The sequence below is a fragment of the Achromobacter sp. ACRQX genome (assembly GCF_022346505.1).
Taxonomy (GTDB): domain Bacteria; phylum Pseudomonadota; class Gammaproteobacteria; order Burkholderiales; family Burkholderiaceae_B; genus Achromobacter; species Achromobacter animicus.
The window spans coordinates 57672-113201 of record NZ_JAKRML010000003.1; the positions used below are offsets into that span (position 1 = coordinate 57672).

The 55530-nt window shown below is 62.6% G+C and carries 56 protein-coding genes and 1 pseudogene (2 of these 57 running past the window's edge); 24 read left to right on the top strand and 33 right to left on the bottom strand.

The window, feature by feature from the left end; genetic code table 11:
* Both MHZ91_RS03875 and MHZ91_RS03880 read left to right on the top strand, forming a co-directional pair.
* Positions 1 to 141 carry the end of an SDR family NAD(P)-dependent oxidoreductase gene (locus tag MHZ91_RS03875; protein WP_239212543.1) on the top strand. Its footprint begins 624 nt before the window's first position, so 141 of the gene's 765 nt are visible here — the last part of the coding sequence; its start codon lies beyond the left edge, outside the window; it ends in the stop codon at positions 139 to 141.
* A 69-nt stretch (positions 142 to 210) separates the two neighbouring features.
* Positions 211 to 1056 (top strand): enoyl-CoA hydratase/isomerase family protein, encoded by an 846-nt coding sequence (locus MHZ91_RS03880; RefSeq protein WP_239212544.1) that lies wholly within the window; start codon positions 211 to 213, stop codon positions 1054 to 1056.
* On the opposite strand, the gene MHZ91_RS03885 is transcribed toward MHZ91_RS03880, so the two are convergent.
* From MHZ91_RS03885 to MHZ91_RS03910, 6 genes are all read right to left on the bottom strand, one after another.
* Complete coding sequence (locus tag MHZ91_RS03885; RefSeq protein WP_175183757.1) at positions 1000 to 1833, bottom strand: TetR/AcrR family transcriptional regulator; 834 nt, start codon at positions 1831 to 1833, stop codon at positions 1000 to 1002. The two genes, MHZ91_RS03880 and MHZ91_RS03885, sit on opposite strands and share 57 nt — an antisense overlap.
* 325 nt (positions 1834 to 2158) lie before the next feature.
* Positions 2159 to 2641: a hypothetical protein gene (locus MHZ91_RS03890; RefSeq protein ID WP_175136193.1), complete on the bottom strand. Its 483-nt coding sequence runs from the start codon at positions 2639 to 2641 to the stop codon at positions 2159 to 2161.
* A gap of 23 nt (positions 2642 to 2664) precedes the next feature.
* On the bottom strand, positions 2665 to 3312 hold the full coding sequence (locus MHZ91_RS03895) for a hypothetical protein (protein ID WP_175121157.1): 648 nt from the start codon (positions 3310 to 3312) through the stop codon (positions 2665 to 2667).
* A gap of 195 nt (positions 3313 to 3507) precedes the next feature.
* Positions 3508 to 3990, bottom strand: a complete 483-nt coding sequence (locus MHZ91_RS03900) for a nucleoside deaminase (RefSeq protein ID WP_239212545.1) — start codon at positions 3988 to 3990, stop codon at positions 3508 to 3510.
* Between the two features lie 57 nt (positions 3991 to 4047).
* The gene (locus MHZ91_RS03905; protein WP_218344209.1) at positions 4048 to 4641 is read right to left on the bottom strand and encodes a YSC84-related protein; all 594 of its coding nucleotides are present in this window, start codon (positions 4639 to 4641) and stop codon (positions 4048 to 4050) included.
* Between the two features lie 141 nt (positions 4642 to 4782).
* A complete protein-coding gene (locus MHZ91_RS03910; RefSeq protein ID WP_239212546.1) occupies positions 4783 to 5703 on the bottom strand; it encodes a CAAX protease in 921 nt (306 codons plus the stop codon).
* A gap of 237 nt (positions 5704 to 5940) precedes the next feature.
* Between MHZ91_RS03910 and MHZ91_RS03915 the strand changes: the two genes are divergently transcribed.
* Positions 5941 to 6987 (top strand): hypothetical protein, encoded by a 1047-nt coding sequence (locus tag MHZ91_RS03915; RefSeq protein WP_239212547.1) that lies wholly within the window; start codon positions 5941 to 5943, stop codon positions 6985 to 6987.
* 3 nt (positions 6988 to 6990) lie between these two features.
* On the opposite strand, the gene MHZ91_RS03920 is transcribed toward MHZ91_RS03915, so the two are convergent.
* The 3 genes from MHZ91_RS03920 to MHZ91_RS03930 all read right to left on the bottom strand — a co-directional run bounded on the left by MHZ91_RS03920 (position 6991) and on the right by MHZ91_RS03930 (position 9557).
* Positions 6991 to 7569 carry a hypothetical protein gene (locus MHZ91_RS03920; protein ID WP_175136196.1) on the bottom strand — a complete coding sequence of 193 codons (579 nt, stop codon included), beginning with the start codon at positions 7567 to 7569 and terminating at the stop codon, positions 6991 to 6993.
* 140 nt (positions 7570 to 7709) lie between these two features.
* The gene (locus MHZ91_RS03925; RefSeq protein ID WP_239212806.1) at positions 7710 to 8453 is read right to left on the bottom strand and encodes a DUF899 domain-containing protein; all 744 of its coding nucleotides are present in this window, start codon (positions 8451 to 8453) and stop codon (positions 7710 to 7712) included.
* A gap of 204 nt (positions 8454 to 8657) precedes the next feature.
* Positions 8658 to 9557, bottom strand: a complete 900-nt coding sequence (locus tag MHZ91_RS03930; protein WP_218344207.1) for a LysR family transcriptional regulator — start codon at positions 9555 to 9557, stop codon at positions 8658 to 8660.
* A gap of 112 nt (positions 9558 to 9669) precedes the next feature.
* On the opposite strand from MHZ91_RS03930, the gene MHZ91_RS03935 reads away from it, so the two are divergent.
* Complete coding sequence (locus MHZ91_RS03935) at positions 9670 to 10698, top strand: NADP-dependent oxidoreductase (protein WP_239212548.1); 1029 nt, start codon at positions 9670 to 9672, stop codon at positions 10696 to 10698.
* 28 nt (positions 10699 to 10726) lie between these two features.
* Here MHZ91_RS03935 and MHZ91_RS03940 read toward each other — a convergent pair whose 3' ends face one another.
* Both MHZ91_RS03940 and MHZ91_RS03945 read right to left on the bottom strand, forming a co-directional pair.
* On the bottom strand, positions 10727 to 11149 hold the full coding sequence (locus tag MHZ91_RS03940; RefSeq protein WP_239212549.1) for a hypothetical protein: 423 nt from the start codon (positions 11147 to 11149) through the stop codon (positions 10727 to 10729).
* A gap of 45 nt (positions 11150 to 11194) precedes the next feature.
* Positions 11195 to 13087: a DUF4157 domain-containing protein gene (locus tag MHZ91_RS03945; protein WP_239212550.1), complete on the bottom strand. Its 1893-nt coding sequence runs from the start codon at positions 13085 to 13087 to the stop codon at positions 11195 to 11197.
* Positions 13088 to 13254: 167 nt separating this feature from the next.
* On the opposite strand from MHZ91_RS03945, the gene MHZ91_RS03950 reads away from it, so the two are divergent.
* From MHZ91_RS03950 to MHZ91_RS03965, 4 genes are all read left to right on the top strand, one after another.
* Positions 13255 to 13863, top strand: coding sequence for a hypothetical protein (locus MHZ91_RS03950; protein WP_239212552.1), 609 nt, complete (start codon positions 13255 to 13257; stop codon positions 13861 to 13863).
* Positions 13864 to 14002: 139 nt separating this feature from the next.
* Positions 14003 to 14215 (top strand): hypothetical protein, encoded by a 213-nt coding sequence (locus MHZ91_RS03955; protein WP_175121166.1) that lies wholly within the window; start codon positions 14003 to 14005, stop codon positions 14213 to 14215.
* A 625-nt stretch (positions 14216 to 14840) separates the two neighbouring features.
* Entirely contained in the window at positions 14841 to 15998 is a 1158-nt protein-coding gene (locus MHZ91_RS03960; protein ID WP_239212554.1) for a hypothetical protein, read from the top strand.
* Between the two features lie 319 nt (positions 15999 to 16317).
* Positions 16318 to 17538: a hypothetical protein gene (locus tag MHZ91_RS03965; protein WP_239212555.1), complete on the top strand. Its 1221-nt coding sequence runs from the start codon at positions 16318 to 16320 to the stop codon at positions 17536 to 17538.
* Positions 17539 to 17596: 58 nt separating this feature from the next.
* Here the strand turns inward: MHZ91_RS03965 and MHZ91_RS03970 are convergent, their stop codons facing one another.
* The 3 genes from MHZ91_RS03970 to MHZ91_RS03980 are packed head-to-tail and all read right to left on the bottom strand — an operon-like array spanning position 17597 to position 19400.
* Complete coding sequence (locus tag MHZ91_RS03970) at positions 17597 to 17923, bottom strand: hypothetical protein (RefSeq protein ID WP_239212556.1); 327 nt, start codon at positions 17921 to 17923, stop codon at positions 17597 to 17599.
* A 49-nt stretch (positions 17924 to 17972) separates the two neighbouring features.
* The gene (locus MHZ91_RS03975; protein WP_239212557.1) at positions 17973 to 18527 is read right to left on the bottom strand and encodes an SMI1/KNR4 family protein; all 555 of its coding nucleotides are present in this window, start codon (positions 18525 to 18527) and stop codon (positions 17973 to 17975) included.
* Positions 18528 to 18551: 24 nt separating this feature from the next.
* Positions 18552 to 19400, bottom strand: a complete 849-nt coding sequence (locus MHZ91_RS03980; RefSeq protein WP_239212558.1) for an SAM-dependent methyltransferase — start codon at positions 19398 to 19400, stop codon at positions 18552 to 18554.
* A 581-nt stretch (positions 19401 to 19981) separates the two neighbouring features.
* Here MHZ91_RS03980 and MHZ91_RS03985 point away from each other — a divergent pair.
* Together MHZ91_RS03985 and MHZ91_RS03990 are read left to right on the top strand one after the other, a co-directional pair.
* Positions 19982 to 20845, top strand: coding sequence for a hypothetical protein (locus MHZ91_RS03985; protein ID WP_239212559.1), 864 nt, complete (start codon positions 19982 to 19984; stop codon positions 20843 to 20845).
* A gap of 38 nt (positions 20846 to 20883) precedes the next feature.
* Positions 20884 to 22020: a hypothetical protein gene (locus MHZ91_RS03990; RefSeq protein WP_239212560.1), complete on the top strand. Its 1137-nt coding sequence runs from the start codon at positions 20884 to 20886 to the stop codon at positions 22018 to 22020.
* A gap of 65 nt (positions 22021 to 22085) precedes the next feature.
* Here the strand turns inward: MHZ91_RS03990 and MHZ91_RS03995 are convergent, their stop codons facing one another.
* The 11 genes from MHZ91_RS03995 to MHZ91_RS04045 form a co-directional block, all read right to left on the bottom strand.
* Positions 22086 to 23255, bottom strand: a complete 1170-nt coding sequence (locus MHZ91_RS03995; RefSeq protein WP_239212561.1) for a peroxidase-related enzyme — start codon at positions 23253 to 23255, stop codon at positions 22086 to 22088.
* Between the two features lie 24 nt (positions 23256 to 23279).
* A complete protein-coding gene (locus MHZ91_RS04000) occupies positions 23280 to 24614 on the bottom strand; it encodes an acyl-CoA thioester hydrolase/BAAT C-terminal domain-containing protein (protein WP_239212562.1) in 1335 nt (444 codons plus the stop codon).
* A gap of 4 nt (positions 24615 to 24618) precedes the next feature.
* On the bottom strand, positions 24619 to 26190 hold the full coding sequence (locus MHZ91_RS04005; RefSeq protein ID WP_175136203.1) for an ABC transporter substrate-binding protein: 1572 nt from the start codon (positions 26188 to 26190) through the stop codon (positions 24619 to 24621).
* Positions 26191 to 26264: 74 nt separating this feature from the next.
* Positions 26265 to 27284 carry an ABC transporter ATP-binding protein gene (locus MHZ91_RS04010; RefSeq protein ID WP_175136204.1) on the bottom strand — a complete coding sequence of 340 codons (1020 nt, stop codon included), beginning with the start codon at positions 27282 to 27284 and terminating at the stop codon, positions 26265 to 26267.
* On the bottom strand, positions 27281 to 28294 hold the full coding sequence (locus tag MHZ91_RS04015; RefSeq protein ID WP_175121173.1) for an ABC transporter ATP-binding protein: 1014 nt from the start codon (positions 28292 to 28294) through the stop codon (positions 27281 to 27283). Before MHZ91_RS04015 ends, MHZ91_RS04010 begins: the two co-directional genes overlap by 4 nt.
* Positions 28291 to 29208: an ABC transporter permease gene (locus tag MHZ91_RS04020; protein WP_175136206.1), complete on the bottom strand. Its 918-nt coding sequence runs from the start codon at positions 29206 to 29208 to the stop codon at positions 28291 to 28293. Before MHZ91_RS04020 ends, MHZ91_RS04015 begins: the two co-directional genes overlap by 4 nt.
* Positions 29205 to 30179 (bottom strand): ABC transporter permease, encoded by a 975-nt coding sequence (locus MHZ91_RS04025; RefSeq protein ID WP_239212564.1) that lies wholly within the window; start codon positions 30177 to 30179, stop codon positions 29205 to 29207. Before MHZ91_RS04025 ends, MHZ91_RS04020 begins: the two co-directional genes overlap by 4 nt.
* Positions 30176 to 31651 carry an NAD(P)/FAD-dependent oxidoreductase gene (locus MHZ91_RS04030; protein ID WP_239212566.1) on the bottom strand — a complete coding sequence of 492 codons (1476 nt, stop codon included), beginning with the start codon at positions 31649 to 31651 and terminating at the stop codon, positions 30176 to 30178. Before MHZ91_RS04030 ends, MHZ91_RS04025 begins: the two co-directional genes overlap by 4 nt.
* Entirely contained in the window at positions 31648 to 32625 is a 978-nt protein-coding gene (locus MHZ91_RS04035; RefSeq protein WP_239212567.1) for a LysR family transcriptional regulator, read from the bottom strand. Before MHZ91_RS04035 ends, MHZ91_RS04030 begins: the two co-directional genes overlap by 4 nt.
* A gap of 256 nt (positions 32626 to 32881) precedes the next feature.
* A complete protein-coding gene (locus MHZ91_RS04040; protein WP_239212568.1) occupies positions 32882 to 33184 on the bottom strand; it encodes a hypothetical protein in 303 nt (100 codons plus the stop codon).
* A gap of 67 nt (positions 33185 to 33251) precedes the next feature.
* A complete protein-coding gene (locus tag MHZ91_RS04045) occupies positions 33252 to 33545 on the bottom strand; it encodes a hypothetical protein (RefSeq protein WP_175136209.1) in 294 nt (97 codons plus the stop codon).
* 170 nt (positions 33546 to 33715) lie between these two features.
* Here MHZ91_RS04045 and MHZ91_RS04050 point away from each other — a divergent pair, with 170 nt between their 5' ends.
* Positions 33716 to 33997 (top strand): hypothetical protein, encoded by a 282-nt coding sequence (locus MHZ91_RS04050; protein ID WP_239212569.1) that lies wholly within the window; start codon positions 33716 to 33718, stop codon positions 33995 to 33997.
* A gap of 60 nt (positions 33998 to 34057) precedes the next feature.
* Here MHZ91_RS04050 and MHZ91_RS04055 read toward each other — a convergent pair whose 3' ends face one another.
* Together MHZ91_RS04055 and MHZ91_RS04060 are read right to left on the bottom strand one after the other, a co-directional pair.
* A complete protein-coding gene (locus MHZ91_RS04055; RefSeq protein ID WP_239212570.1) occupies positions 34058 to 35023 on the bottom strand; it encodes a 2-hydroxyacid dehydrogenase in 966 nt (321 codons plus the stop codon).
* A gap of 57 nt (positions 35024 to 35080) precedes the next feature.
* Positions 35081 to 36076 (bottom strand): tripartite tricarboxylate transporter substrate binding protein, encoded by a 996-nt coding sequence (locus MHZ91_RS04060; protein ID WP_175183743.1) that lies wholly within the window; start codon positions 36074 to 36076, stop codon positions 35081 to 35083.
* Between the two features lie 173 nt (positions 36077 to 36249).
* Between MHZ91_RS04060 and MHZ91_RS04065 the strand changes: the two genes are divergently transcribed.
* Complete coding sequence (locus tag MHZ91_RS04065) at positions 36250 to 37161, top strand: LysR family transcriptional regulator (RefSeq protein WP_175121181.1); 912 nt, start codon at positions 36250 to 36252, stop codon at positions 37159 to 37161.
* Positions 37162 to 37174: 13 nt separating this feature from the next.
* On the opposite strand, the gene MHZ91_RS04070 is transcribed toward MHZ91_RS04065, so the two are convergent.
* The gene (locus tag MHZ91_RS04070) at positions 37175 to 37345 is read right to left on the bottom strand and encodes a hypothetical protein (RefSeq protein ID WP_218344323.1); all 171 of its coding nucleotides are present in this window, start codon (positions 37343 to 37345) and stop codon (positions 37175 to 37177) included.
* 63 nt (positions 37346 to 37408) lie between these two features.
* Here MHZ91_RS04070 and MHZ91_RS04075 point away from each other — a divergent pair, with 63 nt between their 5' ends.
* The 3 genes from MHZ91_RS04075 to MHZ91_RS04085 all read left to right on the top strand — a co-directional run bounded on the left by MHZ91_RS04075 (position 37409) and on the right by MHZ91_RS04085 (position 39492).
* On the top strand, positions 37409 to 37831 hold the full coding sequence (locus MHZ91_RS04075; protein WP_175121184.1) for a CopG family transcriptional regulator: 423 nt from the start codon (positions 37409 to 37411) through the stop codon (positions 37829 to 37831).
* Positions 37832 to 37859: 28 nt separating this feature from the next.
* The gene (locus tag MHZ91_RS04080) at positions 37860 to 38957 is read left to right on the top strand and encodes a PHB depolymerase family esterase (RefSeq protein WP_239212571.1); all 1098 of its coding nucleotides are present in this window, start codon (positions 37860 to 37862) and stop codon (positions 38955 to 38957) included.
* Between the two features lie 133 nt (positions 38958 to 39090).
* On the top strand, positions 39091 to 39492 hold the full coding sequence (locus MHZ91_RS04085; RefSeq protein ID WP_175136215.1) for an Imm1 family immunity protein: 402 nt from the start codon (positions 39091 to 39093) through the stop codon (positions 39490 to 39492).
* On the opposite strand, the gene MHZ91_RS04090 is transcribed toward MHZ91_RS04085, so the two are convergent.
* The 4 genes from MHZ91_RS04090 to MHZ91_RS04105 all read right to left on the bottom strand — a co-directional run bounded on the left by MHZ91_RS04090 (position 39482) and on the right by MHZ91_RS04105 (position 41570).
* Entirely contained in the window at positions 39482 to 39982 is a 501-nt protein-coding gene (locus MHZ91_RS04090) for a hypothetical protein (protein ID WP_239212572.1), read from the bottom strand. The genes MHZ91_RS04085 and MHZ91_RS04090 overlap by 11 nt on opposite strands.
* Before the next feature lie 123 nt (positions 39983 to 40105).
* Positions 40106 to 40483 (bottom strand): DCC1-like thiol-disulfide oxidoreductase family protein, encoded by a 378-nt coding sequence (locus tag MHZ91_RS04095; protein ID WP_239212573.1) that lies wholly within the window; start codon positions 40481 to 40483, stop codon positions 40106 to 40108.
* 125 nt (positions 40484 to 40608) lie between these two features.
* On the bottom strand, positions 40609 to 40818 hold the full coding sequence (locus MHZ91_RS04100; protein WP_239212574.1) for a hypothetical protein: 210 nt from the start codon (positions 40816 to 40818) through the stop codon (positions 40609 to 40611).
* A 131-nt stretch (positions 40819 to 40949) separates the two neighbouring features.
* Entirely contained in the window at positions 40950 to 41570 is a 621-nt protein-coding gene (locus MHZ91_RS04105) for a DUF2239 family protein (protein ID WP_239212576.1), read from the bottom strand.
* Between the two features lie 193 nt (positions 41571 to 41763).
* Here MHZ91_RS04105 and guaB point away from each other — a divergent pair, with 193 nt between their 5' ends.
* The 8 genes and pseudogenes from guaB (at position 41764) to MHZ91_RS04145 (ending at position 53992) form a co-directional block, all read left to right on the top strand.
* Positions 41764 to 43224: an IMP dehydrogenase gene (guaB, locus tag MHZ91_RS04110; RefSeq protein ID WP_175121189.1), complete on the top strand. Its 1461-nt coding sequence runs from the start codon at positions 41764 to 41766 to the stop codon at positions 43222 to 43224.
* A 100-nt stretch (positions 43225 to 43324) separates the two neighbouring features.
* Positions 43325 to 44917, top strand: coding sequence for a glutamine-hydrolyzing GMP synthase (gene guaA, locus MHZ91_RS04115; protein WP_175121190.1), 1593 nt, complete (start codon positions 43325 to 43327; stop codon positions 44915 to 44917).
* A 324-nt stretch (positions 44918 to 45241) separates the two neighbouring features.
* Positions 45242 to 46506: pseudogene (locus MHZ91_RS04120) on the top strand (tyrosine-type recombinase/integrase).
* A gap of 749 nt (positions 46507 to 47255) precedes the next feature.
* Positions 47256 to 48599 (top strand): GTPase-associated system all-helical protein GASH, encoded by a 1344-nt coding sequence (locus tag MHZ91_RS04125; protein WP_239212577.1) that lies wholly within the window; start codon positions 47256 to 47258, stop codon positions 48597 to 48599.
* Between the two features lie 102 nt (positions 48600 to 48701).
* Positions 48702 to 49571: a hypothetical protein gene (locus tag MHZ91_RS04130; protein ID WP_239212578.1), complete on the top strand. Its 870-nt coding sequence runs from the start codon at positions 48702 to 48704 to the stop codon at positions 49569 to 49571.
* Positions 49568 to 50398 carry a hypothetical protein gene (locus MHZ91_RS04135; RefSeq protein WP_239212579.1) on the top strand — a complete coding sequence of 277 codons (831 nt, stop codon included), beginning with the start codon at positions 49568 to 49570 and terminating at the stop codon, positions 50396 to 50398. Before MHZ91_RS04130 ends, MHZ91_RS04135 begins: the two co-directional genes overlap by 4 nt.
* Positions 50399 to 50415: 17 nt before the next feature.
* A complete protein-coding gene (locus MHZ91_RS04140) occupies positions 50416 to 52893 on the top strand; it encodes an effector-associated domain EAD1-containing protein (RefSeq protein WP_239212580.1) in 2478 nt (825 codons plus the stop codon).
* A gap of 34 nt (positions 52894 to 52927) precedes the next feature.
* A complete protein-coding gene (locus MHZ91_RS04145) occupies positions 52928 to 53992 on the top strand; it encodes a caspase family protein (protein WP_239212581.1) in 1065 nt (354 codons plus the stop codon).
* 529 nt (positions 53993 to 54521) lie between these two features.
* Here MHZ91_RS04145 and MHZ91_RS04150 read toward each other — a convergent pair.
* Positions 54522 to 54911 (bottom strand): hypothetical protein, encoded by a 390-nt coding sequence (locus MHZ91_RS04150; protein ID WP_239212582.1) that lies wholly within the window; start codon positions 54909 to 54911, stop codon positions 54522 to 54524.
* A 77-nt stretch (positions 54912 to 54988) separates the two neighbouring features.
* Between MHZ91_RS04150 and MHZ91_RS04155 the strand changes: the two genes are divergently transcribed.
* Positions 54989 to 55530, top strand: the 5' end (the start) of a protein-coding gene (locus tag MHZ91_RS04155; RefSeq protein ID WP_239212583.1) for a hypothetical protein. Its footprint extends 598 nt past the window's final position; only the first 542 of its 1140 coding nucleotides appear in the window; it begins with the start codon at positions 54989 to 54991; its stop codon lies off the right edge, out of view.

Here is a 55530-nt window from a genome sequence, read left to right on the forward strand (position 1 = left end):
GCCATGGAGAAAGGCTTTCTCTTTCCGAAGCGCTGCGGCCTGCCGGCGGAGTTTGCTGCCATGGTGCAGTCCATTCTCGTCAATCCGTACGTCAATGGAACGTGCTATCGGCTTGACGGCGGAACCCGGTTTGCACCATGACGAGCCGACGCGAGCGCGGGGCGCAGAGCCGCCGCAATGTGAATGCCGATGAGACACCAAGGTGATGTGATGAGCGACGCAGGATTGAATGGCACGGGGCAGCGGCTGACGCCCATTTGCATCGTGCAGGCTGGCATGGCGTGGATCACGCTGAACCGGCCCGAAAAGGCAAATGCTGTCAGTTCCGGTCTGCTGGATGAGGTGCTGGCGGCAATCGATGCGGCAGAGTCGGCGCCGGACGTAAAGGCGATCATATTCTCCGGAGCCGGTCGCAATTTCTGCGCGGGCGCCGATCTCGGTGAGCTGCTGGAAGGCGGACGCACGGCTGTCCGTACCCTGCTGGACCGGTTCCGCGAGGTATGCCGGCGATTCGAGACCTCCCGGCTGCCTGTCGTGGGCATGGCTCACGGCGCCGTGCGGGCGGGGGGACTGGAGTTGTTGCTGTGCTGCGACGCAGTGATCGCGTCGCAAGACGCCACCATTGGCGATGCGCACGCCTTGCGCGAGTTGCTGCCAGGCGGGGGAAGCAGCGTCCGTCTGCCGAGGACCATCGGTGTGCAAAGAGCCAAGTGGATGATCCTGTCGGGCCAATCCATCACGGCAACGCAGGCGGTGGACTGGGGCATTCTGCATTCCGTCGTACCCGCAGAGGATTTGACGCATTCCGCCCTCGCGCTTGCGCAAGAGATGTCCGTCGCGCATAGGGACACCCTTGCGAGGGCCAAGTCGTTGCTCGTCGCGTCTTACACGCTTGGCAAGGCGGACGCGTTGGAAAACGAAATAAGGACACTTGAGCTGCACGCCGGTACGCCGGTCATGCAGACGGGACTGGCGCAGTTCGTCGGCCGCACGCACTCGTCATCGCCGCGAAACGCCCCGCACGCAAAAATCCGCAATGTCCCTGACGCGATCTAGGCGCAGCCGGTCATGAACGTCGTTGTTACGCGCAAGCGGACCCACCAGCGCTTCAAACAGCGATCCGACAATGCACGCCGACGAGACTTCCGGGTTCTGGTCGGCAAACTCCCCGCCACGGATGCCGCGCTCGATGATCGTTTCGAACACGCGCATCAGTTTGCTGCGGTACTTGAGCCGCTCGATCTCGATGGCCGAATCGACAGGCTCCGCGACCAAGGCATAGCCGAGCTGCTTGGCGCGGATGGCGCGGCTGCCGAAGGTGTACGCGCACTCCTTCAACAGATTTGCCGGGGTGTCGTCGCCCATCGCAACGCCGGCCACGACATTGACCTCGTGCTGCGAAACGTGCGCGACGACCTCGACCAGCAGGCTTTCGCGCGACTTGAAGTATCGGTATAGCGTCGCCGGCGACATACCCGCGCGCTCGGCGATGGCGTTGACCTGTGTTTCGCGAAACCCCACGCTTGCGACCAGATCAATGGCGGCCGCCAGAAATCGCGCACGCTTGTCGTGCTGTGGCAAGTTGTAGGTCGGCCGGTCGGCGCGGGGATTCGTGCGCGAGGCCGTGGTTTGTCCCACCGCAATGGATGCGTCGTCTGTCTTGGCCAGATACCAGTTCTCCGCAAAATGCCGGGCCTGGGTTAGATCGTCAGTCTTGGTGCTGACGCGCTGGCTCTTGCCGTCAAACGTGCCTTGGCATTGCCAGAATCTGCTGTTCGGCCGGCGATAGATACTGATCCGACCTCCAACAGCGGAATGCCGCTCATCAGCCATTGGTTACGCGCTCCCTGTGTAAATCACAAAAAAAGGATTCCAATTCTTGCACAATTTACGCGCCGATAGGGAGTCCAGAGGGCGCGTTGTAGCGCTGTTCCGAGCGTCGCGTGGCGATCCACTCATGGATCACGCCGACCAGTTGGACGTCATCGTGGCCGAGGACGCTGCGCGACCCGGGATCTGGAACGGACCGACGGGACGTGGTCGACCAAAACAGCCTGGATCGGGCTGCACTGGCAAGCATGGACGAAACGTTCGTGGATGAGTTAACGCAGGCGCAGGTGGTTGAAGCTGCCGGTGCTTTAAGCGGTGTCGGGCGCGTTCAGGCGGCCGGCTTGTCCCGATTCTTGCGAATCAGCACCGCGCCGCCGATCGTCAGCACCAGACCGCCGCCGATGTACGGCAGGCCAAAGATCAACAGGGTGAAGAACAGCGCCGTATTGGCATCCCGCGCGCCGGGGCCGCCGCCGGTGTGCATCGCGGGATCGATCTGCAGCATGGCAATCGCGGCGGTCAGCAGCAACATCACGCCCAGCGTCGCGCATCCCCAGCCGAACAGACGGCGCAGGTTGGCAATGCGCGCCAACGCCACGGCCGACACGACGGCGACCAGGACATAAAGAACCACGCTGGCCATTGCGACTCGATCCAGCAAAGCCGAATCCAGTGGGTCAGCGCCTGCCCCCGCGCTCGGATACACGCCGAACACCGCCAACAACAGCGGATTGGTGATGCCAAAGCTGGCGCTACCGATCAACAATCCGAAGACGATACTGACAAGCCATTTGATCGCGGTAGGAGGCATGGGAGCAGGTCGCTTCTGAAAGGTCAGTAGTAGATGTCGACGTAATCGGTCAGGCCGCCGCACGCTTCCATCTGCTGCAGGCGCCAGTACTTGCGCTTTCCGGTCGCCTTGAACTCGTAGTCGCCCGTGCGTTCGCAGCGGCGGCCCTTGTCCGGCGCGTCCAGGATCAGGATCGTGCCGCGCAGCACGAAGCTGTCGCGGCCAATGGAGACGACCTCGCCTTTGACCTTCAAGGTGCCTTCATGGTTGGCCTGCGTGCCTTCCAGGCGCACCACGTCGTTGTCGTCGATCGCGTTCATCTTGCCGCGCTTGGCGGACCACAGCCATTGCAGCGTGACGCCGCTGTTGTTCAGGAGCCGTTCGTAGGCGGCCTGGTCGTTGATCTGGGTTTTTTGCACGGGCGCCAGGGCGCCGCCGGCCGGCGCCTGCTGTGCGGGTGCTTGTTGAGCGGGCGCGCGTTGCGCGGGCGCCTGCTGCATCGGGGCCTGTTGAGCCGGAGCCTGCTGCGGGGCCGGCGCCTGGTTGCCCGAATTGGCGCGCGGGGGGAGGATGGCTGCGCCAGGATCCTTCTGCGCGAAGGCGGCGGCAGAGACGAAGGCCAGGCCCAGCGCGAGAAGCAGCGTTCCGGACTTGCGTTTGATTCCCGAGGCGCGGGCAACGTGAGTTTGCATGGTCTGTATCAAGAGAGGAGAGGGGTGCGCCGTCTTTCGTCTTGATGGGGCCCAGTCATCGACCCTGACCCCGATTACGGCACGGGCGCCAACTTATCACGCCCGTGCGCGCAAATAATTGCGGGGTTTACCGTAGCTGTATCCATTCGTTAGGCGGAAAACAGAATGCTTCACCCTGCCGTGATCTGAAGGTATTCACGCCCTGCGCCGCACATTCTCTTCATGCAGTGCGCGGACCTGTTCGACGAACTCCGGCACGGGCCCTTCAGCCTGGATGCCGTCGACGACTTCGGAGATAGGCAGTGGCCGCACGGCCGAAGGTGGCACGCCCCAACCGCGCATCCATTCGGCGTACTGGGCCGACGACACGGCGTAGACGATCCGGCCAAGTCCCACCCAGCCGTGCGCCGCGGAACACATCGAACAGTGCTCGCCGGACGTGTACACCGTGCAGGCCGCACGCTCGGCTTGCGGCACATTGTTGGCGGCCCAGCGGGCAATCTCGAATTCCGGATGCCGCGTACGGTCGCCGCTGGAGATGTGGTTGTGGTCTTCAAACAGCACCCGCCCGTCGCCCGACACCAGCACCGATCCAAACGGCTGGTCGCCCGCATCGAGCGCCTGTCGGGCCAGCTCGACGCAGCGTGCCAGGTGCTTCTTGTCCTCTTCGGTAATCACGCGTGATCTCCTTGTCAAAATCGAGGCCGGCGCGGACCTCCCGCGCCGGCGCAGTCGCTACAGCAGCAGCGGCGAAATCTTGCTGCCATCCACCGACACGCCCGCCATCAGGCCGCCGTTGTTCATCACGAAGCCGACGATGGGTTGCTGCGCGGTGTTGGAATCGATGCTGCCGTTGACGCCGACGTTGGCCACGGCGACGGTGGCGTCCGCGCCGATGGTCCAGCCGCTGCTGGCCCGGAACTTGGCCAGCGCGTCGTCCGTCATGAAAAGCAGCACCATCGCTTTGGACTGCGCGCCCGCCTGAAAGCCGATGGATCCGCCCGTAATGCTGTAGTAGCCCTTGTCCTGACCGCTGACCTGCAGCACGCCTGTCCCATGCTGGGCGCCCACGATGAAGCTGGCGCTCAGCACCGCCGGAAACACCAGGACGCCCCGGGCGCGTTCCACCAGTTGCCGTGATTGCGGCGAGGATTCATACAGCTTGGACAGCGTGGCCGCCGTGGCGGCATCCAGTTCCTGACGCTTTTCGGCGGCGGTGGCCGTAGCGCGCGAATCCGTCGTGGTGCAGCCCGCAAAAAGAAAACCTGCCATGCCCAACGTGACGGCGGCGACAGCAGTCCTGCGGAATTTCGAAGTGATATCAAGCATTTGCGCTTCCTTTTTGTGGGTGACCAACGAGGTACATCAAATCATCTCCTGGCTGGAGATTACCCCGGCTCGCGCGAGGAGGCGACGGATGTAGGTCGTTCGGGGTGAAAAAGTGTTTGCTTCCGGGGCGGTCGCGCGCGCTTACGGTGCCCGGATCAAGAAGCGTTGCTGCGTGTGCAGAGGGGTCTGTGCCGTCACGATTTCGTTGTCCCGCGCGCAACGGGTCGCGAGCTCAGCCAATACGTCCAGCGAGGTGACCTGATGGGCGTGCGCCAGATGCTGAAATCGCCGAATCTCGGCTGACGAGCAGGCTCGGTGCGCGTCGCGCAGCAAGCCATTGGCTTGCAACAGCCTCAGATTCTCCGGATGTATCAACGCAAGCAGGCTTTCCACCTTGCCGATCTTTTCGCGCAAGACCTGCATGGCGTCCGCTTCACTCGACACGCCGTACCGCTTCCATGCCGGTTCATGGTGAAACAGGCGATTTCGAAAGTCGCGCAGCGTAGCCACCAAATCATGCACATGTGCCAGCATTGCTCCGGCGCGGTGCACCGGCCATGGGCCACGGAACACCGCGGACAGATGCTTGGGCCAGATGAGCCCACGGCCCATGAACTCCGCATCCAGGAGGAACTCCCAGGTTGAGAAATCCGTTTTTGCGATGATGCTGTGATGTTGCGGCCTTACTGTGCCTCGCACGGCATGCCGGCGGCGCAGGTCGGACGCATGGCTGCGAGTCGCTTTCGCGAAGTTCTCGCGCACAGCCAGCACGGCATGCGGCGCATCTGCGTCGGGCGCAAATGAGCGATATCGCAGCTTACCGCCCGCCCACCAGAACCGCCCAAGTTCGGCGACAAGCGCCTGGTCGATCGCATTGCGCAAGGAAATTTCGACGGCGCTCATCAGCGGATATAGCGCACCGCAAACAGACATGTTCCATAGGTATACGCCCATTAGCTCCACATCGTTGTTGGGAAGGAACACGCTTTGATAGCTGCTGATTCGCTCGTTGCTGATGAGCGCTTCGATCAGTAATGGACGGTATTGAAGGGTGTGGGGCATGTCGACGCACCTTGAATGGAAGAACTGCCGCCGTGGTTTGACCGTGCCCGGCGGGAAAGCATAAAATCCGCTCAAGGTTGGTGATGGCTTCCAATGGGCGCAAGCCTAAGACCCATCATGTAAGACCTAATCCCACCCCGGCCTCGAGCCGGGGCATTCATTTTTGGACTCCCGGTTCTGCCGGCCCGTCGAATCCACTCAGCGCAAGACCGAATCCCCTCGGTTTAACATCGCGCCATGCTTCTCATCATCTTTCTCTGGATCGCACTCGCGATCGTGGTCGGCTTCATGGCCAAGCGTCGCGGGCGCAATGGCATTGGGTGGGCCTTGCTTGCCGGCCTGATCAGTGCGCCGGTCGCGGGCATTTTCCTCAAGCGCATTCCCAATCGGTCGCCGCTCGCCAGCCAGCCGCTTCTTTCCACGCATATCGAATGCCTGCATTGCGGCGAGCGCATTCTGCGTGAGGCGCGCGTGTGCCGGCATTGCGGCGGCGACGTGACCGACGCGGGTCTGACGGCCGTACGGCAAGCGATGCCTGTCGGGTACTGGTTCGACCTGCCCGACCCCGCATTCAAGCTGATGCGGACTGCGGACCGCGTGGCGTTGATAAAGCCTGTTCCGCCGTGGATCGTGGTGGACCAGTCGCTTGACTCCATCGTCATTGGCAGCCGCTGGCCCGGAAAGCTCTGGCGCGTGCGCGTCGAAAAGCAGGGCGATATGTCCGATCTGGTTGCGCAGCCGGGCTACTGGCGCGCCAGTGCCATCGAACTGCTGGAAACGTTGCCGTTGTCGGTGCTGTTCGGCCCGAAGGGCGAGGCGGTGCTGGAGATCATCGCGCAGATCAATACGCTGTCGCGCAGCGAGGCGCAGGCGCTGGCCGACAACCTGCCGGAGAACGCCTGGATGGCGTACAGCCGCGCGTGGATGCGCTGGTCGCAAGAGGACGGCGAGCCGGCTGCGGATGAAGAAAGCAATTGGCTCGGCGCGTTGGCCGCCACGCGCCGGGGCGACAAGGCCCGGTCGCCGGTTCACTCCGGCTTTCTGTTGATTCACAGCCAACTGCGGCAGCGCGCCGAGCAACTGGACGGCGGCAACGCGTTTACCTTGATCGAGGAAGACGGCGAGACCGAACAGGTGTTGAACCCGATGTGGCAAGCGGCTTGTGATGCGCTGCTGTTTGCCGCGATGGCGCGCGCCGCGCCGCAGTATGTGTCCGACGAGGACGCGGTCATGTTGCTGCAGGCCTGGACCCGCGTGCTCAGTCGTGAAAGCGAGCGCGCTTGAGATTCACCACATCGACTCGTTCAGGATCTTCCGGGCACGCTTGAACGTGATGACCGCTGCGCCGGCCGCTAGAATCAGCGCGATCCACCCGTTCATGTTGAACTTCATCTTGCGCGCGTAGTTCGCGTCGTGCACCAGCTTTGCATCGACCAGCGTTTCGCCGTTCTTGCGCACGCCATAAACCCGGACGGGAATGGCCATGTTGTACTGAAGCGCAATCGTGCTGTCGGCAAGCTGCGCATCGTTTTCCTGCACCGCAAACTCTACGTGCTCACCCTCGGTATACGGAACTCTGTAGGTCGCTTCATAGAACTTGAACACCATGTAGGGGTAGTTGCCTGAATACACGCAGAGCGCACCATAGTGCTCCCACCGCCCGCGAATCTTCGCCCTGGTGTCGCAGCTTGCCACCTTGTCCACCCGCAGGCTGATCGTGTTCAGCTTCGCGGGGTCATAGGGCAGACGGACGTCTTTTGCCGCGTTGAAGCAGTAGATGGCGACGCCGGCAAGCACCAGCGCGGCAATTGCGGGAAGTCGGCAAGGCAGGAGGGCGCGTTTCCAGTCAGCCAGCTCACTGCTCATGCTGGCTGACTCGGGAACGCGGACGGCGGTTGTTGGGGCCTTGGTCGATTTTCATGACGCGCGCTGCAGAATTTGCGAGCGCTGATTTTAAACAGGCGCTGAAGCAAGCGTTAAATCACGCGCGCTGCTGCGACGCCTTCCTACTGCGGATCGCAGTGATTCCGGAACGCCTTTTCGCCCGCGTCGGACACCTCGACCCACTTCTGATCCGGCGGCGCATCCTGCACATAGCTGTCGTGCCAGTTCCACCACTTGTACGGCGGCGTCTGCGGATAGCCCGCGGGGGAATCTTCCCAGGTCTCCTGCCGTCCCAGCGGCGTGATGTCCAAGTAGTTCCACGTGCCGCCCATCTGCTCGTCGCCACGGTTGTTCAGGAAGTAAGTGCGATAAATGCGGTCGCCGTCGCGAAAGAACACGTTGGTGCCGTGCCATTCGTCCACGCCGAAGTCCGCATCGAAGCTGTCGGTCAGCGTGAACCACGGCATCGTCCAGCCCATGCGCGCCTTCAGCCGTTCAATGTCCGCCTGCGGCGCGCGGGACACGAAGACCAGCGTCGTGTCGCGGGCGTTCAGGTGTGCCAGATGCGCAACCTGGTCCGCGACCATCGAACAGCCTCGGCACGCGTGGTCCGGCCAGCCGAATACGCCCGGCTCGTGAAACGCGCGGTAGACGATGAGTTGCCGGCGGCCGTCGAACAGGTCGCGCAGCGTGACCTTGCCGGACGGGCCATCAAAGACGTATTCCTTGTCCACCGCCGTCCAGGGCATGCGGCGGCGCTCGGCAGCCAGCGCGTCGCGGGCGCGGGTGTGGGCCTTTTCCTTGATGAGCAGTTGTTGGCGGGCGGCTTCCCAGTCTTCAGCGGATACGACCGGGGGCGTCTGCATGGCGGCGTGGGCGCCGTTGCCTGCGGATGCTGGGGGTGTGGTCATGGGGTGATCCTCCTGGTGTCTTTAGTTCCCGTGCGCCCTGTTCGGGCGGGGGGAATGGGAACAGTGTGGCACCGGGAAGGGCGGGATAGGAGTAACAAATCTGGCGCGAAACTGCGCCAGACGCGTGCTGCACGATCTGCGCGATCCTTCCGTTCTGCGTCAGGCGGTGATGAGCGCCGCCTCCCGCGGCATGGCCTGTGCGGTCCACCCCCGCAGGCTTTCGCGCAACAGCGACACGGCGGCCTGGCCGCTTTCGTTCAGACGATGCGCCGCGTACAGGCCAAATTGCGCGCTCAGCGGCAACGCGCCTTCGTCCCCAATGGAAATCACGCGCATGGTGTCGGGCCGCAGGCACTCGGTCGTCAGCAAGGCCACGCCCAGGCCGTTCTCGACAGCCGCGATCGTGGCGCCCACGTTGTGACTGGTCAGCGACACCCGAAAATCCCGCCCCGACGCCGTCAGCGCATCAAACGCCAGCCGGCGCCAGGAGCACGGTTCGGCATAGACGATCACGTCCAGCGGCTGGTCCGGGTCCAGGGTTTCGTCGATGCCGCAAACCCAGTGCAGATCCACGGTCCAGGACTCGATGGGTTCATCGACAAAGCCGACGCAGGCGCCCACCGCCACGTCCAGCGTGCCGTCCTGCCAACGCGCGGCAAGCCGCTCGCCGTCGTCGATGACAACGTCCAGATGCAGATTGGGACACGCGCGCCGCAGGCGGCCCAGCGCCGCCGGCAAGGCGGCCACCGCCACGTCCTCGGACAGCCCGATGCGAACGCTGCCGGCGACCGCGCGCTCGCGCAGCCGCGCTGCGGCCGCCTCGCCCAGCGCGAGGATGCGGTTGGCGTAACTGAGCAGCACCTCGCCCTCGGTGGTGGGCGCCATGCCGCGGCCGGTGCGATGCAGCAGCCGCTTGCCCACCATTTCCTCCAGACGGCGGATCTGCGTACTGAGCGCCGATTGCGCGCGGCCGGATTGGTCCGCTGCGCGGCTCAGGCTGCCGTATCGGCAGACGGCGACAAAGGTGCGGAGCAGGGCGGGGTCGAAATCGGCTGACATTATCAATACCTGAAATCTGGTTTGCGAGATATCAGTCTAGCTGTAACCCTGCCGCGTGCCTAGGATGACCCTTGTCGCGAAATGTCCGACTCAACTCAAGGAACCATCCACCATGACACACCCCCAAAACCTGCGCGTCGTCCTCGCCTCCCGGCCCGTCGGCCGCCCCAAAGCCACCGATTTCCGCGTCGAACGTGTGCCTGTTCCCGAACCGGCCGACGGCCAGGTGCTGCTGGAAGTCCAGACCCTGTCGCTCGATCCCTACATGCGCTGGCGCGTTAGCGACGAAAAATCCTACGCCACGCCCATGGAAATCGGCGATGTGATGGTCGGCGGCACGATTGCCCGTGTTCATACGTCGCGCCATCCCGACTGGCGCGAAGGCGACATCGTCCTGTCGTCTGCCGGTTGGCAACGCTACGCGCTGTCCGACGGTACCGGTCTGCGCCGGCTCGACCCGGCCAACGCGCCGCCCTCGACCGCGCTGGGCGTGCTTGGCATGCCCGGGCTGACGGCCTATGTCGGGCTGCTGAACATCGGCCAGCCCAAGCCAGGTGAAACCGTCGTCGTCGCAGCCGCGAGCGGCGCGGTGGGTTCCGTCGTCGGCCAGATTGCACGCATCAAGGGCGCGCGCGTCGTGGGCATCGCGGGCGGGCCGGAGAAGTGCGCCTTTGTGAAGGAAGAGCTGGGCTTTGACGTGGTCGTGGACCACCATGCGCCGGACTTTGCGCAGAAGCTGGCCGAAGCCTGCCCCGACGGCATCGACGTGTATTTTGAGAACGTCAGCGGCCATGTGTGGGACGCCGTGCTGCCGCTGCTGAACGACTTCGCCCGCGTGCCGGTGTGCGGCCTGATCGCCAACTACAACGACGGCCCCGCCGACCGGAGCGGTCCCGACCGCCTTCCCGCCACCATGCGCGAGATCCTTTCGCGGCGTATCACCATGAAGGGGTTCATCGTGTTCGATTTCCCGAAGGAACAGGAAGACGAGTTCCTGAACGTGGCCGGGCAGTGGATCCGCGAGGGCAAGCTGCGGTGGCGCGAGGATGTGGTCGAGGGCCTTGAGAATGCGCCCGAAGCGCTGATCGGTCTGCTCGAAGGCAAGAACTTCGGGAAGCTGGTGGTGCGGGTGGGGGACTGACGTACCGGCGGTCTGGCGTTCAGGCGGCCTATTGGCCGATCGTGCGCGCCTTGCTGCGCCGCGCCTTCGGCTTGGGCGCCACCCCCAGGCGCGGATCGCGCGCCACGGCCAGTGCCGCCAGCGTTGCCGCACTCGATTCGAAGGACTCGCTCGACTGCGGCAAGTACAGCCACTTTCCCAGCACCGGATGCGGCAAGAGGTCGGGAATGTCCGCCAGCAACGCCGCATGACGTTCCTGCGACGTGCAGACCATGACCCCGTTCCATGGGTCGTCCCGATCGGCCACGATCAGATACAGCAAGCCGTCCAGATACGCGGCGTCGGCGCCGAACATCTTGCGATGCGTGTAGCTTGCGTCGCGTTCCAGCGGCTCAAGTATCCACAGCAGCGAATTGGATTTTGCAGCACGCTGTTTGCGAGGTGGGGCGAAGGGATCGGGCGAGTTGCGCATGGATAAGAAGCGGTCGGGCAGGGCACAGCGACTATGCCACAGCGGCTACTGCTCGAACAACGGCGCCAGTGGCAAAAGCGGCCCATACTTCTTCAGCTTTTCCCACTCCTCGGCCGCCTGGCGCAGTTCCTCGTTCTTGCGCGCCTCCTCCAGGATTTCGTCGATTCGCGGCGCCAGTGCAACGGACAGGTCGATGATGTCGTTGGCGGTGTAACCACGCTCCCAGCGTGCGCGTAACGTCACGTCATCACCCTTGGCCCGCATGGCACGCGTGGCTTCTTTCAGCAGGGCCTTGCGCTGATCCGCATTGAGCCGCTCGGCAAACGAGATGCCCGCCACGAGGCCCTGGACCACGCCTTTTTCCCGATACCCGGTGGTAGCCGCCACCTCGCTCGCGACGCTGCGGCTGATGACCTTGGGCGCCAGGTTGTCGCGGATCCAGCTTCGGCTTAACCGCAGCAATCCAGCGCTAAGACCGTGGCCGAAGCCCGTGCGCATCCCTTCCGCGCGCGCCGCTTCCTGCGCCTCGGCGTAGGTCATCGCAAATTGCACCATCAGCATGATCGCGTCCTGCGGGCCGGGCATCAGGAAGTCCGCCACCCAGCCGGCGGCGCTGCCGATCTTGCTCAACGCCGAGGCCGCGCGGCCTTGGACTTTCAGGACCGATCCGGCTTCTTCGGCCAGGGCGGCGGTGGTGGCGGCGGGCGCGGACGCAGCTTTCTTGCCGAAGCGTTGTTCAAATTCCTCCATCCGAGGCGGGCCGGCGGGGACCTTGGGCTGTTCGCCGGGCACCCGAGGTTTGGTGGCGGGTTGTTCGACGGGGAGTTGGGGCAGGGATCCTCTTGGCCGGGGGCGTCCCACGTTATCCGGGTGCTGAACGAACTTTTCGTCGGGTAGCCCGGCTCGCACGGCGGGGTCGCGCATGGTCGATAAGGATCGATAGTGACCCGTACCATCGTTCCAGGTTTTGACCTTGCCGCTCTCGAAATCCACTTGGCCCGCCCAGTTGACGCGTTCGCCGCGCGCCGCTTCGGTGTGACCATATCCGCCGCCGACCGTCCTCTTCGACTTGACGGCGAAGATCTCGCCGTCTTTCACTACAAAGTCATAGTTGCCGCGCGCCGTGCGGACGTACTTTGGGCCGACCTCCTTCCACGTGCCGTTGACGTTCCTGAGCCGGACGACTTCGCCCGACGATCCCGGCGCCGGCAGATCCCTGGGCAGATTGCCATAGGTCGGACCGCTTGCGTCGCGCTGAAGAAGACGGGCGCCGTGCGTGCTCATCGACGATTGCTGGACCACGTGCGCCAGTTCATGCGCCAGCAGCGCGCGGCCTGCGGTCGTGCCCGGCGCGTACTGACCCGCGTTCAAAACGATGTGATGGCCGACGGTAAAGGCGCGGGCTTCAACGGCCCTTGCAGAACCAGTCGCCAACGCATCGGAATGCAGCTGGACGTGGCTGAAATCGCGCTGGAAACGAAACTCCATGAAGGCGCGGGTATGGGCGTCGAGGGGATGGCCTTGCATGGATAGCACGTCGCGCAGGCCAGGAACGTCATCGAGCGATGCGGCGTTGTGCGGGTCAGCCGGCCGCAAAAGCGGAGGCGGCGGAACCGGTGTGGGTTGCAAGGTGGACGGCACGGCGTCGTGCGCCTGATCGTCTTGAGACTGCGGCATGCGCATCACGTGTTCGGACATGCGATGCGCTTCCTGCTCTGACGCGTCGCCGGGATGGCTGATCGCAATGTGCGTGCCGGGGGGATGTACGGATATCGCGGAGACCGCATGAACCGGACGCCACCGCTGAAGTTTCGTATCGCGCGCAGCCTCATCTGGCGGCGTGCGCGACGCTGCACGCTTATCCGCCGCGTCTCGTTTGCGGCTTGCGGCCGGCCCTTTGTGAACCGCCGCCTTGGGCTTTTGCACGAAAGCGCGCATGGATTCGCTCCGTTCGTTCCGGCGATTATTGTCCTCCTTTGCGGGGTGGCTGAATACGGGCGGGTTTGGTCCGACACCTATTTCTGTAATACTCCGGCATCACCGTTTCAGTACGCGCTCGTCATTAACTGACATCGCCAAACCCTCACGGCTTTCGGATTCCGCCCATGTCTGAACACCATCAATTCATCTTCCCCCGCGACTTCCATCTGCCGCCGCCCAATTGGCCCGCGTTGGAAGCGCGGCTGCTGGAAGGGGGTTATGTCCTGCCGGCGCATGGCGACACCATTCCCTACCGCGCCAACAACGACGACGGTTTCGACGGAGATGACGCGTCATGGCGCAGCGTCCAATACTGCCTCGGCCCGGCGGCCAGACCCTACCTGAGCGATGCTGTCAGAGAGGATTACGACGCCGATCCTAGACACTTTCCGCTCATGTTGCTGGCCTTCGAGGGGCCGAATCCCCGCGTCATGGTCGGCGAGAATCTTTTCGCGCCGAGCGTGCCGGGATCGAACGAACCCGCCATGCCGATGCCAGCCGAGTCGCACATCGACTTCATCGGCGAAGCCTACGAGAACCCGGCCGTCCAATGGCAATGCGAGGAAAGCGGACGCAGTTATCGCATCCTTGAACTCGATTGGCATTACAGCCTGGCGATGGGATTCCGGATGGTGCAATGCGAAGGACTGGATCGTGAGAGTGCGGAAGGATTGGCGGGCTTGATCGGCGAACTGACGGGTCAGGTCATGGGCTGCAGCCATCGGCATCTATGACTGCGCGGGGGCGTGGACAATCGTCAGCCTACAGCCAGAGACAATTCGAAACGCCGCAGCGCGCCTGCCGACACATCTTCGCCCCTGCACAATGGCATCCTCTGTGTGACGAATGCCAGACCCATTCCCAAGGAGCGATATGTCGATTCAAACGTTAAGCCGCTACGGTGTTGTGTTGTTTCTTGCCGCCATGAGTTCGGGCTGCTCGGTCGTGGGCGAGTGCGGATTGCTTCGCAGCAGCTGCGGCTATGAAGGCCAGTACGAGTCGGGCGAGGAAGATTACGCGGAAGACGAAGCCAAACGGTTGAATAAACAGTCTTCCGATCGGTTGCGTCGAAGCTCCGGAGACTGATGCGGCCCGCGGCTTGTCTGAATTGGTGAAGGCGTCCTGATCCCGCCGCGGTGCAGCTGCGCGGGTACTTGAACGCGACGCGGCCGGGATCGTCGAATACCTGACGCCTCGCCCCGATAGAATGCCCAGCGCCCGGTCAGCGTGGTGCTGGGCAGAATTTCAAAATGCTCTCATTCTGAAAACGCGCTCGGCGTTTTATCTACCGAAGCCGATCATTCATCACGGCCAGTCAGCCAAGTTTCCCAAAAGATTCGAAGTAGTCTTATTTCCGTAATGATTGCCGCGGTGGTTTCATACGCCTGCAGCATGCGATGAGCTGCAGGTGGAACCGCTGATAAATCCATATTCCGTTCCCAGCGAGCGCTCGCTGTAGACCGGCAGCTTCAGATTTCACGATGGTCTGCGGCGAGTAATCTGGATAAAGCAGCGGCGGCTAAATCGCGTTAAAAGTTGGGGCATAGGTAGGGTGACGCAGTTAGCCGATGCCTGGGGCCGTGGCGCAAGTCACGGCCATTTTTTTGCCTGCAAAGAGAAGCGCCCGCAGCAGGACGGCCCGGTTTCTCCCAAGGCCGGGCTCGATGCGCCGCCAACCACCTGAGAACTTACGAAAACGCGGTGCCGGTGCATGTACGGCATCTTCTCAATCTCAACTTTGGTGGTACCTATGCAAACAGAACCGGTTTCCGTGCGCTGGACGCTCGCGGACCTAGCCAGTACGTGGCGATTTTGGTCGCTGATCGGCGTGTTGATTGCAGCAGCGTATGGGGTGATGGTATTCAGATCAGCATGGCCTTCACTGACCTATGGCAATGAGAAGTACCTTGTTCGGGAACTGATCCCATACTTTTGGTATGGCGGAAATTGCTTCGGTATTTTGCTTGGCATCGTTCTGGCACAGGCGAGGTCAACTAAAGGCCTGGCAGCAATGGCTGCCGTATGCATGAGCAACTATGTCATCGCGTGGTTGGTCCTGCCCGAAATGAGCGTTGGGTTCGCTTTGTATCTGGCATTTTTGGGGCAACTCGTTCGATGGGCTCTCGCTTTTGCCATCACCGTCAATCTGGCAGCTGCCATGTCAGACCGATTCGCGTTTGCTGGCGCTTTCGCCGTGTTGACGGCGTTCCAGGTGATGAACGATTGGGGTACTTCCGTGGCGGCGTCGTACACTTTTCATACGCAGGTCGATCATGACCTTTGGGCACTCTACGGTGCAGGTGGGATGGCGACCGTTTTGATGCTGCTGGCGTCGACTCGTGGCCGCTTGTTCGATGAAGCGCCGGCCCCGCGGCACCGCCCGCTCAATCCGACGTTCAGAGAGGGTGTAACGGTATTGATAATCTCTGCCTTACCGTGGGCAGCTTTTGGCGGCGTGACTTGGTTGACCGCGCTGGTCACAATGAGCGGGGAGGCAATCATGTACTGGACGACAGCGGTGTCTGTCGCATTTGTAGTCAGCCTGGCCGCCACCGCATATTGGGTCTACCGAATCCATGGCGAGGTGGCGTATATCCACCAGTCTTCGAAATTGTTCACGCCCAGAGCGGCGCTGCTGTTTTTCCTGTTGGTTCCCCTCGCAACCCCCATTCTCATGTTTACGCTGGGCGTCGTTCTTCGTGAGGCCAGAGCGCTGCGACCTTCTTCAAGTCCCCGCTCTATGGGATGGTTCAATGCGTGGTGCGTCGTGTTTCCGCCAGTTGCCATGGGCATGGTGCAGGATCAGATGAATGAATTGGCGGGAGTCCATGCGGATTCTGATTCCGCATCTTCACCACAGGCCACATAGCAACATGGTAGTTCTGCGCTGACATCGCCGGTGACAAAGGAAACCGGCGCACGCACGCGTGCCCCAGCCAAGGCCCGCCCATAGAGAGGTGTGCGTCAGCCTACGGACATAGAAGCGCCGCTATTGCAGCGGCTGTCCGCCCTTTGTCATTCCGGCTGTCAAACCGGACTATCGTTGTCGCGATCGCAGGGCGAGTATAGGCAGGACGCATGCTGGCAGGAACGCCAAGGGTGGCATTTTCGTCCCTTTTCGATACGAGGGGCAAACAGCACGCGTTGCCGACAAACCAACCTGGAAGGCAGCTCCAGCATTTTCGAAGGTGCCTTACTTCCGCAACGCCTGGCGCAGTGGTTTTATTCGGGCATCTTCTTACGACAACACTGTGCTACTCATGCAGCCAAAATCTGTTTCCGTTCGCTGGACGCTCGCGGACCTCGCCAGTTCCTATCGCTTTTGGGCACTAATCGGCGTTTGGATGCTTACGGCATTTGCATTCGAAGTATTCCTAGAATCCGTACCTTGGTTCCGTGCTTTTCCTCACGCAATGCTTTTCTCGTCCGACACAGCGGAACAGATTGCACAAGCCGGTTCCATTTCCGGCTTGCTGCTCGGTATGCTGATCGCGAGCACCAGGACGATACCGCGCATGATCATGCTGTCCGCGATATGCGTGGCCGGCTATCTGGCTGTGTGGCTGAGCCTGGATGCGCCGGTTGACAACCTTCTCGAAGCGCTGATTCTCTCTTTTTCGAAGTTTATTGGGAGCATGATCAGATCGGCTTTCCTATTGGCTTTGACGCTCATGGTTGCCAGTGTGGTGGTCGATCGCTACGCATTTGGAGGCGCCTTTGTCTTGATATCGGTTTGTGAAATGATTCACTACCATGCAGGCCTCAGCCAAGCCGAATTCGTCTACAGATCAACTACTGCCGGCTATGGGGTACTGGTTAGCGTAAGCGCAATGGGGATTGCACTGATACTGCTGATAACAGTTCGGGCTGGATTTGACGCCCCGCCGGAAGCGCGGCATTGTCCGCTCAAGCCAGTACATCGTCGCGGTAAAAGCGTAAGATGGGTCGCCGCGTTGTTTTGGTCGGTCTTTGGGGCCGGGATCGCGCTAGGAAGTATTTGGCCGCTACAAATTTTTCACATCGCACTCGGCGTTCCGATTCTCTTCTTAGTCCTAGTCGGAATGACCGTCGCATTCGTTGCGGGCTTGATAGCTACCACCCATTGGTTCTATCGGATTTTTGGCGAGATGGCTTTCGTCCATCGGTCGTCGAAACTATTCACCCCGCGTGCCGCCGCACTGTTTTTTCTGCTGGCGCCGCTGTCTACATCTCTCCTCCTGTGGTCGCTGGGCGGTGCTTTGAAAGATGCCTGGTCTCAGCGCGGTTCCTCCAGCCGTCGATCCACGAAACGGTTCAACATGTGGTGTGTCGTGTTTCCGCCCATTGCCATTGGTATGGTTCAAGATCAATTGAACGATTTGGCGGAGAGCTGCACTCGATCCGACGGCGTGCAGCCCCGAACAACCTGACAGGAAAGAACGATCCGTCTTGCGCTGAGATATCGCGGAGAGGTCTGCTGCACGCTGCTTACCGGGGGCTTTCCTGACGCCGAGCGCGCGAAACGAAGGCTGCCCGAAGTCCGAGACCCGCAGGCAGGATAACAATTGCGAGCCAGCCCGCGTACTCTGCCGCCCATGCCCAACGATATTTCCAGGAGATGAATTCTGGCACGCCGTTGTCGTCAAACCATGGGTCAATCGATATCACTAGCAGCCCCATGGCGTAGCAAATCACCAATGCGATGAGGGTGGTGGTAAGCGCAGGCGGCGCATTTTTTAGTGAGCGTCCCTTCGCAACACATGCTAGCCAGATCGCCAGGGTGCCGACAAATACAAGGGGGAAGATAAAGATCATTAACATTTCGCGCACGCCGCCTTGTCCGGGACTTGATTGACTCCCGGTTTCAATACTCCCCCAGAAACTCGTCCGGGTCGGCCTCGATCTCTGTGATCGATCCCGCTAGCAGTGCCGCGAAGCTCGGTGCCACCCACGTAATCTGATCCGGGTCGTGCGTGAAAGCGATGATCTGCCCCGGCGTGCCGGTTTCGCTCGGCGAGTGGTCGACCATCAACAGCAGTGTCGCGCCGCCGAAGCTGGCGAAGGGTAGCCATCCAGGGTGAAACCAGCCGTCTCTGATGCGCGCATCGCGCGGCTCTGGTTCTTCGTATCCGACATATCGCGATGCTCGATCCGCCATACGCGCTCGTCCCGCAATCGCCTTTTGCAGCGGCAGAAAATCATAGGCCGTCAGATAGCCCGGCCGCATGAATACCGGCGCGTCGCGCTCGGCCCCATTGGCCAGAAGCCAAGCCTGCCTGAGGTCCGCAGCGATGGGGAAGCCAAGTTCCGCCTCCACCGCTTCCAGCTGCGATTCCGCTGCACGCGGTTTGAGGTTTAGCGTATGCCCGTGTGCGTCGCAAACTGCGCGGAGCCGATCAAGGTAGTGGGGAAAATTCATCGCCCTGTGCGATCCTCTTGCCGGTTATACCGCTTGCGGCAAGAAAAACCGATCCTTCAGTTCCTGCAACCCAATCCGCTCCAACATCTCGGTCAACCGCTCAGCAGGCTTGCGAGTCGGCAGATTTTTGTACTGCGCAATGATCAGCTCATTTTTCATCGAATGCTCCCAGCCGACCAGCTCTGTCACGCTGACCTGATACCCATGCGCCTCCAGCTGCAGGCACCGCAGCACATTCGTAATCTGGCTACCAAACTCCCGCGTATGTAGCGGATGCCGCCAGATCTCCGCCAACGGATCGGCCAATGCCTTTGCCTTGTTCTTGCGCAGCACCGAAGCCACTTCCGCCTGGCAGCAGGGCACGACCACGATGTATTTGGCCTTCTTCTCCAACGCAAAATGAATCGCGTCGTCGGTGGCGGTGTTGCAGGCGTGCAGGGCGGTGACGACGTCGATCGACGCAGGAAGCTTGTTCGAGGTAATCGACTCCGCCACCGACAGGTTCAGGAACGACATGCCGCCAAAACCCAGCCGCTTGGCCAGTTCCTCTGACGACTTCACGAGTTCTTCGCGGGTTTCGATGCCGTAGATGTGCGAGCGGTTCTTCAGCGCCTCGGGTTGCTCCTTGAAGAACAGGTCGTACAGGATGAATCCCAGATACGACTTGCCCGCGCCGTGGTCGGCGAGGGTGACGGCGCCGCGTTGCGCTTGGACGTCCTTGAGCAGCGGCTCGATGAACTGGAACAGGTGGTAGACCTGCTTGAGCTTGCGGCGGCTGTCCTGGTTCATCTTGCCGTCTCGGGTCAGGATGTGCAGGGCCTTGAGCAGTTCGATCGACTGGCCGGGGCGGATGTCGTGGGTTTTTTCTGACATTTGGAACGGCAAGGCGCCCGGCTAGTGCTGGACGCGTGGATGTGCGGGAACGAAATTCTAACCTTCCGTGGAATCGGAAACACTTCGTGGACGCGCGGAAGTTCAAACGCGGCTAGGGCGCTGTGTCGGATTCAGGCCGTATGCGGGGTCGATGGCTGACGCCCACGGGGGCATTCGCTGTCTGATATCGGAGTTGGACGGTACCCGGATCCGCGGGTCGAGATGAATGGACGAAAACTGGGACGGTCTAGTGCCGGAGCGGATCGTCAAGCAAACCATGTCAAGTTGCAAAAATAATTTTCTAAATGCAATATGACGGCTGCGGCCTCGCCGGGGGGAACGCTAGCCGATCGTAAGGGGGGACCACGGACCAAAATCACATCGGGCGTTGTCGGCATAGGTGCCAGCGGCTATTTCGGTAAACACGCGATGGATTCGGGGCCGAGAACACCGGGCATCGAAAGCGTGAACAAGGAGGCATGACTGAGATCCTTGCCGATTGAAACATAGCAGGTATGGTTAGAACCAATATTGAATATTCTGCATTCGATTTTTGAGGGCTGGAAGTGTCGGCTAAAGCTATGCGTTTAATTGTTGTCGCTGTTCCCGTGCTGGCAGTGGTGGGTGCGGCGACGCTATCACTACTCGGGTATGGTGTCGCCACTGCAATAGAAACAACGTTTGGAATTCCCAGAGAGCTTACCTATAACTCGCCGCTGGGTCTTCTTCATTTGTCGAGTCACGCGATTGCTGGGTGGGTGGAATATTTGGACTTACTGTTTGAGTCCAAAGAATTTAAACGCATCGTCTGGACTTCAACTGTCGTTGGAACGTTCGTCACGGCAATCTTTTTGTTTTGGAGATTTTTCTCGACGCGCAAGAGGCCAGTATCTGGGAATCGACGGGTGCCGCGCCGAATTGCATTCCACCGGTTCGTCCGGATTCCTGTTACTTTCGGTCGGTGGCTTGTTAAAGAAAAGCTCTTCTTATTGCCATTCTTGGCGTGCGCTGTCGCTCCATGGTTGGTCATAGCTATCTTGACTGCCGCATCCCTCTCCTTTGCTCTCCTTCCGTTGCTGGGGCACGGATTAGCGGCGCGCTCTTTCCACTCCTGGGTCGTTTCTGCAGACTATTGTGCTCCCCTGAGTAATCGTGAGGAACGTTTGCGGCAACGACATGGAGATGTTGAGACGAGACCTTCAGCCGAGATCAAAGTTACGACGTGCTTATCTCTGTGGAAAGACGGCGAATTTGTGACGCAGGGTCGCCATATTGCGTCGACAGATAAAAATATCATCTTGTTTGATCCCGCGTCCGGTGACGTGAGGTTTGAACCCATGGAGGGAATCTCGGTTCGGATAAGCGGTATGTCTGCTGCGGAGATGAGAATATTAATTGAAAATAGAAAATCTCATGGTGGTGGTATTGACGGAAGCGTCGACTAAAGTTATGGCTTGGTGATATTCAATTAAGGGGGGGTGGTATGTCGGAAGGTTTTCAAATGGTACCGCGAAGCGGCGATGAATTGACGGTGCGAGCGGCTGAGTTGATCGCAAGGTTCGAAGCGAAGTTTGATGACGTTGAATCTTCGTACGTTCGATACCGGGAAATTATAAGCACAATTGAGACGAAACTTAATGATGTATTAGGGATCGCTAGCGCTGCTCTGGCAGCGAAAACTCAGATAGCCGACGAACAGGCTGTAATAGCCGTCAAGTCCGCTCACATTCAGAGTGCCCAGGAACACGCTGACTCAGTTCGTGCTGAGCTAGACCGGATTCATACGTCTGCTAAGCAGCAGGCGACGGAAATCGAAGGTCAACAGCAGCGCGTGGAGAGTGCCGCTACTAGTGTGGGGGAGGTCTTCACGGATATTCAACAACGGGCACTGGAAATAAATATCGCTTGCGAGGGGGTCTTGGCTTCGCAAGAGAAAGCGGTGGCGGCGTCGATGAAAAGCAAAACACTTGCTGATAAGGCAGAGAATACCGAGGAAATAATAGAGGCCTACGAAAAAAGACTGTCGGAGCTCGAGGCTCAATCTAAAGCACAATTGGAGACTATAACCAGCCTGCTGCCCGGTGCCACTGCGGCGGGACTGGCTCATGCTTTTGATGATCGTCGTAAAACATTTTTGAAGCCGGGCCAGCGTTGGCAAGAATTGTTCGTCGGTTCTATTGCATTATTGGTGCTACTTGCTTTATCGGGGCTGTGGAATATTTACAGTGAAGCAGTCCCGTTAACCTGGAATGAACTGGTCCTGCTTTGGTTGGCTCGTCTTCCGATAGCAGCGGCGCTCGTCTGGCTTGCTCTTCATTCGAGCCGCGAAGCCGCACTGGCTAAGCGATTAGAGGAAGATTATGGATATAAAGCAGCTATTGCCGCGTCATTTCAAGGGTTTCAGAAACAAATGGGAGATATTGCCAGCTCAAGGACAGAAAGCTCGCCCTTAGCAAGGCTTTGTGAAGATACACTTGCCACCATAGCTAATCCCCCCGGACGGATTTATGAAAGGGAGCAGCTATCCATCTCTCCAAGCGAGGAACTGGTGGGGGCCGCCACTAATGCCACGGGACTGGCGAAATCGGGAGGATTGAACAAGTCTTCGAACACACAATAAATGTCAGACACCTCGGTCAGCGCCGGGGCAACGGAGGTGTCTGACACCCAGATCAATAGTGCGCCTCAGACCGTCACGAGGACAGGCTCACCCAGGTTCAGCATCAAGCGATTCGCCCAGGCAAAGATCGCGTCCGAATGCAGCAGATCCAGGATCTCACCATCATTCAATCCAACGTCCTTCAGCGCCTGGATGCTGGCGGCGTTCACGTCAGCCTGCGCTTCGGTGATTTGAATCGAGAACTTGCCAATCGCCTGTTCACGCTTGGTCGTGCCAGCCGTGATCGGATCCTCGAACACCTGCCCAATCACGTCATTGCGCTTGGCCAGTTGCTCGAACCGCTGCGCATGCACAGACGCGCAGTACACGCAGCCGTTGACGCGCGACACGACGGTGGCGCCCAGCTCGCGTTCGGCGCGCGACATGCCGCCCGGGGCGTACATGATGGCGTTGAAGGCCGTGGAGCGTTGGCGCAGGATTTCCGGCTGGTGGACCAGGAACAGGTAGTAGTCCGAGACCTTGGCCTTGGGGTGGCTTTCTTCCAGGACGGCGATCTGTTCTGGCGTGGCGGTGTCGACGTTGACGACGTCGAGCCAGGCCTTCCACTCCAGGACTTCGTTCGTGAAACCGTGGGCCTTGATGACGTCGCCGGGTTCGGTGTTGCCGGGGTTGATGACGGCAGTCGCTTCCGCGGCAGCAGAACCGGCGCCTTGACCCTCAGCGGCCTTCATCGCCACCAACCCCGCCACCAGACGCGTCTGATAAGACAGGAAGGCGATGAGCTGCGACAGGGTGACAACAGCGGGCGTCGAAACCCCCGCCGCCGGCAGCGTCTTCAGCGCCGCCTCGTCGCCTTCGACAGGCTTTTCAATCAGCTTGCGCGTGAATTCCAGCACGGCGGCCAGTTGCGGGTTGGCGGCGTCAGCCGGCTTGCCCGATTCGGCGACGGCGATGTCCGCTGCCGCGGCGCCGGCTTCCACGGCGCGGGCGCGATAGTGCGCAGCCAGCAGCGGCGACGGCGTGATGCGCGTGGCATACAGCGCGACCAGCAGCCGGTCGGCCAGCGACAGGCCGGGCAGGGCCGGGTCGAACAGGGCGTCGTAGCTGCCTTGCGTGGCGGCGGCGACCTTGTCGCGCTTGTGGCGCACGTCAAAGGTCTGCGTGCCGGGCGTCAGGCCCACGAGCTGGTCGACAAGGTCTTTGTTGATGTCGTAGACGATGGGTTGTTGTGCCATTGAGGAATTCTCCTAAAGTTTCTTTCAACCGGCGTTGCGCTTGTCGACCGCAGTCGCAGCCGCCGCACCCTTGGCCTTCACCGCCGCATCCAGGAACGACGTCACGCCTTCCCAGGATTCCTGGTCGGCGCGGGCGTTGTCTTTGGGGTTGCCGCCGCTGGTGCTGATCTTGCCCGACACCGGGTGGGCATACACAAGCTGCGTGGTGGGCACGTAGGGGAACAGGATCGAGTGGCCGCCGTTCTCGTAATCCAGCCACTTGACCGGGTACGGGTGCTGCACCTCGACCAGCTTGTCCTGCACCATCTTCGAATACAGGCTGGACGGCCACGAGCCGTCGTCGGTGCCGGACAGCAGCATGACCGGGCCTTCGATGTCTTCCACGCGGATGCGGGCGCGGGCGACGGCGTCGGGGTCTTGCAGCGCGGTCAGGATGGCCTTTTCGTGGCGATGCGGCGCGGGGCCTTCATCGAACGGGGCCCACGTGGCGGTACGGTTGTTTTCCCAGACGTGGGGAACGGGCTTGCCGCCCAGCAGCCACGTCGGGCCTTCGCGGCCGATCTTGGGGTCGCAGGCGTTCTGGCCGCTGTGCACGACAGCGCCGGGCACGTAGGCCACGACCGCCGACACTTCCTTGGGGAAGGTGGCGCCCAACAGCAGCACCAGTTCGCCGCCGCGCGACTGGCCGCTGATGGCGACGAAGTCGTGCTTGGGCCGGACCTTCTTGCGCAGCCAGCGCAGTCCGGTCTGGAAGTATTCGAGCGGGGTGTTGGAGATGTAGTCCGACAGGCCGGGCGCCTTGAAGTACGCCAGCGCAAAGGCGGCGTAGCCGCGCGAGGCGTACAGGGCGGCGCGCGGTTCATTGATGCCGCCGCCGGACCCGTTCAGGATCATGACGGCGGGATGCGATCCCGGCGCGCTGCCGGCGGGTAGGTACAGGGTGCCGACCAGACCTTCCTCGCGGACCTCGACGCGCGTGACGCCGTCGGACGCCAGGTGTTGCGTGAAGCTGGCGCGCGCTTCGGCGCCTTCCACACGAGCCACCACGTCGGTGACCAACGCGTCGGTCACCGGGTGGTTGAAGTATTCACGGCTCTTGCCGTCCTCGGGGGACTGCGCCCAGGTCAGCCCCATCGGGGACAAGCCGGTGTAGTCGCCGGAAACGGGCGCTTCGCGGGTCAGGTCGACCACGCCGTCCTCGCCTGCCGTGTACGCGGCCTGGGCTTGCCAGACCACGCCGTTGCGGCGGGTGAGGGCGGTGATCTCGACGGTCGCGCCGGGCGCCACGTGTTCGACGCGGATCTGGCGCGGGACGTCGATGAGGGCGTCCGCGGGGGTGATGGTCAGGGTCGGCGCCATGGCTTTACTTGTCCGAAACCTTGGTGACCATCATGGCGGCCGTGCGGTCGCTGGTCATCGGCGTGACCTTCAGGCCCTTCTTGGTTGCCCAGATGTTCTTGTAGTGGAACAGCGGGATGATGCCGACGTCATCGGACACGAGCTTGACCGAGTCGCGCAGGATGGCTTCACGCTTGGCCACGTCGAATTCCGAGGTGGATTGCTCCAGCGCGGTGTCGACCTTGGCGTTGCTGTAGTGACCCCAGTTGGACGCGCCCAGGCCCTTCTTGGCGTCGACCGTGGCCAGGATGTTGACCAGCGCGTAGCTGGCTTCACCCGTGCCGTTGCCCCACGCCAGCATGCTGACGGCGAATTCGTTCTTGTTGGCGCGGCCCGAGTACACGGCCCACGGCACGACTTCCACTTGCGTCTTCACGCCCACGCGGGTCCAGAACTGCGCGACCGCCTGGGCCGTTTCCGGGCCTTGCGGATAGCGGTCGTTGGGGACGTGCATGGTCAGCTTGAAGCCGTCCGGGAAGCCCGCTTCAGCCAGCAGCTTCTTGGCTTGGGCGACATCGTTCGGGATGTCCTTGATTTCGGGGTTGTAGCCGAAGGTGCCCTTGGGCATCCACTGGTTGGCTTCGGTGGCGGCGCCTTGCAGGATGCGGTCGGCGATGGCCTTGCGATTGATGGCCAGGTTCAGCGCCTGGCGTACGCGCACGTCCAGGAGCGGGTTCTTGTCCAGCGGCTTGCCGTTGTTGTCGGTGATGTACTGGTTGGGCGCGGGGTTGAAGCTGGGTTGCAGCAGCATGACGCGCAGGCCGTCGTACGGGTAGACCGAGATGTTCGAGGCCTTTTGCAGCTTGGCCAGGTCGGACACCGAGACCTTGTCGATCACGTCCACGTCGCCGGCCAAGAGGGCGGCGGTGCGGGCGGCGGCGTTGTTGATGTAGCGGTAGTTGACCTTTTCCCAGATCTGCTTGTCGCCCCAGTAGGCGTCGTTGCGTTCCATCAGGACACGGTCGCCGGGGGTGTACGAGACGAACTTGTAGGGGCCGGTGCCGACCATGGCCTTGCCCGAGTTGTAGTCTTCGGTCGACGACTTTTCGCCGACGTGCTTGCTGACGACGTGGATGGACGCCAGGTTCAGGGGCAGGTCGGGGTTCGGGGCCTTGGTCTTGACGATGAGCGTCAGCGGGTCCTTGGCGGTCATCGTGTCGATGGTGCGCAGGTAGCCGGCGTAGGTGGCGACGCTGCCGGGCACGCCGCGGGCGCGGGTGTAGGAGTAGATCAGGTCGTCGGCCGTGAACGGCGTGCCGTCCTGCCACTTGACGCCTTCACGCAGCTTGAATTCCCAGGTGGTGTTGTCCAGCGGCTTCCAGCTTACGGCCAGACCCGGCTGCAGCTTGTTCCACTTGTTCTCGATCAGGAGGTCCCAGAAGTGCAGGGCCACCGAGCGGTCGCCGGCGTGGTTGTTCAACTGCGGGTCCAGCGACGACAGCGGGTCGGCAAAACCGATCGACAGGTTGTCGGCAGAGGCTGCGGCCGAGGCGCCCAGGATGGCGGCGGTGAGGGTCGAGAGAATCAGGCGTTTCATTGTCCGGGATCCTTGGTAGAGGGGGAACGGAGTGGGTCCATTGACCGCGGCGGTCGTGCCGCAGTCATTGATCGTCAGGCCATGTCGTTCAGGTGACAGGCGCTTAGGTGGTTGATGGCGATTCCCTTCAATGTGGGAACCTCGGTCTTGCAGCGCGGCATCGCGTGCGGACATCGCGGATGGAAATGGCAGCCGGTAGGCGGGTTGAGCGGGCTGGGGATCTCGCCCTTGATCGCGGTAAAGGTCTTGTGGCGCGACTTCAGGGTGGGAATCTCGGCCAGCAGCGCCTGGGTGTACGGGTGGTTGGGACGCTGGAAGACTTCTTCCACCGTCGCCGTTTCCACGACGCGGCCCAGGTACATGATGACGACGCGGTCGGACAGGTGTTCGACCACACCCAGGTCGTGGCTGATGAAGAGATACGTCAGGTTCAGCTCTTCGCGCAGGTCCATGAACAGGTTCAGGATCTGCGCCTGGATCGACACATCCAGCGCTGCCACGGCCTCGTCGCAGACCAGCATGGACGGCTGCACGGCCAGCGCGCGGGCAATGCCGATGCGTTGGCGCTGGCCGCCGCTGAACTGGTGCGGATAGCGCTGGCGCAGGGCGGGGTCCAGGCCCGCGCGCTCGAGTTGCGCGCTGACGTAGTCGTCGAAGTCGCCGTTGCCGACCAGACCATGAATGCGCGCCGCTTCGCCGACGATCTCGTCCACGCGCAGGCGCGGGTTGAGGCTGGCATAGGGGTCCTGGAAGATCATCTGCACCTTCAGGCGCGCGGCGTGGGCTTCGGCCGCGTTCATGTCGGCCGGGCGCACGCCGTTGATGCGGACCTCGCCGCCCGACGGCGTGAGCAGGCCGGCCGCGATGCGGCCCAGCGTGGACTTGCCGCAGCCGGATTCGCCGACCAGGCCGACGACTTCGCCCGGGTTCACGATGAGATCGACATGGTCCACGGCACGCGTGATGGCGGGCGGCTTGGACAGGCCCAGCGATTGCATCGCGCGGCCGGCGGCGCCGATCTTGCGTTCGCCGAAGCGCTTGCTGACCTGGCGCAGGTCGATCAGCGGGGTGGGGGCGTTGGCGGTTGCGCTCATGCCGCCACCTCGCGGTGGATCTGGATGGAAGGATGGAAGCAGCGCACGTCGTGGTCGGGTAAGGCTTGGGTGATGCCGGGTTGCTGGCCGCAGGCGGCAGTGGCGCGCGCGCAGCGCGCCGCGAACGCACAGCCGGCCGGCAGGTGCAGCAGGTTCGGCGTCATGCCGGGAATCTGGCGCAGGCGCTGCCCGCGCTGGTTGTTGCTGGGCAGGCTGTCGATCAGACCCACGGTGTACGGGTGCTGCGGACGGTCCAGCACGTCGTCGACCTTGCCGTGTTCGACGATGCGGCCGGCGTACATGACGGCCACGTCGTCGGCCAGGCCGGCCACCACGGAAAGATCGTGCGTGATCCAGATGAGGCTGGTGCCGTGCTGCTGCGCGAGCTTCTGCACTTCGGACAGGATCTGCGCCTGGATGGTGACGTCCAGCGCGGTGGTGGGTTCGTCAGCAATGATGAGATCCGGGCGGTGCAGCATGGCAATGGCAATGGCCACGCGCTGGCGCATGCCGCCGGACAGTTGATGCGGGTAGGCCAGCAGGCGTTCCTCGGGGCTGGGAATGCCCATCATGCCCAGCGTGTCGCGCGCCAGGATGCGGGCCTCGGCCTTGCTCATCTTGTTATGGGCGCGCACGGTCTCGATCATCTGCACGTCCACCCGCAGCACGGGGTTCAGCGTCATCATCGGATCCTGGAAGATCATCGCGATGCGGTTGCCCTGCAGCTTGCGCAACTCGCGCGGCGCCAGCTTGGTCAGGTCGCGGCCCTGGAACAGGACCTCGCCGCCGGCGATACGGCCCGGCGCATCGACCAGCCCCATGATGGAGAAGCCCGTCACGGACTTGCCCGAGCCGGATTCGCCGACCAGGCCCAGAATCTTGCCGCGTTCCAGCTTAAAAGAGACGCCATCCACTGCGGGCAGCACGCCCGCGCGGGTATGGAACTGCGTGCGCAGGTTGCGCACTTCAAGCGTGGCCGGCGCGCCAGCCGAGGCGGTGCGGTCGGTCATTTGTGGGTCCTCGGGTTCAGCACGTCGCGCAGGCGGTCGCCCACCAGGTTGATCGCCACGATGGTGATGAGCAGCGCGATGCCGGGGTAGAAGCTGATCCAGTATTCGCCGGACAGCATGTATTGAAAGCCGTTGGAAATCAGCAGGCCCAGCGACGGTTCGGTCACCGGCACGCCCAGGCCCAGAAAGCTCAGCGTGGCTTCCAGCGTGATGGCGCGCGCGATCTGCAGCGTGCCGATGACGATCAGCGGCGGCAGGCAGTTGGGCAGGATGTGCTTCAACATGATCCGCCAGTTGGGAATGTCCAGGCAGCGGGCGGCTTCGACGTATTCGCGGCGGCGTTCGACCAGGGCCTGGCCGCGCGCGGTGCGGGCGTAGTAGGCCCATTCCAGGATCACGAGCGTCAGCACCACGTTGCCCACGCCCTTGCCCAGATAGGCCAGGATCATCATGGCCACCAGGATCGACGGGAACGACAGGATCAGGTCCACGAGACGCATGATGAAGGCGTCGACCTTGCCGCCGGCGTAGGCGGCCAACAGACCCAGCAGCGTGCCGATGATGCCGGCGATCAGCGCCGAGCCCACGCCCACCATCAGGCTGATGCGCAGGCCGTACAGGATGCCGGACAACAGGTCGCGGCCCTGGCCGTCGGTGCCCAGCCAGTAGTGAAAGGTCTCCAGGCCGTTCATGGTGCCGGGCGGCAGGCGCGAGTCCAGCACGTCGATCTGCAGCAGGTCATACGGGTTCTGCGGCGAGATCCAGGGCGCCAGCACGGCAGCCAGGATCAGCAGCGTGGCCACTACCAGGCCCAGCACCGCCGTCTTGGACGACAGGAACTCGGTCAGGTTGCGGCGCCACGGCGACTCGCGGCGCAGGGCAGGCGCCTGCGCGGTATTGGATACGGAACTCATGCCGTGGCCTCCAGCCGTACCCGGGGGTCCAGCACTTTGTACAGAATGTCGACGATCAGGTTCAGCGTCACGAACAGGCACACCACCACGATCAGGTAGGCCACGATCACGGGGCGGTCCAGCGCGTTCAGGCTGTCCAGGATCAGCTTGCCGGCGCCGGGCCAGGCAAAGATGCTTTCGGTGATGACGGCAAAGGCGATGGTCGAACCGAGTTCCAGGCCCAGCACGGTCACCAGCGGAATCATGGTGTTGCGCAGCACGTGCACACAGACCACGCGGAACGGCGACAGGCCCTTGGCGCGCGCGAACTTCACGAAGTCCAGCGGCATCACGTCGCGCACGCCGGCGCGGGTCAGGCGGATCACCAAAGAGATCTTGAAGAGCGACAGGTTGAACGCCGGCAGGATCAGGTGGCGCCAGCCGTCGGCCGTCAGCCACGACCACTGGAAGCCCAGGAACTCCACCGTCTGGCCGCGGCCGCTGGCCGGCAGCCAGCCCAGCGACACGCTGAACGCCATGATCAGCATCAGCGCCACCCAGAACGTGGGCAGCGAGAAGCCGACGATGCTGCCGGCCATGATCATCTTGGACGCGCGGCTGTCGGGGTACAGGCCGGCGAACAGGCCCAGCGGCAGGCCGACGATGACGGCAAACGACAGGGCGGTGATCGCCAGTTCAAGCGTGGCCGGCAGACGCTGGATCACCAGTTCGATCGCCGGAATGTTGTAGACGAAACTGTTGCCCAGGTTGCCGTGCAGCGCGCCGTTCAGGAAGGCCAGGTACTGCTGCCACAGGGGCTTGTCCAGGCCAAGTTCGGCGATGATGCGCGCGCGGTCCACCTGGTCCACGTCCTGGCCGATCAGGATGTCCACGGGGTTGCCGATGGCGTGCAGCCCCACGAAGACGATGAGCGTCATCAGGAACACGACCACGGCGGCTTGCGCCACGCGGCGTAGCACCCATGCGGTCATTGTGCGGTCTCCGCCTGCGAAGCGGTCGCCGGCGCCGGGGCTGGGGTCCATTCATCGCCGAACACTTCGGGCTCAGCAAACGCTTCCATGTTGGCGTAGTGCGTGGCCACGTCTTCGCGGTAGAACAGACCCGCGATGCCTTGCGCCAGGCGCTTGGCGCCTTCGCTGATGGCGGGGATGTCGCCCGAGATCGTGCCTTGCGTCAGCGCGGCGGGGTACGAGAAGCAGTGGACGCGATCCAGGCCAGGGCAGGCGCCGGGCACTTTTTCCTGCAGTTCAAAGACGGCGCCCAGGTCGGGCGAGTCATGCAGTTCCTGATCTTCCTCGCCGGCGGGCGGCGTGTAGCGGTCGCCCCAGGCGCGCACGTGAGGCGCGAGCGGCGCGAATTCCGGCCGCACGGTCCAGTCGATTCGGAAGCCTGTGGAGAAGATCAGGAAGTCCAGCACGAACACGCCCTTGGGCGTGGTGACGTGGATCTCATCATCGATCAGCGCCAGGTCCAGCACGCCACAGCCCAGGTTGAAGAAGGCGTTTGGGTGGCGCGACACGCGCAGCGTGCTGCCGCGCGGGGGCGGCACCTGCGCGGCGTTGATGTAGTGGCGGATCTTCCACTTCCATTCGTCGGGTAGCGTCAGGTGGCCGTGGGTCAGACCTGGGTTGCCCGCGCCCTTGCCCTTGTTGATGCGGGGAATGTCGTTGCGGCGGATCAGCAGGTCGACGCTGGCCGCGCCGGCTTCCAGCGCGGTCGCCGCGCTGTCCATGGCGGATGCGCCCGCGCCCACGACGCCGACGCGCTTGCCGGCCAGCGTGTTGTAGTCCATCACGTCGGACGAATGCGCCCAACGGTCGCGCGGCAGTTTCTTTGCAAAGTCAGGCACATAGGCGCCGCCCAGGCCGTCGCGGCCGGTGGCCAGCACGACACGGCGGGCCAGGACGGTGCTGCGCCCGGCGGGCGACTGGATGTCCAGTTCAACCAGCTTGTCGGCGCGCGGCTGCACGGACAGGATGCGGTGTTCGTTGCGCACGTCCAGGTTCAGCACGCGGCGGTACCAGCGCAGGTAGTCCATCCATTGCAGGCGCGGGATCTTGTCCAGCGCTTCCCATGCGTCCAGGCCGAATTGCGCTTCGAACCAGGCGCGGAAGGTCAGGGCGGGCAGGCCGAGCGCGGGACCGGTCAGTTGCTTGGGCGAGCGCAGCGTCTCCATGCGGGCCGTCGTGGCCCACGGGCCTTCGAAGCCTTCGGGCGCCTGATCGAAAATCGGCGCGTCGATGCCCAGATGCTTCAACGACGCGGCCGCCGCAAGACCGCCCATGCCGCCGCCGACGATGGCCACGTCCAGCACCTGCTGGCCATCGACCAGCCGGGGCGTCACCCAGTTCTTGGCGGGCAGTTCCAGCCAGGACAGATCTTGCCGAAGGCGCGCCTCCAGGGCGGGCAGGCCTTGCGGCGGGGTGGCAATGGGCAGATTCATGATGCGGGTGTTTCCATAACAGGGGCGTCATCGCCGTAGATCGACTGCAACAGCGCCGAATGCTCGCAGGCGTCGTGCAGCACGAAGCCCGGCAGCAGGGCTGCAGCGGCTTCGGCCAGTGCGTCTGCCATGGCTTGGCAGGCCGGCGTCAGCGTTTGCGACTGCGGGGTGATGACCCCAAAAAAGAAGGGGATGTCCAGGTCGATGGGCCGGATCGCCACGCCCGCCACCGGCGAGCCGTAGGCAGTCACGGGCTCCAGCACCGACACGCCAAGCCCGGCGCGGACCGCGGCCAGGGCATTGACGGATGAATTGGTTTCGATGGTGCCCAGCGCCTGTACGTTGTGCGAGAGGGCCGCGTCCAGACGGCGGCGCAGGCGATAGGGATTGGCCATGGTGATGAGTCGGCGGCCGGCAAGGGCCGACACCGGCACCACGGCATGCTGCGCCACAGGATTGTCTTCGGGCAGGGCGACGACGCAAGGCGCCTGGGCAATCCAGTGCACGGTCAGGCCGCGGTGTTCCAGCGGCAGGCTGGTCACGCCCAGTTGCGCGGCGCCCGACAGCACAGCGTGCACCACGCGTTCCGGCGAGGCGCTGCGCAACTGCACGCGTGCGGCGCCGAGGCGGTCTTCGATGCGTTTGAGGGCAGCGGGCACCAGACCGGCGGCGAGGGCGGACGTGGCGGTCACCAGGAGCGGCTGCGCCTGGCCGCGCGCGATCTCATCGGCCCGGCCGCGGATCTGCTGCAGGCTGGTCAGTGCGCGTTCAACGTCGTCATACAGCAGGAACCCCTGTTCGGTCGGCGTCACGCGGGGACCGCTGCGCGCGAACAGGGGATAGCCGATTTCGGCCTCCAGTTCCTGCAACAACCGGCTGATCGCCGGCTGCGAGCGTCCCAGCAGCCGTCCGGCCGCGGTGACGCTGCCGGTGGACATGACGGCCGCAAAGGCCTCGAGTTGACGGAGTTCCATTGGTCTTGATTTATGCCAAGGACGAATTCTGGCCGCTCGAGTATGCACCCTACAAATACTAAAAAGGCATAAGTAAATTCCCTAGATGCGAATGACCGCGCATTTTTAATTACCGCGAGTTATTTCAAGGACTTAGGGTAAGTCCGGAGGTGGTCCCTGTCCGGCGCGCCAGGAGAGGGCGCAGACGCTGAAGGACGATTCAGCGCAGCGCAGGCGAGATTCCAACGATGGAAATGGGGTAGGCCGGGGAGAAGCGTTAGGACCCGTTCGGTCCGGCTTGCGCGCCATGAATCGGCGCATGGGAGGCCAGGAGCGCGCGCCCTTTTTCTGTCAGCACCAAGACGGCTTCGCCTTTCACGGTGCTTTGTTCCTGCGTCATATCGATCAGGCCATTCGCCGTGGCGTCTTCCCAGGCCGACAGCCTGGGGCAGTGGGTACGCCACGCTTCCATGGTCTCTGCGTAGGTGCGAGGACGCGCCGCAATCCACAGCAGGAATTGCACGAGGTTGCCCTGTTGTGACGCGCCGGATTCCAATTCTGCTTGCGAATGGTCAGACATGGGACATCTCCGTTCTGGGCCAGGATGCGCCTTTGACGATACTCCCGCGCCCGTCTGCGCTCCAGCGCTATCTGGGAGCCATCCCCTTGCGCAACCGGTTGGAGGGTTCCAGCAGCGCGTCTTTCATGTCGTCGCGCTCCAGCACGCAGGGTTCGCGGTGCAGGTCGCGTATGAAATCGTCGTAGAGCTCGCCGGTGATGCCGGCCGGGCGCTTGAAGTCGCCGGATAGCTGATAAGCGCGCAGCAGGATCGAACGCAGCCGCTTGACCTCCCAAAGCAGGGTGATCACATCGGGGTTCCAGGGCTGACGCTCGCGGATGCACCGCAGGTCGGCGTGGGAAAGGGGGTTTTTGAACGGCATGGCGGAAAATACTGTTTATTTATCCAGTATAGTCCGCCGGGATGAAAGGCAGGCGTCGGTGTTTACAGCAATGGCGCCCGCTTCGTGGGAACGGGTAACTCCGCACTACCGAATGTGAGAATTGTTGAGCCTTTGAAGCTCCCTCGTCCGTACCATTCCGTGAAAGCAAAATGAAAGGGAGTGGAGCGATGCTGTGCGGCCAATGCGCGGCCATCACCGTGGATCAGGCGGGGGCGCCGGGGCATGAAAACCTGATCAGCCTGGGCCATGTCCGGTCGTTGCCCCTGGCGCAACGCGGCGTCACGCACGAGGCATTCACGTGCGGCGAATGCGGCGCCAATTGGGATTATCTGCACGACCGGCGCAACCCGGCATCGGGTTGGGCACTTTGTGATCGCACCACGCCCGCCCCGCAACGGTCCATCGATCCGCCGGCGGTGGAAGCCGCCTGAAAAATGGCCTGCCGGTCAATCCGGCAGGCCGCGCAAGCCTCAGTAGTCAGCTGTTGCGCGTTACACCACGCGCGTATGCACCTGGCCTTCGCGGAACCACGAATCCAGATTTGCGCGCATCAGGTCCGCCATCGCGCGGCGTGTTTCGTGGGTGCCGCTGGCAATGTGCGGCAGCATCACCACGTTGTCCATGGCGTTCAGTTCCGGAGGCGTGGCGGGTTCGTGTTCGAACACGTCCAGGCCGGCGCCGGCAATGCGTTTGTTCTGCAGCGCCGCCACCAGCGCGGCTTCGTCGACCACCGTGCCGCGCGCAATATTGATCAGCCAGCCGTCCGGCCCCAGGGCTTCCAGCACCTGTGCGTTCACCATGTGGCGCGTCGCGCCGCCGCCCGGCACGGCCAGCACCAGAAAGTCGCACTGCGCAGCCAGCTCGACGATGTCCGGGCAATAGCGGTAGCCCTCGGGCGCGTCGGGGCGCGGTTTGCGGTTGGTGTACAGGATCTCCATGTCGAAGGCCTGCGCGCGGCGGGCGATCTGCAGGCCGATGTTGCCCAGACCGACGATGCCGCAGCGCTTGCCGGTCATGCGCGAACCCAGGCCGAACCCTTCAGTGGGCCAGCGGCCGGCGCGCACGAAGCGGTCGGCTTCGGCGATGCGGCGCGAGACGGACAGCATCAGGGCCAGCGCAGTATCGGCCACGCAGGCGTCCAGCACGCCCGGCGTGTTGGTGACCACGACGTTGCGCGCCTTGGCCGCCGCGATGTCGATGGTGTCGTACCCCACGCCAAAACTGAAGATGCCTTCCAGGGCGGGCAGGGCGTCGATCAATTCCTTTGTCGCGCCGAAGCGGCCGCTGGTGGCAATGCCGCGGATGGCGGCGCCATGTTCGCGCAGCAGCGCCGCCTTGTCCTGGGCCTCCCAGAGGCGATGAACGCGGTAGCGCGATTCCAGGTCGGCCACCAGTTCAGGCAGCAGGGGACCGACCATCAGCAGATCGGCGGCGGAGGCGGGAAGGGATGCAGTCATGGATACGGCTTATGTAGGTAAGAAGGAAAGGCCCGCCGAGGCGGGCCGGGACCGGAATCAGTTGGTCTGGATGTTGCGGGACTTGATTATCTGCCCATAGCGTTCGCGCTCGCTAGCGGCCAGATCCTGCAGCTCCTTGGGTGTCGATCCGTGGGCGACGGCGCCCTGCGATTCGAGCTTGGCCTTGACCGCGGGATCGGCCGCCACGGCGCGGATCGCCTCGGACAGCTTGTCGATCACGGCCTGCGGCGTGCCGGCCGGCGCCAGCACTGCCGTCCACGAGCCGCTCTGCGCGTTCTTGACGCCGGCTTCGTCGATGGTGGGCACGTCCGGCATCGCGGGCGAGCGAGTCGCACCGGTCACGGCCAGCGCGCGCAGCTTGCCGGCCGTGACGTACGGCATGGTCTCCAGGACTGACGCGAACAGCATGTCGACGCGCCCGGCCATCAGATCGGTCATCGCCGGGCCGCCGCCCTTGTAGGGCACGTGCACCAGATCCACGCCGGTGGCTTCCTGGAAGATCTCGCCGGACAGGTGGGGCGCGCCGCCCGTGCCCGAGCTGGCAAAGGTGTGCTTGCCGGGCTGGGACTTGGTCAGCGTCACCAGCTCCGCGACGTTCTTGGCCGGCAGGCTGGCGGGCACCACCAGCACGAACGGCAGGTCCGAAAACAGCGACACGGGCGCAAACGCCTTCACCGGGTCGGAGTGCAGTTTGTAGATCCAGGGGTTGATCGCCAGCATGCCCGAGTTCGCGAACAGCAGCGTGTAGCCATCGGGCTGCGAACGGGCCACCAGGTCGGCGGCGATCTGGCCGCCGGCGCCCGGGCGGTTGTCCACCACCACCGACGACGAGAATTTTTCACCCAGGGCCGCGGCCAGCAGGCGCGCTGAGATGTCGGTGCCGCCGCCGGGTGAGAAGGGGACGATCAGATTGATCGGGCGTTCCGGGTACCCTGCGGCGCTGGCCGCGTGCGGCAAGGCGGCGGTGGCAGCCAGGGCCAGCGCCGCGGCGAGGAGCCGGACGCGAATCCGGGCGGTGTTCTTTGTCTCCATGGATTTTCTCTTTTATGGCGTTGATGGCGGCGAGGCCGCAAAAATGGTGCTGCGGGTAAGGCTCCTGATGCTTCGCGGGCCGGAATTCAGCCCTGCAGCCGAGTATAGGGATGCCTGTCCATGGATAGCCGTTCGAGCTATAAATAGCATCAATCAATTCAAGGATTGAATCGATGGAATTCCGCCAGCTCGAGTGCTTCATTGCGGTTGCCGAAGAATTGCACTTCGGCCGCGCCGCCGAGCGCCTGTGCATGACGCAACCGCCGCTCTCGCGCCAGATCCAGCTGCTGGAGCAGGACCTGGGCGTGACCCTGTTCGAGCGCAACAGCCGGCAGGTGGTGCTCAGCGCCGCCGGACGGCGCTTTCTGCGCGATGCACGCCATTTGCTTGAGTTTTCGGCGCAGGCCGCCGCCACCGCGCGCCGCACGTCCGGCGGCGAAGCCGGCCACATCAGGCTGGGCTTCACGGCCGTGGCTTCGTATCGCCTGATGCCGTCGCTGATCGTGCAGGCGCGCAAGCTGCTGCCGGGCGTCGAGATCCAGTTGCGCGAAACCGTGACGACCGAGTTGAGCCGCCTGCTGCTGGCTCACGAACTGGATGCCATCCTGGCGCGCAGCGTGCCGCAACAGGCAGGCATCGAATCGCGCCTGCTTGAGCGTGAACCGCTGGTGCTGGCGCTGCCCGCCGATTCGCCCTTGTGCGAGCACGCCATCGTGCCGCTGCGGTTGCTGCAGGGGCAGCCATTCGTGCTGTATTCGCCCCGCGAAGGCAAGTATTTCTACGACCGCATCGTGGGCGCTTTCGGCCTGGCGGACGTGCAGCCGCAGTATGTGCAGCGCGCCGGGCAGACGCATACGTTGCTGGCGCTGGTGCGAGCCGGGCTGGGCGTGGGCCTCGTGCCGGATTCCGCGCGCGAGCTGCGGTTTGAAGGCGTAGTGTTCCGGCCGATTGGCCAGCGCGATCTCTACGCGGACATGTACCTTGCCTGGCACGCGCAGCACGATAATCCGGCGCTGGATGCATTTCTGCAGCGCGTGGCCAAGCGAAACAGCCCGGAAACTGTCGGAAGCCCCGGACAGGCGTGAGCCAGACTTCTATCTAGCGGCGCTTGGGGCGGTTCGGCGCGGACAACGGCGCGCCGACGTGGCTGGCCAACCAGTGTTCGATCTTGTCGTCCGGGCGGGGGGCCCAGTCCTTGCCGATTTCCACAATGAGCAGGTTGCGGGTGTCGCCGTAATCCTGGGGTTGTCCATTCCCTGCGTTGTCCATTCGCGGATATATCAAGTTGAAACATCCATAGACCATCCAAGTGGATGGTTTATGATTCGCTCCATGCCGCCTCGCACCTCTCAACTCGCCTCCACGCCCAAGCCTGCGGACGAAAAAATCACCATCAACCTGGGTTATGTCGACCTGGGCCAGATCGATCTGCTCGTCCAGGAAGGGTTCTACGCCAACCGCACGGACCTCATCCGCACGGCCATCCGCAATCAACTTGCCACCCACGGCGACGCCGTGCGCCAGGCCGTCAGCCGCAAGACGCTGGTGCTGGGTATCCAGCACTACACCGCCCAGGATTTGCTCGCGGTCCAGACCGCGGGCGAAATGCTTCAGATCCGGGTGCTGGGCCTGGCAACCATTGCCTCCGACGTCACGCCCGAGCTTGCGCTCGCCACGATCGAATCCCTGACGGTACTGGGGGCGCTACATGCCAGCCCCGCCGTCAAAGCCGCCCTGCGTCAGCGCATCCGCTGATCCCCGCGGCGCGAAAAAAGGTCACGCCATGCACCCTGATTTTCAGCACCTCATGCACCGGGCTACCCAGCTCACCCAAGCCGGCGATCTGACGGCAGCAACCGCCGCCATTCAGGCCGCCCTGCGAAACGGCCTGGCTGCCGCGCCTGCCCGGCAGGACGATGCCGACGTCATCGACGTGGAGGCTTGGGAAGTTCCGGATACCGCCCAAGCTTCCAGCGCGGCGCCGCACGTTTCCGGCGACGCTGCGCAGTCCGCCCCAAAACCTGCCGCCGCGGGCGATACGTTCACGGCGGGGTCATTCCGCAATTCGTCCGGGCAGCGCGCCTACAAGCTGTATGTGCCGCCCAACCCGGATGGCACGCCGCGTCCGCTGGTGGTCATGCTGCACGGATGCACGCAGGACGCAGACGATTTCGCCGCGGGCACCGCCATGAATGCGGCTGCGCGCGAGAAGGGCTTCCATGTGCTGTATCCCATCCAATCGCGCGACGCCAATCCGCAGAAGTGCTGGAACTGGTTCAAGCACAACCACCAGCAGCCAGGCCGGGGCGAGCCGTCCATCCTTGCGGGCATGACGCGCGAGGTGATCGCCGCCCACAACATTGATCCCACGCGCGTGTATGTCGCGGGACTGTCGGCGGGCGGGGCGATGGCAGCGATTCTGGCGGGCGCTTATCCCGAACTGTATGCGGCGGCAGGTGTGCATTCGGGGTTGGCCGCTGGCGCGGCGACGGACCTGCCTTCGGCGCTGTCCGCCATGAAGGGCGTGGGCCTGAAACCCGCCGCACCGGCCGGCAACGGCGTGCCGGTCATCGTGTTCCACGGCGATCGCGACGCCACCGTCAATCCCGCCAATGCCGGCAACGTGATCGCAGCCAGCGTCGGGCCCAACGCGCGTGTCGAAACCGTTCGCGTGGCAGGCGCGGGCAGCATGCGCGACAGCACGCAGCATGTATACCGCGATGCGGCGGGCAACATCGTCGCCGAACGCTGGGATGTCCACGGCGCCGGCCATGCCTGGGCTGGCGGCTCGGAGCAAGGGTCCTACACGGATCGGACCGGTCCGGATGCGACGGCCGAGATGCTGCGATTCTTCTTCGCGCGCACGTCGCGCGCTCAGTGATTCGCTAGCGTTCCAGCGTGGTCAATGGCGGCTTGGATCGCGGCCAATGTAGTATCGGCCGTGATTCCCCTTGCATGTGATCCCTTGCATGCGACCACCCCTCAACGCGCCGCCAGCCGGCGAATGGAGCACCGTGAAAATCGTCAGAATCATCGAAGAAATGCGTCAAGGCGACCAGGAACAGACCCGCGCCCATGAATCCCCGACCGAGGGCGACCTGCTCGCCGCCCTGGACAGACTGGATGGCGCGGTCTTCAGTTCGACCGCCTTCGTGATTGATGACGACACGGTCATGTCGATCGGCGGCGGTGATGGCGCCTATGTCGTGTTCATCTCCTCCGGCGGCGACACGCGGATCCACACGCTGATCGACCCCGCCAAATCCGAAGATCACGACCAGGACCTGGTGGCGGGTGGACAATCAGGCAGTTATCCGCAGTACCAGTGCGTGGACCGTTCCAAGGCGGCGTCCGCGCTGTTGTACTTTCATGCGCACGGCGCCGCGTCGCCGGATTTGAATTGGGCTAGCGAATAGTCACCGGCTTGCCGTAGAACACCCGCGCGCACAGCAGACCGGCGACTGCGGCGGGCAGGGCGCCCATGAACAGCGGAAATCCCAGCGCTGCCAACGACCTGTCGCGGCTGCCAAACGTCAGCAAAAAGACAAAGGCATACGCCGCGCCAATGAGCCCCATGCGCAGGACGGCCAGCCAGGACGGCGCGATGGGCTTGAGCGCGCCCGCCGTCAGCCCGCAAAAGAGCGCCGGCACACCGCCAAACAGATACGCCCACGGCAGCCCATAGAGACCGAACAGGAGCAGTTCCGGATCCTGGGCGCCGATCGACATGGTCACAGCGATGAGCACTATGGCGACGGCCGGTCCCATGAATGCGAAGATCGCGGCGCCCGACAGCATGTCGCGCGACATGGCGCGGCCGGAGTCCTCGGGTCTGCGCTGCATGCGGCGGTAGACGGCAGCGGCCAGCGTAGACGCGAGAAGCAGGGCGCCAAAGAAATAGATCATCAGGTCAGTTCCGGTTGTCAGGGTGTATAGGCTTGCGGGTGGCCGGCCTGCTACTTGCGGACGAGCGTTCCGCAGGCGTGCGCCTGGCCGTCAGCATTGTGCGGAAATTGCGCCGCAAGCGTGTCAAGGCATCTTTTTCTTGCCCAGCAACGTCAGCGTCAGGCTGCGGCCGGTGCGCATGAAAGGATAGAGCGCCTTGGACAGGCACGCGTTGCTGAAGATGGTGGCGTTCAGGCGATTGAACATATCGCTGCCCGTGCTGAGCAAGGCCAGCCGGTGGATGGCGTCCGCGCCCCAGTAGTCGCGGCCGTCCAGGTGCAATAGCATGCCCTGGTTCAGGTCATAGCCTTGCGCGCGATGGTGCGCGGCCAGATCGGGATGGTCGCGCATGTTCAGCATGGCGACAGGCCCAGCGGCCTTGCGCAGCCGCATCATCCGCACGTAGTTCGAGCAGAAGGGGCAATCGCCGTCATAGAGAAGGTAGTTTTCGTCGGACTGCATCGTCGGGATCCGTCGGGGTTTGCAGAAACATACCGCAAAAATCCGTTCGGGCGGTCCGCGGGGCGCGTTGCCGACGAGCGCGCTGTCGAAATGCGCGCGGCCGGCAAGCGCGGGAACCGGCGCCTTCAGCCGCCCCGATGTCCGTGATAGCGCGGCGCCGCCACGGCGCGCATGTTCTCCTTGTGCTGGGAACCGACCAGCGCCTTGCGCCGGGCTTCTTCGTGCTGGTGATCGGACTTTGCGCGCTCTTTTTCCGCATGCGGCGGCGCATGCGTGTCGGGCGCGGGGGCCGGGGCCGCGTGATGGGGATCGGGGCGGGAAGTCGTGGGCGTCATGGTGCGCACCTGCAAAGGCAACGCGGCATATGCCGCGTTTTCACGTTACGCCCGCGGTCCGCGATTCTCCAGGCTTCAATTGCAACAGCTTGGCAAGTCTTGCCGTAGCGCGGCGCGGACCCGTGCCGGGATCAAGCGCTTTCGGATGACCCTTCGTGTGCGCCCCACGCCAGTTCGGCCGCATAGCGGCGCACATCCTTCGGCCACTGTGCGACGTGCCGGGCGTACGCATCGCGGTCATCGGCATAGAGCGCACGCGTCGCACCCTCGAAACCCGGCAGGTCGCCGGCCAGGCTCGACATGAACCGGTAGGCGGCTTCCTGGCGTTGGCGCCGCGCATCCTGCGCCTCGTTGTCGCGGCGGGCTTGCTCCACCAGCTTGCGCAGCGCCACCGACGCGCCGCCGGGTTGGGCGCTTAGCCAATCCCAATGGCGAGGCAACAAGGTCACTTCGCGGGGCACTACGCCGAGCTTCGGCCGGCCTCGGCCTCGCGGGGTGTCGCCGGGTTGCGCGTCGTCAATCGCGGGGGCAACAACGTCCGTTGGCGTATGGCGGGCGACGATCTGCGCGTCGTCGCCGCGAAGGTCGAGGTCGATCTGCTTGCCGGTCGTGTCCTCGAAAACCAGCACCGCGTCGTTGCGGCGCGCGTTCAGCGCCTGCCTGACGGCCAGCGCCACGTCGGCGAGGGCGCCGGCCGCCAGCATCCGATGGCCTTCGAAGGCGGTGTGGGAATCGGGGAGGGGGGAAGGCATATTTATATCCGGGTAATTTGATGGGGGGATTATTGCCCGGGTAAAAACAGCTGTCAATAGAATCCGGATAAAACGCTAAGGCGCGTGAACCGCGTCGTTAGGCAGTGTCATAAATATCCATCCCAACCTAGGGTCAACACCTAGTCAAAACATGCCGACGGCGTATAATCTCGCTTTGCGCCCGGAGTTACCCATGCGTCTCGTTCAAAAAGCGCTCACCTTCGACGATGTGTTGTTGGTGCCTGCGTATTCCGAGGTGTTGCCGCGCGACACCTCCCTGGCCACGCGCCTGACTCGCAATATCAGCCTGAACATCCCCCTCGTGTCCGCCGCCATGGACACCGTCACCGAATCGCGTCTGGCCATCGCCATGGCGCAAGAAGGCGGCATCGGGATCATCCACAAGAATCTCTCCGCCGACGCCCAAGCGCGTGAAGTGGCTCGCGTCAAGCGCCACGAGTTCGGCATCGTGATCGATCCGGTCACCGTCACCCCCCAGATGAAAGTGCGCGACGCCATTGCGTTGCAGCGCCAGCATGGCATCTCGGGCCTGCCGGTCGTCGAAGGCCGTAAGCTGGTCGGCATCGTCACCAACCGCGATCTGCGCTTCGAAGAAAACCTGGATCAGCCCCTGCGCAACATCATGACGCCGCAGGAACGCCTGGTCACCATGAAGGAAGGCGCCACGCTCGACGAAGCGCAGGCCCTGATGCACAAGCACCGTCTGGAACGCGTGCTGATCGTGAACGACGGCTTTGAACTGCGTGGCTTGGCCACCGTCAAGGACATCGTCAAGAACACCGAACACCCGATGGCCAGCAAGGACGCCCAAGGCCAATTGCGCGTTGGCGCGGCGGTGGGCGTAGGCGGCAACACCGAAGAACGCGTTGAAAAGCTGGTCGCCGCTGGCGTCGACGTTCTCATCGTCGATACCGCGCACGGCCACTCCAAGGGCGTGCTCGAAGGCGTGCGCTGGGTCAAGCAGAACTACCCCAAGGTTGAAGTCATCGGCGGCAACATCGCCACCGCAGCCGCCGCGCGCGCGCTGGTCGAGCACGGCGCCGACGGCGTCAAGGTCGGCATCGGCCCGGGCTCCATCTGCACCACGCGTATCGTGGCCGGCGTCGGCGTGCCGCAAATCCACGCCATCTCCGAAGTGGCCAAGGCGCTGGAAGGCACGGGCGTTCCGCTCATCGCCGACGGCGGCATCCGCTACTCGGGCGACGTCGCCAAGGCGCTGGCCGCTGGCGCGTTCGCATGCATGATGGGCGGCATGTTCGCCGGCACCGAAGAAGCCCCCGGCGAAGTCGTGCTGTTCCAGGGCCGGTCGTACAAGTCGTACCGCGGCATGGGCAGCCTGGGCGCCATGACGGAAGGCTCGGCCGACCGCTACTTCCAGGACCCGGCCAACAACGCCGACAAGCTGGTCCCCGAAGGCATCGAAGGCCGCGTCCCCTACAAGGGCAGCGTGCTCGCCATCATTTACCAACTGGTCGGCGGCATCCGCGCCTCCATGGGCTACTGCGGCGCCGCCACCATCGACGACATGCGCACCAAGACCGAGTTCGTGGAGATCACCTCCGCGGGCGTGCGCGAGTCCCACGTGCACGACGTGCAGATCACCAAGGAAGCGCCCAACTACCGCGCCGACTGATCCGCACAGTCAACTACAATGTCATGCATCACGCACCGGCAGATCCGCAAAGAACAGCGGGTCTGCCGGTGCGGTTTTATTTCCAACGGGTAGAGTCTCCATGCACCAGCGCATTCTTATCCTCGACTACGGTTCGCAAGTCACCCAGCTGATCGCCCGCCGCGTCCGCGAAGCCGGCGTCTATTCCGAAGTCCACCCTGGCGACGTCGACGACGCCTTCGTGCGCGAACAGCAGGCGCAGGGTCTGAAGGGCATCATCCTGTCCGGCAGCCACGCTTCGGCCTACGAAGAGGGCTCCATGCGCGTGCCGCACGCCGTGTTCGAGCTGGGCGTTCCCGTGCTGGGCATCTGCTACGGCATGCAGTCCATGGCGCAGCAACTGGGCGGCGTGGTCAGCTTCTCCGACCACCGCGAATTCGGCTACGCCGAAGTCCGCGCTCACGGTCACACCAAGCTGCTGGAAGGCCTGGAAGACTTCAGCACGCCCGAAGGCCACGGCATGCTCAAGGTCTGGATGAGCCACGGCGACAAGGTCACCGAACTGCCCCCCGGCTTCAAGCTGATGGCCTCCACGCCGTCCTGCCCCATCGCCGGCATGGCCGACGAAGACCGCCGCTTCTACGCCGTCCAGTTCCACCCCGAAGTCACGCACACCGTTCAGGGCAAGGCCATGCTGGCCCGCTTTGTGAACGAAATCTGCGAATGCACGGGCGACTGGAACATGCCCGACTACGTCTCCGAAGCCGTCGCCCGCATCCGCGAACAGGTCGGCACCGACGAAGTCATCCTGGGCCTGTCCGGCGGCGTGGACTCCTCGGTTGCCGCTGCACTGATCCACAAGGCCATCGGCGACCAGCTCACCTGCGTCTTCGTCGACCACGGCCTGCTGCGTCTGGACGAAGGCAAGCAGGTCATGCAGACCTTCGCCGAAAACATGGGCGTGAAGATCATTCACGTCGACGCCACCGCGCAATTCATGGGCAAACTGGCCGGCGTCGCCGACCCCGAAGCCAAGCGCAAGATCATCGGCCGCGAATTCGTCGAAGTCTTCCAGGAACAAGCTGGCAAGCAGAAGAGCGCCAAGTGGCTGGCTCAGGGCACGATCTACCCCGACGTCATCGAATCCGCTGGCGCCAAGACGGGCAAGGCCACGTCGATCAAGTCGCACCACAACGTGGGCGGCCTGCCGGACACGCTGAACCTGCAACTGCTGGAGCCCCTGCGCGAACTGTTCAAGGACGAAGTCCGCGAACTGGGCGTGGCGCTGGGTCTGCCGCCGCAGATGGTGTATCGCCATCCGTTCCCGGGTCCGGGTCTGGGCGTGCGCATCCTGGGCGAAGTGAAGCATGAGTATGCCGAACTGCTGCGCCGGGCCGATGCGATCTTTATTGAAGAGCTGCGTAATACCAAGGACGAGGCTAGTGGTCTGACCTGGTACGAGCTGACGTCCCAGGCGTTTGCCGTGTTCCTGCCGGTGAAGTCGGTGGGGGTTATGGGCGACGGACGTACGTATGAGTATGTCGTGGCGCTGCGTGCGGTGCAGACGTTCGATTTCATGACCGCGGATTGGGCGCCGCTGCCGCATCCGTTGTTGGCTCGCGTTTCGTCGCGGATCATCAATGAAGTGCGTGGGATCAATCGGGTGGTGTACGACGTGTCGAGCAAGCCGCCGGCCACGATTGAGTGGGAGTGAGGGGAAGGAGTTTTTCCCTGTAAATCAACAGTTTAGGACGTCTCTCAAACGATCATCAACAAGAATGCGATTCTTCTAAGCTGTTAATTTTAAATATTGTTTCGTGTTGGCTATTTATCTTCGAGAGCTTTCAGGCGGCGAAGCTGACGGTAAATTTGACGGGCTGCGCAAGCTCTTTGGGCTGGGGTTGGCTTAGCCTCGGAAGAACTACCGTCAGCGACGGTAGTTCTTTCTCTTAGACAGCAGGATTGGTGCGGACTCGAAAGGGTATGCAGGTCTCGTGATAGGTGACGGCGATTGGCCGTTTCGATCAGGAGATTATTCGTGCTTACAGGTCTTACGCTGCGGAACTGGAAACCCCGCGCAACCCTTTACACGGTCTCCGATCGTGATGGCATGTACGTCGTCGTTTCGCCGAAAGGCTCCATCACCTTCCGACACGACTACCGGATCAATGGCCGACGAGAGACGTTGACAATAGTTCGTTATGGCTTCGGAGGTATCTCACTAGCTGAAGCCAGAGAAAAACTGCGACATGCCAGGCGGCTACTGGGGGAGGGCACCTCACCAGCACCACAGAAGCAGCGAGAGAAAGGGCGCGAGCCGGATAGACCTTCAGCGATCATGCCGGCCGGTGGCTTTATGGGGCCACCATGGCCAAGTCGACCCGTTCGATGCGAAAGGGCGTGCTGGATCGCGACATCTTGCCGGCGTTCAACAAACGTTTTCTTGGCGAAACCCATGAGGAGGATCTACGCGCTCTGTGCTTGCGCGTGAGGGCGCGAGGCGCACCAGACACCGTCGTTCAAGTTCGGGACCTTGTGAAGCAGATATATGGTTACGCGAATCCGCATGGGAAGAAGGCGGCAAACCCTGCTGATAGCGTAGATGCGACTTCCATTGCGACTTTCGTGCCGAAGGATCGTGCCTTGTCTCCGCAGGAAATCCAACTGATGTCCAAGCAATTGGAGTTCGTGGCTGCCTATCCGACGATCCGGCTAGCGTTGCGCATGATCTTGCTGACGTTGGCGCGAAAGAGTGAACTGATCGAGGCGACTTGGGACGAGGTCGATTTGGAGAAGGTAACCTCGACGATTCCAAAGCAGCGAATGAGGGGGAGGGGCCGCACGTGGTTTATCTCTCACGCCAGGCGCTCGACATTTTCGTGGCGTTGTATACCTGTGCGGCCGGTTCCAACTTTGTCCTGCCGTCGCGCTACAACGCTGGCAGTTGCATGTCCAAAGCGACCCTGAACCGTGTCACGCAGCTTGTGGTAGAGGGCCAAATTCGCGGGATTACCACTGGAGCCGCTTACCGTTCACGATTTGCGCCGTACGGGATCAACGCTGCTGCACGAATTGGGTTTCAACCGGGATTGGATCGAGGAGTGCCTTCCGCATGAAGACGGACGATCCCCGCGCTCGATCTACAACAAGGCCGAGTACGCTGAGCAACGGCGACACATGTTGCAAGAGTGAGCGGACATGTTGGATGTCTGGATCAACGAGCAGACCTACGTTCCGAAGCTGCTTTCGGAAGACCTGGCGGCTCCCATACATGTTGGTGGTGGTCATGGCAGGAGAACGTAGCTTCAGACCGCAGTCAGGGAGATCTTGTCAGGAAGGGTGGTTAACTCGCCCCATGTCAATCGACATCAATTCTTTTAAAGCGTCGGTTTGGGTGGGCTGTTGATGATGAGTGATCGTCCGTCGGGGCTGCCTCTAGCGATCGCCAATGACTAGGATGTATAGATTTTATAGGTGCATCAGGGGGACGGTCTGGGGCTATCGCTGATTAGCTGGCCGCTTGGCGGTGAACCTTGCAATAAGAACAGGATGCTCGAGTTCCATCCTCCCGATCTAAAGTTCATTGGGACGGCGAAGATATTCCGTCGTAGAATCCCGTGAGCAAATGTTTATGAGTTTTACGGTCTCAATTTAGCTGTTGCTTAGAAGCGGTCGATGGGAATCTGCCATACGTTCACTCTAGACTCTCGACCTGCCGGAGTGTTTTAGTGGACTTTCCGACAGGAATTTTTTTGAGCGCGAAATGGCCGGAGTTTCCTATCATTCAATACTTGGCTTTAGACGTCTGGAACGACCACCATTGCGGACGATCTGGAAACAGCACGTAATGAGCATGTCCCGCAGGTAATTGTTTGCCGTCTCATATGCGGCAGAAGCCACTGGCCTACCTATGGCCGTATGAGTTTTAACATTAACCTAGAATAAGCGGCCTCGCGCGGATGAGTTTTCCATTTAGCAGCGGAAGATCTTATTCTTTATGGTTTGGTCGCTTCGTTCGATAGAACAAAGTGGGATTGGTACAGGGGGAATGAGTGAGTAATGGCACACTTCAAGGGTTCCTGAATAAGGGGCTAATCGACGTCGGCGGGGACGATACCAAACTAGAGAAGCTCTCGCAGGCGGCAAAGGATCTCGCGGGCGCGCTGAAAAAGAACCCCTCTAAAGCGCTGAGCTATTCGCTCATCGCGTTCGACCCCGACGCGCCGGAGGACGATCCCGTAGTCCAGGAGGCGTTGGCGGCGCTTCAGAACCAGTGGGCAACCTACCGCAACACTTTCGCGGCGACACCGATCGCGGTGATCCGCGCGATTTTGATCGACGCGCTAGTCGACGCTGCGGAGGAAGACGACCGGATTGGCGTGTGCTTCGTTGCTTCGGCGCGAAACGCGCTTCCACTCCTACCCGTTGACAATGAGCGAGACGTTTGGCTCGGCATTGTCAAGCACGTCGAACGCCGCGTCGACGTCCGAGCGGAGGAGGAGTGGGCGACGCCCGAGACCATATCGGTCCCCCCGTTGAAATACGAGATCCCGATCCTCAATACATCAGAAGTCACGGTCGGCGAGGCGTCCGCGAGCGGCCTTCAGACTAGCATGATTGCGGCTGCTGGCCCGCAGTATCACCAGCCCGCGCACGGTAATGTCGCGACAAGTGGTAACCCGCATTGGTCGCACAATTCGCCCCAGCAGTGGGTCTACGAATTCGGAACACGGTCCGGAGCGGCGATTGCCGCAGCAATCAACGCTACTATGGCCGAAATCGAAGTCAGCCAACCGGACTTAACTGAGCCATTCAGCAAGTTGACGACAGCGGTTTCCGGTTATGTTGACGACACCCTAAAGTCGGTCAGCGCCGCTACCGCCGGGCTCCAGCGGCGAACCAATCTTCTATGGTGGCGCGAAGCGTTATATTCGCCCTCCGTCGGCAAGAGCTACCGTGAACTCATGCCCTCGGTCGCCGCTGCCCTCATGGCGTTTGACCTGTCCGAGACGGTGCCGCTGTTCTCACCGGCGAGCGTTTCGGCGTTCCTGAGCGAGACAGTTGCGCGCCTGCAGGGTTCGGATGAGCCCGGCAAGCGGCTTGTGCGCGACCTCGTTGCTGAGGCTCAGGGCCACAGCGACCTCGCTTTGTTCCGCGGCGCCGCTGCCAAGCTAGCGGCGCCGCCGGAGGGGCGCGGCCCGCTTCTCGCCTTGATCGGCCACCCTGCGCACACCGACGCACGGAAGGCAGATGACTTTCAGCGACTCACAGGCATACCGGCTAGCTCTGAAGTCAGCGATGTTGCATGGGCAGGATGGCTATTCCGGGAGCTTCAGGCCTCCAAGGCGACGAAGGACGCCTCGGCTGCCAAGCGCCGCTCTTCGAAGAAGGGCTGATCTATGGAGAAGTGCCCGCATCTTACGTGCTTTGTCCCCGATACTGGCTGCGACCTCGGCCACACAAACCTGTCGAAGTGCCCACGCTGGCACGGTGCCAAAGTGACGGCTGCAATTGACGAGAATCGTTCTGGCGAGATGCTGATGCCGTGGTCTGGCAGCGCGTTCGGCCTCGCGGACCTAGGTTTCGTGTCGGGACGCGCCAAGCCTATCGTCATCGGCGTCGTGGGGCCGCAGAACGCTGGTAAGACGACCCTGCTCGCGGCATGGTACCTCCTGCTGGGGCGAGGCTTAGTCGGTATTGAAGATCATTTGTTCGCCGGGTCCTATACGCTCTCCGGGTGGGAGGCGGTGGCTGGTTCGATGCGGTGGGCTCCGGGGCAGCCTCCACGCTTTCCCGCTCACACCACTAGCCGGGGTGGAAGGGCTCCAGGGCTCCTGCATCTAACCTTTCGCGACGAAAAGAGTGGACGGTCGGTTGACTATCTTTTCACCGACGCGCCTGGTGAATGGTTCCAGCGATGGGCCATTAACACGGATTCTGATGAGGGAGCAGGCGCGCGCTGGGTGTCAGACAACGCCGATGCCTTCATGATCGTGGCTGACCGTGAGGCGCTCGCCGGCGAATCTATGGGCGCAGCGCGCGGCTCGTTGCAGCGCATCGCGAAGCGTCTAGGGGCCGAACGCGGCAGCCGGCCGGTCGCTCTCGTTTGGACCAAGTCCGATGTCGACATTCGCCCGGAGATGGAGGAGGCAGTTCGCAGCGCTGTCATAGACGCGATGCCCGACGCGGCCGAACATTCAGTCAGCGTGGTTGGGACACCTGATGAGGATCCGCTGCTGAACAAGGGTGCTGGCCTAGTCGAGCTCTTTCACTGGGCGATCAACGTCAGACGGCCTGGGATCGGGTTGCCGCCGCTGGCATCAACGTCCGACGACCCCCTGTTCATCTACGGGAATAGAACACTGTGAGCCAGACTTGCAACTCGATCCTTCTCGTCGGCGAGAGCGGCGTGGGCAAGACGCACTATGGGGCTCAACTGCTGCGTCGCTTAATGCGCATGCCGGGAGCCTTGCGTATGAGCGGCGCGGCCACCAACCTCGAGGCCTTCGAAGCCGCGCTCGAGAGCCTCGACGAAGGACGCGCAGCAGGCCACACCGCACGGTCTGTCAATGTCGATAGCGTTTGGCCGGTAATCGACGCTGATGGTCGCAAGGCCGATTTGGTTTGGCCCGAATATGGTGGCGAGCAGATCAAGTCCGTAATCGATAACCGGCGACTACCCAGTGCGTGGCAAAAGCGCGTCGACGAGGCCGACGCGTGGTTGTTGCTGTTCCGGCTTCAGCAGACACACGTCGGCGACGACATGTTTACCAAGCCGCTGGCCGGTTTGAAAGGCGTCTCGGTCGACAACGGGGAAGTGCATCCCTCCGACCAAGCCAGGCTAGTTGAACTACTCCAAATGCTCATCTTCTCCTATCGGTCCACGTGTAGGTCGAACCTCCTCCCACGTCTCGGCGTGCTACTCACTTGCTGGGACGAGGCGGAGATCGCACAGACGCCGTCGGAAGCCCTGGAAGCGCGACTTCCGCTCGTTTCGGCGTTTATACGGTCGAACTGGCGAGAATCGTCAATCATGGGGCTTTCCGCGCTCGAACGTCCGCTCAGTCCAACGACTCGCGACATGGAATACGCCATCAAAGGGCCGGAGCACTTTGGCTACATCGTCGAGGCGAACGGTACGAAGAGTGGCGACCTTAGCTTGCCCATTTACCGTTTGCTCGACGTCAGCGCCTGAGAGGACGGGAGCGGAGGATGCGCGTTGACCAGGCGATCTACGGCACCATCAAGCATGGATATGCACTCAGGTGTGCGAGCGGCGACCGCGAGTTTGCGGGTGAGCTGGCGCAGCGCCTTGACCTGCCGGACACGGAACCGCAAGGTGCCGACTGGTCACCCGTCACGTCGGGCTTCGCCGTACGCGATCGGTACGTTGTCTCGAGGACGTTCAGCGATCCGTCGGTTGGCCGGTCGGGCATGGTGGTCACACACGCGCTGATCTGCGACCTAGACGAGATCGCCGCAATGGACGACCTTCGCCCGCTGCTCGCGCACCTCATCACGTCGTTCGACGCGGGGCCGACGGCCGTCGAGCCGCTCGAGGTGACTTCGGTACCGGGGATGCCACCCGCGACATTAGATCTCGTGGATGCTGCTCGGGCGCTTGTTAGCGGCGGTTCCGGACCTGTGGTGCGAATCGGATCGGACGGGTTCGAGAATCTCATGGTCGCGTTGTGGGGGCGCCTGTGGCCGACCTTGCGAGCAAAGCTCTACTTCCGACTTAGCTTCGGCCCAAAGGACGTGATTGAAAAGCCGGAACCAACGATCGTCTGCACGCCTGCCTCCCTTGTCGGTCGCTGGCAACAGCAGCAGCGGATCGTCGGCCGAAGCGGCTGCGAGCGCCGCCGGGCGGCGGGAATGATCGACGACTCGACCAACGGTGCCGAGCTGTTGGAGTTCCGCGACAGGATCGGCGCAAAGCTCGACGACTTCAAAGAGTTCCATTTGCTCGAGCAGGCACACGACATGCTATCCGCAACGCCGGACAACGTTGCGCGGGTCGTCTCCGCCGCTCGGCTGATCGAGCGGCTCTCTCCAAATCCAACTTGCGGTGAGGCTGAGAAGCGCATCATCGTCGAGCGTCTCATACAAGCGCTGCCCGCGGCTCAGCCATCGGAAATCCTTACGCTGCGCAACCTAGCGCTTCGGGGACTCGGGACCAGCGGCCTCGTCTGGCAGGCGATCGAAGCGTGGTTCGAAAGGAATGATTACCTTCCTTCGGATGATGCCGAGATGGTGGCTATCCTCTCCGATGCGCTGATCGGCGAGGATGCTATTGTCCCCTGGCGCGAGGCAGTGACGCGGGGCCTGGACCGCTCGGCCCTTGCGGCGGGTGGTAAGTTTGCCGCCGGGTTCTGGCGCTGGGCGAAGTCCGAGGCTCGCGTTTCCTCGCCGCTCATCGCTCTGGTCGCGCGCGGCCGGGATGGGTTGGAAGCGCTTGAGGCAGCTGCCCCGACAGAACTGGATGTCGCGACCGCGAAGCTGATCATGGCTACTGCAGCGAAGCAGGGATTCTTTCGGCTGCACGCCATCGCGGCGGGCGCCAGCATGAGCCCCGCGGACGCGGCGAGAGCCCAGAGCGCTGTGGAACCGGGTGTAGACGCTACCGCAATGCGGCTCGCCATGCGCCGCGCAGAGCCTGGAGAAATCCTCGACGCGGTGGCCTGCGTCCCCGATGGTCGGGTACTTGTGATCGCGGGCGAGGCGGTGGCGAAGGACCCGACGCTTCTGGCGAGGCGTGACATGTCGACCGCCCCGAATCGGGGCATCTGGGAGGCGGCACTCAAGACCGACGCCGGAGCGTGGCGTGGACCTGAGGATCCGCGGAAGGCATTCAACGATCTCCTCGACGAGCAGATTGACGGCGGCAAGCCGCCGGCGGAACTCCTTCGCCTACTGTCCGCATCGCCTCTTGCGGACCTGACAGCGTATCCGCGGAGGAGCGAGGTTTGGAACAAGTTGCCGGCGATCACTAGGGACCGCCTGCTCGCGGCGACTAAGGACGCTTGGTTTGCAAGCGTGGGCACCGGCCAGCAGAACACCACAATCGAGCCTGAACTACTTAAGGGAATCCTCCGCGATCCCCGGCTCGACACTCTCCTCGCGCGCTTCCCGGCCGGAACGCTCGCGGAAGGCCTTCACGTTATCGAGGGACTCGGCGGGATCGATCACGCGCGATTCCGCCGGTGGGTCTGGATGGCTGTTCGCGCGGTCCGGCCCCTCACCGCTTCCGACGCCGATCTGCTCGGACGTACCCTCGCAACACGAGGACAGCGCGACATCGTCGACGACCTAATTTCGATCTATCGCAGCGGCCGCAGCGACATCGCGCCGGTTCTTAAGCACTGTCTCAAGTTCATCGGCTTTTTTGACCGCTGGTCGCTCGGGCTCTCGGCCGTTAGCGTCACCCAGAAGTGGGAAGTACTCCTCGAACTGGCCGCCGAGCTCTTTCCAAACGGACCGGACCAGGACGCATTGTGGGAGCGGTCCGGCGGGCGGGATGCCGATCTTCGCCACCACGGTACCGGCAAGGAGCGTTGGCGCAGCGCGATCCGAGACATCCAGAACGGAAGGCAGTTCCACGTCTCAAGGCTGATTCAGCAGATGCGGATCGACTTCCCCGAGAATCCCAACCTCAGGCTGATGGCCGACGACCCGTTGTTCCGAAACTGAATCAGCGGTGCCGTGATAACCGATGGAGTTCTAAATGAAATTTAACCAGGGCCGCGCGCTGATCATCGGCGTCGCTAACTATGAGGCAGTTGGGAGTCTTCCCGCCGCTGTGCTCAACGACGCGCTCGACACTGCCGAGACACTCAAGTCATCGGTGTATTGCGGCTATCCGGAGGCGAACGTCACGGTCCTTGCCGACGGCGCTGCCACGCTCGAGAACATTCGCAAAGCGCTCGCCGACCTCGCGGCACTCGCGACGACTGACGACACCGTCGCGATCTTTTTTTCCGGCCACGGCACGCGGATCGGCAGTGGTGCCACCGCGACGAGCGCGCTCGTCCCCTATGATTGCAAGCCCACGGACGTTGCGGGAACGACGCTTGGCGAGGTTGAACTGTCCGCCGCGATCGCCGTCATTAAGGCACCGCGGGTCGTCCTCGTCGTAGACGCATGCCATGCCGCCGGGGCTGCTACCCTCAAGTATGGCCCGGGCGAGCACGGGGAGGAGGGGATCGACGAAGGGTTCACCGAGAAGTCGCTACAGAAATTGGCGCGGGGTACCGGCCGGGTCGTGCTCGCATCGTCGCGCGCGACAGAAACGTCCTTGGCGTTCAGACACGAGCGGAACAGCGTGTTCACGACCGCAATGCTTTCCGGTCTTAAGGGTGCCGCCACCACCGCCAGCGACGGTACCATCCGGGTATTCGACTTATTCAACTACGTGTCCGAGACGGTGAGGCAATCCGTTCCGGGAAGGCAGCATCCAGTGTTCAAGGCGAGTGACCTGGAAGAGAACTTCCCCATCGCACTCGCGCAGGGCGGCACCAAATCGGTCTCTCCAAGCGTCGACCAGCGCCACCGTGACCTTGAGCAGATCATGCCGGATCTTTTTCCGCTCGGCCCTATGGACCAGGACATTTGGCTGCGAGCGGGTGGTGACGTTTCGCGCCTCAGGTTGAGCGGCAATGGAAGGGCGCAGTGGTTCGCCGCGCTTCGCCTGATCTCCCAGGGCGGCGGTGGTTTTATCTCGCGCGAAAGTCTGGTCGACGCGGCTCTAGATGAGTTTCCGGCTCACCGCGAGCTTAAGGGTCTGCGCTGATTCGCTAGGCTCCAGGGTCTGCGGCAGCCATGTTTGGAGCGCATCAGCCAGAACGTGAGTGGAGTGTGGGCTGTTTCTCCCACTTGCAGAACCCAAGCAAGACCGGCGTACGGAGTGAAGAGGGGCTTCGAAGCGCCATAAAGGGCCATTGTCGTAAGGGCGTTCCAACGAGCTGACAACTCAGACCTCGCTTTTACCGGCGATTTCCTGGACGGCAAAGTGCAGTATGGCCTAACGTCTTGTCGCGCATTCGGTATGATTGCTGCTGGTTGTCGATAGATTGGCGCTCCACAAGTCACCCCGAATCCCGCCCAAAGTGCGTAATTTACTGACGGTAAAAGTGATGATATGTCCCTATTTAAATCGCAGCCAAACCCGTTAACCACGCGGGTTTAGGTGGCCTGTTGATGATCGAATGGGACTGATCCTGCGGCCGGCTTAAACCGGACTCGAGCAGTAAGCATGACACCGAAAGCCCGCTTAAACGCGGGCTTTCGTCATTTTTGACCGGACGGCGGGTGGTGTTTCGTTATCTCTTGCTCCGTGACCATCCCCAGCGCAAGCCATAGAAACCCAAGGTGAATAGGGGCGCCGTTATTGTGGCGGACAGCAGGCTTCTGTCGAACGGAAGAAGCCTGACGTAGTATGCAACCAGATACACCGTTGCAAAGCAGACCAGGAAAACGCCGATCGCAGTCCGTCCAACGTTGGGTTTGGCAGATAGCGCGCTCTTTTTGGCGCTGGACGATGCAATGAAGATCAGGACGGTGTTCGTGGCAATCATGAGAGCTTCATCGGTAGTCATGGTGCGCGCTCGAGCAGCGGTGATGGTGCTGTGGAGGCTAATCGGCCGCGAGGAGGGATGCCAATAAGAACAATCCGATTCGCGGCGGCGCTGTCGAACGCCGAGGCCGCTCATCGGGGCTCCATAAATGGTGACCGACCATTGATATACTGCCCGATCTCATTTAGGTAACGACCAACAGGAGATATCGGATGCGCTTAAAGGCCCTTGCACTTGGTTTGATGGCTATTAGTGGTACGTCGGTGGCTGCACCGGACAGCACGCAAACCTTACAGCAGGCCTTGAAGCAAGTACCGCAGGTGGTGTTGAGCGCCCCTGAAGCGATACAGATATCTTTCCTGGACGTGCAAACGTGGCGTGGTCTTGAAAAGTCCGGGCCCACTGCTGATGGCATGCGTCGGTTGTCCATTGCCCAGGCGATCACGCCGCTTCAATCCATTGGCCATGGTCTGGACAAGTGGTCCGATAGCGCGCATATCCCTTTCGATGACTTGTCCTATTTCGCCGGATTCGGCCAGTCGCCCAGCAATGTCACCTACTGGGGGCTGAAGGACAAACAAGCCGCGGCGAAGTTTGTGGATCGGCTGAAGCAGGCTGAGTTCAAACCGGTAGATGGCGATGTGGCCGGCTTGATGGCGAACGGTGAGCCTAATAAGCCCGATCTGACCAAAGCCACTGGGCAACAGCCGTGGCGGGGCACGATGGGCATGCCGACGTTTGTCTTGCCGCTTGA

Excerpts from the sequence above, each read along its gene's own strand:
- MHZ91_RS03880 (WP_239212544.1), top strand. The coding sequence starts at position 211 with ATGAGCGACGCAGGATTGAATGGCACGGGGCAGCGGCTGACGCCCATT.
- MHZ91_RS03885 (WP_175183757.1), bottom strand. The coding sequence starts at position 1,833 with ATGGCTGATGAGCGGCATTCCGCTGTTGGAGGTCGGATCAGTATCTAT.
- MHZ91_RS03890 (WP_175136193.1), bottom strand. The coding sequence starts at position 2,641 with ATGCCTCCTACCGCGATCAAATGGCTTGTCAGTATCGTCTTCGGATTG.
- MHZ91_RS03895 (WP_175121157.1), bottom strand. The coding sequence starts at position 3,312 with ATGCAAACTCACGTTGCCCGCGCCTCGGGAATCAAACGCAAGTCCGGA.
- MHZ91_RS03905 (WP_218344209.1), bottom strand. The coding sequence starts at position 4,641 with ATGCTTGATATCACTTCGAAATTCCGCAGGACTGCTGTCGCCGCCGTC.
- MHZ91_RS03910 (WP_239212546.1), bottom strand. The coding sequence starts at position 5,703 with ATGCCCCACACCCTTCAATACCGTCCATTACTGATCGAAGCGCTCATC.
- MHZ91_RS03915 (WP_239212547.1), top strand. The coding sequence starts at position 5,941 with ATGCTTCTCATCATCTTTCTCTGGATCGCACTCGCGATCGTGGTCGGC.
- MHZ91_RS03920 (WP_175136196.1), bottom strand. The coding sequence starts at position 7,569 with ATGAGCAGTGAGCTGGCTGACTGGAAACGCGCCCTCCTGCCTTGCCGA.
- MHZ91_RS03925 (WP_239212806.1), bottom strand. The coding sequence starts at position 8,453 with ATGCAGACGCCCCCGGTCGTATCCGCTGAAGACTGGGAAGCCGCCCGC.
- MHZ91_RS03930 (WP_218344207.1), bottom strand. The coding sequence starts at position 9,557 with ATGTCAGCCGATTTCGACCCCGCCCTGCTCCGCACCTTTGTCGCCGTC.
- MHZ91_RS03935 (WP_239212548.1), top strand. The coding sequence starts at position 9,670 with ATGACACACCCCCAAAACCTGCGCGTCGTCCTCGCCTCCCGGCCCGTC.
- MHZ91_RS03940 (WP_239212549.1), bottom strand. The coding sequence starts at position 11,149 with ATGCGCAACTCGCCCGATCCCTTCGCCCCACCTCGCAAACAGCGTGCT.
- MHZ91_RS03945 (WP_239212550.1), bottom strand. The coding sequence starts at position 13,087 with ATGCGCGCTTTCGTGCAAAAGCCCAAGGCGGCGGTTCACAAAGGGCCG.
- MHZ91_RS03950 (WP_239212552.1), top strand. The coding sequence starts at position 13,255 with ATGTCTGAACACCATCAATTCATCTTCCCCCGCGACTTCCATCTGCCG.
- MHZ91_RS03955 (WP_175121166.1), top strand. The coding sequence starts at position 14,003 with ATGTCGATTCAAACGTTAAGCCGCTACGGTGTTGTGTTGTTTCTTGCC.
- MHZ91_RS03960 (WP_239212554.1), top strand. The coding sequence starts at position 14,841 with ATGTACGGCATCTTCTCAATCTCAACTTTGGTGGTACCTATGCAAACA.
- MHZ91_RS03970 (WP_239212556.1), bottom strand. The coding sequence starts at position 17,923 with ATGATCTTTATCTTCCCCCTTGTATTTGTCGGCACCCTGGCGATCTGG.
- MHZ91_RS03975 (WP_239212557.1), bottom strand. The coding sequence starts at position 18,527 with ATGAATTTTCCCCACTACCTTGATCGGCTCCGCGCAGTTTGCGACGCA.
- MHZ91_RS03980 (WP_239212558.1), bottom strand. The coding sequence starts at position 19,400 with ATGTCAGAAAAAACCCACGACATCCGCCCCGGCCAGTCGATCGAACTG.
- MHZ91_RS03985 (WP_239212559.1), top strand. The coding sequence starts at position 19,982 with ATGCGTTTAATTGTTGTCGCTGTTCCCGTGCTGGCAGTGGTGGGTGCG.
- MHZ91_RS03990 (WP_239212560.1), top strand. The coding sequence starts at position 20,884 with ATGTCGGAAGGTTTTCAAATGGTACCGCGAAGCGGCGATGAATTGACG.
- MHZ91_RS03995 (WP_239212561.1), bottom strand. The coding sequence starts at position 23,255 with ATGGCACAACAACCCATCGTCTACGACATCAACAAAGACCTTGTCGAC.
- MHZ91_RS04000 (WP_239212562.1), bottom strand. The coding sequence starts at position 24,614 with ATGGCGCCGACCCTGACCATCACCCCCGCGGACGCCCTCATCGACGTC.
- MHZ91_RS04005 (WP_175136203.1), bottom strand. The coding sequence starts at position 26,190 with ATGAAACGCCTGATTCTCTCGACCCTCACCGCCGCCATCCTGGGCGCC.
- MHZ91_RS04010 (WP_175136204.1), bottom strand. The coding sequence starts at position 27,284 with ATGAGCGCAACCGCCAACGCCCCCACCCCGCTGATCGACCTGCGCCAG.
- MHZ91_RS04015 (WP_175121173.1), bottom strand. The coding sequence starts at position 28,294 with ATGACCGACCGCACCGCCTCGGCTGGCGCGCCGGCCACGCTTGAAGTG.
- MHZ91_RS04020 (WP_175136206.1), bottom strand. The coding sequence starts at position 29,208 with ATGAGTTCCGTATCCAATACCGCGCAGGCGCCTGCCCTGCGCCGCGAG.
- MHZ91_RS04025 (WP_239212564.1), bottom strand. The coding sequence starts at position 30,179 with ATGACCGCATGGGTGCTACGCCGCGTGGCGCAAGCCGCCGTGGTCGTG.
- MHZ91_RS04030 (WP_239212566.1), bottom strand. The coding sequence starts at position 31,651 with ATGAATCTGCCCATTGCCACCCCGCCGCAAGGCCTGCCCGCCCTGGAG.
- MHZ91_RS04035 (WP_239212567.1), bottom strand. The coding sequence starts at position 32,625 with ATGGAACTCCGTCAACTCGAGGCCTTTGCGGCCGTCATGTCCACCGGC.
- MHZ91_RS04040 (WP_239212568.1), bottom strand. The coding sequence starts at position 33,184 with ATGTCTGACCATTCGCAAGCAGAATTGGAATCCGGCGCGTCACAACAG.
- MHZ91_RS04045 (WP_175136209.1), bottom strand. The coding sequence starts at position 33,545 with ATGCCGTTCAAAAACCCCCTTTCCCACGCCGACCTGCGGTGCATCCGC.
- MHZ91_RS04050 (WP_239212569.1), top strand. The coding sequence starts at position 33,716 with ATGAAAGGGAGTGGAGCGATGCTGTGCGGCCAATGCGCGGCCATCACC.
- MHZ91_RS04055 (WP_239212570.1), bottom strand. The coding sequence starts at position 35,023 with ATGACTGCATCCCTTCCCGCCTCCGCCGCCGATCTGCTGATGGTCGGT.
- MHZ91_RS04060 (WP_175183743.1), bottom strand. The coding sequence starts at position 36,076 with ATGGAGACAAAGAACACCGCCCGGATTCGCGTCCGGCTCCTCGCCGCG.
- MHZ91_RS04065 (WP_175121181.1), top strand. The coding sequence starts at position 36,250 with ATGGAATTCCGCCAGCTCGAGTGCTTCATTGCGGTTGCCGAAGAATTG.
- MHZ91_RS04070 (WP_218344323.1), bottom strand. The coding sequence starts at position 37,345 with ATGGACAACGCAGGGAATGGACAACCCCAGGATTACGGCGACACCCGC.
- MHZ91_RS04075 (WP_175121184.1), top strand. The coding sequence starts at position 37,409 with ATGCCGCCTCGCACCTCTCAACTCGCCTCCACGCCCAAGCCTGCGGAC.
- MHZ91_RS04080 (WP_239212571.1), top strand. The coding sequence starts at position 37,860 with ATGCACCCTGATTTTCAGCACCTCATGCACCGGGCTACCCAGCTCACC.
- MHZ91_RS04090 (WP_239212572.1), bottom strand. The coding sequence starts at position 39,982 with ATGATCTATTTCTTTGGCGCCCTGCTTCTCGCGTCTACGCTGGCCGCT.
- MHZ91_RS04095 (WP_239212573.1), bottom strand. The coding sequence starts at position 40,483 with ATGCAGTCCGACGAAAACTACCTTCTCTATGACGGCGATTGCCCCTTC.
- MHZ91_RS04100 (WP_239212574.1), bottom strand. The coding sequence starts at position 40,818 with ATGACGCCCACGACTTCCCGCCCCGATCCCCATCACGCGGCCCCGGCC.
- MHZ91_RS04105 (WP_239212576.1), bottom strand. The coding sequence starts at position 41,570 with ATGCCTTCCCCCCTCCCCGATTCCCACACCGCCTTCGAAGGCCATCGG.
- guaB (WP_175121189.1), top strand. The coding sequence starts at position 41,764 with ATGCGTCTCGTTCAAAAAGCGCTCACCTTCGACGATGTGTTGTTGGTG.
- guaA (WP_175121190.1), top strand. The coding sequence starts at position 43,325 with ATGCACCAGCGCATTCTTATCCTCGACTACGGTTCGCAAGTCACCCAG.
- MHZ91_RS04140 (WP_239212580.1), top strand. The coding sequence starts at position 50,416 with ATGCGCGTTGACCAGGCGATCTACGGCACCATCAAGCATGGATATGCA.
- MHZ91_RS04145 (WP_239212581.1), top strand. The coding sequence starts at position 52,928 with ATGAAATTTAACCAGGGCCGCGCGCTGATCATCGGCGTCGCTAACTAT.
- MHZ91_RS04150 (WP_239212582.1), bottom strand. The coding sequence starts at position 54,911 with ATGAGCGGCCTCGGCGTTCGACAGCGCCGCCGCGAATCGGATTGTTCT.